The sequence below is a fragment of the Candidatus Nitrosotalea sp. FS genome (assembly GCF_011319475.1).
Classification (GTDB): domain Archaea; phylum Thermoproteota; class Nitrososphaeria; order Nitrososphaerales; family Nitrosopumilaceae; genus Nitrosotalea.
In genome coordinates this window covers 1-55445 of sequence record NZ_RCMC01000239.1, presented here as the reverse complement: position 1 = coordinate 55445, position 55445 = coordinate 1, and the positions used below count along the sequence as shown (strand labels likewise).

Below are 55445 nucleotides of genomic sequence, written 5' to 3'. Positions count from 1 at the left end.
TGCAACAAGCAACATATGATGTTGCTCGAGGATCTAAATCGGCAGTAACACTGAATTGTGAATCTTTTCCAGAATCAACATCAATTGGATTAGACATTCCCATTCTAACTACACGTTGAAATGCGTCATACAAAACCAGGTAGACTTTGGTGTTGAGTGATTTTTGTACACCATTATTATGCACGTTACCAGAAAGAGCCAGTTTATCAGAGACTTGTAAAAGCCCTGGTGAAATATCCAATGCTTGCTNTAGACTTTGGTATTGAGTGATTTTTGTACACCGTTATTATGCACATTACCAGAAAGAACCAGTTTATCAGAGACTTGTAAAAGCCCCGGTGAAATATCTAATGCTTGCTGTTTTGTGGATGCAGAGTCAAATGGTCCCATGTTTACTTGAACAGTGGCAATTGATGGATCAGATTGTGTAGAATAGATCATAAATGGAGATGTACCATGTGGAGGAATTACTTGGAGAAGTGTTGTTCCAGTTTTGGATTCTATAATATTAGTTCCATCACTGTTCATGAATTTGACATAGACAACCACCTTACCGATTGGAACATCATTGTCATTTTGAACCTCACCTAGTACTACAGTGGTGCCATTACTTGCTTTGTAGGAATATGTTGTTTGAGGTATTTCGGCCTTGAGACTGGTCGGAGATGGAAGATCAGCCCAGACAATATTTGTCGTAAATAATGTAATAATCAGTAAACTTGAAAGTAACAGAGTTTTCATCTATTCTAGTTCCAAAAGGGGATTAATCACATACAACATATCATAATCTATACAACATAGTTTAGAAGGTTCTACTAAACTAGCGTTAGTTGACAATAATTATAAAAAGAAGATAAAAGATTTGGTTGATTTACTTGTGTTTCTTTGCGGTAATTACACACCAGTAAATGAATCCTGGTATCAATCCTACCATCAATGGTATGTATACGCCCGCTTGACTCCAATCTTGCATATCTAAATTACCTAACCAACAAAAAACTTGCATAGTATTTAAATCCATCTTTCATGAGGCAAGCCATATCCAGATCGCCTAATTCATAACAGATCCATGGCTCTTTAAATAAAACTTGAGTGCGATTTGTAATCAAGACTTGGAGATAATAATTGAGCCGTGGAACCAACTTGTCATTCATGAAGTATTAGAGTTAAGATTTGAAGACTGGATAACTCAGATAATTGCCAGTGCAAGATCAGCCGGAGGTGGCATACCTACTATCTTTTGGGCAGGCGGAGTGTCATTTCATTTTGCAACGTTCCCAGATACAGATACCATAGTGCAAGAGAAACTAAAGGGTAGGATTCATTATTCATCAGTTACATTTGCGATAAAAGAGAAATTTGAAAAACAGATCATACGTGAAGGCGGTGCTGTTAATTTTACAGATGTAAGTCACAACGAAATTTTTAGCAAGTTAACAGATAAACTAAGATCGCAGTCAAAGTTTCATTAGCCAGGAGTTCTTCGTGATTTACGCAAGACCAAGAATCCTCCTACTACTATAAGTGCAATACCTCCGATAAAATATGGAGAAGGATATGGCGCTATTGGAAATAGAAAGATGCCAGCTGTAATCATGGCAAGATAAACAAGCATTGTTTGATCTATATCAAATACCATTAGAGTTTACTCCTTTTTTCCATACTATAAAGAATGCTAATAGTGCATTTGGCATACATTCAGAGAAGAAACCATTCAAAAAATGCAATAGTTTGCAGACATCTATGTTGCAAAATGGTTTATTTTATGCAGGTCAAGAACATGACAATAACTGAGAGCCCCATTATTCCAACAGTTACCCAACCTGCAATGATTACACTGTTCCTAGGTTTACAACTTGCAACCAGAGCTTTAGTGGAAAACATTACGCTTCATTTGTACTTGGAACAATACCGTTTATTCTCATCTATGTATTCTATAGATTACGAAAATAAAATAATAGTTTTAGAGAAGTAATATTAATTCATAAGATTTCAATTATGAACGCTTTATAGCTCGTTTTACAGATTCTCGATTCTTGAGAAGATAATTGGTAGAGTTGTTGGACTTGAAGTTCACCTTGACAATACTGCTTGTAATGAGTCTCATGAGTTTTGCGGGATGAGTCTCCACATCAAACCATTGCCATCCCAGATATTGCTTGTTGGGTAGATTTTCCTCTTCTTTTTGAACAGCTAGCTGGAGTGTCTTGAGGTATTCGGGCTTTTGGGCAAGCAATTGTACGGTGTTATTGTAATCCTGCATAGCGCTTACACACATATATACATACATACACATATACCTTTTCTCATAAACAATTAAATGCATAAAACAGAAATTTAGGCTCAAAGACCTAACTATGAAAAACTGTTTTGATATTGTCAAGGGCTTGATAAGCTGACAAAAAATGTTTAGCAATCTTGTCTTGTTCCAGATCTCAATTCTGACATTCCTAGGCGGTGCACTAGTTGGCTTGCTACTACGCAACAACAGATTTGCACGACATGCAATTTTTGGTTCTGCCATGATCGGATCTGTTTTTACAATCATGTTTTCCATTGATATCATCACGGGAAAACCCATGACGTGGATGGTTCCAAATGTGATCCCTTTCTTTGATCTTGAAATCTTTGTTGACGGAATAGCCGCATTTTTCCTTTTGATTGTAGGAATAGTTTCGTTTGCAGTATCGGTATATTCTATTGGATATTCAAAGGAATATCAAGTCAAAAAAAGAACCATGGTACTAGGATTTCTTTTCAATGTGTTCATACTTTCAATGGTTCTTGTAGTGGCATCGAACAATGCCTTTTTCTTTTTATTATTTTGGGAAGTGATGTCGCTAACATCATTCTTCCTAGTTATTTATGATCATGATAAAGAGGAAAACATCAAGTCTGGAATGACCTACCTTGTAATGACGCATTTTGGAACCGCGTTCATCTTTGCATCATTTTTGTTAGGCTACATCCAAACTGGAAGCTTTAGTTTTGATTCATTTCGTCATGATTCAGCAGGTTTTCCTTTGCTTGTAAAAAACCTTGTATTTGTTTTTGCGCTTATTGGATTTGGAACAAAGGCAGGAATGGTACCACTGCATGTCTGGCTGCCAAAGGCCCATCCGTCAGCACCAAGCAATGTTTCCGCTCTCATGTCGGCAGTTATGATAAAAATTGGCATCTATGGAATGATAAGAACGATTTTTGATTTTAGCGGATTTGGCGCCTCGCCTGATTTTGCATGGTGGGGAATGCTCCTAATCGCTTTTGGTTCTGTATCGGCTATAATTGGAGTCCTGTATGCGGTGGTAGAGCGTGACATCAAGCGAGCCCTTGCCTTTTCAAGTATTGAAAATATCGGGATAATACTAATTGGCCTTGGGCTGTCTGTAGTTTTTACATCATTTCAGCTTGCCGCATTTGCTGTGCTTGCACTGGTGGCAAGCATGTATCACACAATCAACCATGCAGTATTCAAAGGCCTGCTCTTTATGGGAGCAGGCTCTGTGGTGTCAGTAACACACACAAAAAATATCGAACATCTAGGCGGTCTTGTAAAACAAATGCCTTGGACTGCCTTGTTGTTTTTGATTGGAGCAATTTCAATTTCGGGACTTCCTCCATTTAACGGATTCATAAGTGAATGGTTTACAATGCAGTCTCTGTTGTCAAGTTATCACGTTCCATCAACCATACTCCAAATTTCTATTGCTTTTGCAAGTCTGCCTTTTGCACTGACAATAGGAATTGCGGCTGCAACATTTGTCAAACTGTTTGGTATGACATTTCTCTCCAAGGCAAGAAGTAAGTTTGCCATAAACATCAAAGAGGTTCCACACAGCATGATTTTGGGAATGTCAATTCTTGCTGCAGTCTGTGTATTGTTTGGTGTTGCACCATATCTTGGTACATCCTTGATATCTACTGCATTCCACATGCCTTCTCAACCGTCAAGTCCATTTGATTCCATAGCAATTCAGAACAGTTCTGGCAAAAGTTTTGCAAATCTTTCCATGCCTGTTGTTGTGATTATGCTCTCATCAGTCTCAATTGCAATCTTTGGCTTTATTCGTGTATTGAGCGGTAATACCAAAAAGACCAAGTACGGAACCTGGGATTGTGGATTCGGTAGCCTCAATGAGAGAATGGAGTATACTCCGACATCTCTTTCACAGCCAATACGTACAGTCTTTAAGGTTTTTTTTAGGCCCCATAATCAAACCGAGAAAGAATCTTTTGGAGAAAACCCTTACCAACTAAAGACTATAAAAATTGAAACTGCAATAAAAAATATTTTCGAAGATCTACTTTATACTCCGATAGTTTCTTCATTTGTTTTCTTTTTTGACAAGGTGCGCAGGCTCCAGACTGGAAAGATAAACGCATACCTGCTTTACATCATGATAACACTCGTTCTACTCTTGCTATTTGTGAGGTTGAGCAATAATGCCTAGTATTACAATGATCGTAATTGGACTAGCCCAAGTACTAGTCATACTGGTACTGGCCCCACTGCTAACCGGAATAATACGAAAAACAAAGGCAAGAACACAAAAAAGAATTGGTGCTAGCGTTTTGCAACCATACTATGATCTGTTAAAACTAGTACGAAAAGATGAGATTGTGTCGGATCAAGCATCTTGGATCTTCAGGGCATGTCCATGGGTTAACTTTGCAGCAATGACAACGGCTGCATTTTTTATTCCAGTATTTTTAGTATACACACCTTTTGGACTGGTAGGTGATCTTCTTCTTGTTGTAGGACTTTTTGCACTTGGTAGATTTTTCACAATGCTTGCAGGGTTGGATGTAGCAAGCTCCTTTGGCGGACTTGGGAGCAGCAGGGAGATGATGATCTCTGCTCTTTTAGAGCCTGCACTTTTTCTGAGCATATTTGTTGTGGCAATAACATATGGTGGGACAAATTTGAGCACGCTAATTGGGGCATCTTCAAACGCGTCATTTCTACCTCATCCGCAAATCATCTTTGCCGCAATAGGCTTGTTCATCATCATACTAGGTGAGACAGGCAGATTGCCGTTTGATAATCCTGCTACACATCTTGAACTCACCATGGTTCATGAGACGATGATTTTGGAATATTCAGGTAAGAGTTTGGCCTTAATGGAATGGTCCCAGTCCATCAAACAAATCATACTTTTCACATTGATGGTAAACATCTTTGTTCCATGGGGAATTTCCTCATCCGTTTTGCTGTCCTCTCTTGCGGTAGGATTTTTAGCATTTATTGGAAAAATTTCACTATTTGGAATCTTTGTTGCTTTTTCAGAATCGTCTGTTGCAAAGTGGAGGCTCTTTAGGATACCTGACCTGATTGCAATAGCAATAGCTACTTCGATGATAGGAATAGTTCTCTGCTATCTTTAGTGATTTTTATGGAAACAATACAATTTGATGTTTTGACAATTTCTGGCGCAATACTGTTGATTGCTACGTTTGGCATTGTTGCGACACGTGGATTCATGGATTGGTTAAACGCATACCGATACCAATCAATAGTACTTTCTGGAGTAACTGCCATCATAGGATATGTTACGGGAATTTGGGAAATTTACATTGCGGCTGGCCTGACTCTGGTAATAAAATCAATCATCATTCCCAAAGTTCTAACATATGTTACAAGAAAACTCGAAATTGAATTCAAGCTTGAAACCAATCCGTATGTAAGCATTCGTGCATCAGTAATAATTTCAGCACTGCTAGTGGCTCTGTCATATTTTCTTATTCAACAAATTCCATTCAAATCTGACCAAATTGTAAACGCATACCTTCCTGTTTCAATGGCCCAGTTTTTCATCGGACTATTTGTGCTTGTAAACAGAAGGACTGTGCTAAGCCAGGTCGTAGGACTTTTGATCATAGAAAATGGGCTATTTCTCTTTGCTATGGCGTTAACACATGGAGTGTCTCTGTTAATTGAGATAGGAATATTCGTGGACATTCTTGTTGGCATTTTGATCTCTTCCATACTGCTTTTCAGAATAAGCCGTACATTTGATAGCCTAGATGTAGGCAAGCTAGAGAATTTGAGGGATGATTAATGGACACTCTCATATCTAACCTAACAATACTGTTCCTTCTTTTGCCTCCAATAGTTGGGACAGGCCTTGTGACAGTCATAAAAAAGAAAAAAATGATTGGAATCATAACCATATGCACCGCATTTCTTATTTTGATTCAGGTACTCCTTCTGGTATCAAGAATAGTGTCTGAAAAAACCATCACTGCATTTGGAAATACATTCTATGTGGATTCATTAAGTGCAGTAATTCTACTTTCAGTTTCAGTTGTAGGTTTTGTCGCCGCATTATATTCTAAAAACTATATGGGCAGACAGTATGACAACGGTACAGTAGACGACAAACACATTGTAAGATACTATCAAGGCTTCAATGTGTTTTTGCTAACCATGCTTGTGGTTCCAATAGCAAACAACTTGGGAATAATGTGGGTGATGGTTGAAGCTACAACACTTGTATCAGTTCTGCTGATAATGCTTTACTTTAAGGAAAATGCAATCGAGGCTGCATGGAAATATCTGATAATTGCAACAGTCGGTCTTTCCTTTGCACTTATTGGAACAGTATTTTTCTATTATGCAAATATCAATGCAAATACTTCTGATGATGCCATGAATTGGACTGGAATGGTGCACAATGCAAAACTTTTTGATCCAAACTTGGTCAAAATTGCATTTGTTTTCATACTTGTAGGATTTGGAACAAAAGCTGGTCTTGCTCCGATGCACACTTGGCTTCCTGATGCACATAGTGAAGCTCCAACACCTGTAAGCGCAGTCTTGTCAGGAGTATTACTAAACTGCGCATTTTATGCCATAATTCGCTTCCATATAGTAAGCAGCGTATCAATAGGGCCAGAATTTTCGAACCAACTTTTGATAATACTTGCGGTCGTTTCTATTGGGATTGCAGCAGCATCAATTTACTTCCAAAAAGACATGAAAAGAATGCTTGCCTATTCTAGCGTAGAGCACATGGGCCTCATATCGCTTGGTATTGGCTTTGGAGGCCTGTTTGGAATCTACGGTGCATTACTTCAGATTGTAAATCATGCCATGGCAAAACCTCTGATGTTCTTTGCAAGCGGATCGGTAAGCCAGAAATATGAAGCAAAAGCCATGTCAAAAATAAAAGGAATAATCACAGTGATGCCAGTTACTGGTATTTTGTTTTTGATAGGTGGACTTGCTCTTGTAGGTATGCCACCATTCAATATTTTCTTGAGTGAATTTATGATTCTAAGTTCTGGTTTTAAGAGTGGACAGTTTGTTGCAACATCGCTGGTAATTTTATTTCTGGTCATAACCTTTGCAGTATTTTTGAGACATCTTGTTAAAATGATTTTTGGAAATCCTCTTTCAGAAATGAAAAAAGGGGAAATGGGCAAACTTGCAATAATACCGATGGCAATATTGTGCTCACTTGTAGTTATCTTTGGAATCTACATACCGACACAGTTACAGACACTGATACAGAATGCATCGACAATAATTAGCGGAGGAGGATTTGCATGAGTAACACAAATCTAGAAAATTATGCAAAAGAGATTGCAGACAAGTTTTCAAACAAAATAACAAAGGTTCGCCAAATCAATGATGAGCTACATCTCAATGCAGAATTAAATGACATGCCAAAAATATGTGATTATGTTTATAAAAATCTGAATGCAAGACTTGCAACAATAATTTGTTCTGATGAACAAAAAAATATTGGAGGATTTATAATCCGCTATGTATTTGAAAAAGATGACGGTTTTATTTTCATCATAGTTTCTACGGGTCCAAGTTTTTCTTTTCCAAGTATTGCCTTGCATGTTCCAGCTGCCGCACTTTACGAACGGGAGATAAAAGACATGTTTGGCTTGATTCCGACCGGAAATCCTGATGAAAGACCCCTAGTCTTGCATGAACACTGGCCTGATGATGTTTTCCCTCTGAGAAAGGAGTTTGAACTTGAGACAAAGGTCAAAAGACAAGAAAAAGAGTACCCGTTTTTGAGAGTCCACGGTGAGGGAATATGTGAAATTCCTGTAGGTCCTGTGCATGCTGGAATCATAGAACCAGGTCACTTTAGATTTAGTATTTTGGGAGAGAACATAATCAATCTGGAAACCCGTCTTTTTTACACGCACAAGGGAATGGAAAAACTTGCAGAATCAATGAGACTTGATGAAGCAGTACTATTGTCTGAGCGCATAGCTGGAGACGAGTCTGTGGCAAATTCATCAGCATTTTGTCAAGCAATTGAAAAGATATCTCAAGTAGAGATCCCAAAGAGGGCAAAAAAAATCAGAACTATTTTTGCAGAGCTGGAAAGAATCTATAATCACGTAGGGACATTGGCAGGAATCTCAACTGATGCAAGTTTTCCTTTTGGGGCTGCAAGACTGAATATCCTAAAAGAAAGGCTGATGCGTCTTAATGAATCACTGAGCGGAAGCCGCATTCTTTTTGGAGTCAACAGAATTGGAGGAGTACGATGCGACATAACAGATGAAAATAAAAAATTAATTCTTAAAACTCTAAGTGAAATTTCAGATGATTTTGGCAAGATCATAATACTCCTAAAATCAAAATCATCTTTCATGGACAGATTGCGCGGCACTGGAGCTATTCCAAAAAAAATTGCACATGATCTTGGAACAGTAGGGATAGTTGCTAGGTGTGTAGGAATAGAGGTTGATACAAGATACGATCATCCTTATGGAAGTTATGACTTGGACAATCACAAAACACCGCAAGAAATGATGCAACACCAAATTGCGATGGAAAAACGAACTGGGGATGCCTTGGCACGATTTGAGATACGCGTACAAGAAGTCCGAGATTCCTTTGATATGATCAGAAAATCGCTTGATCTTGAGAATGATGCGTTGTTTACAAGCATTCCAGAACGTCTTGAACCGTTCAGATCATCGCTTGGATGGGCTGAATCTCATAGAGGGCAAACACTTCACTGGGTCATGATGGGGGAGAATAACTCGATATTTAGATACAAGATTAGAACTGCCTCATTTTGTAACTGGCCTGTTATAGAGCAGGCTGTGTTAAATGATATAGTACCAGACTTTCCACTAGTCAATAAAAGTCTGGATCTGTCCTATTCGGGGAATGACCTATGATCAAGACAGCGAGAAAGGGCATAGTGGGAAATGGTATTGAGACCATCAAGAATCTGTCAGATTCTCTTTCAAGTGAAAATTATCACGGAAGCGCAATCTTTACGGCAGAGCCAACAAATGATCAAAGAAAGATACTTGAAGACATCTGTCCAACAAAGGCACTGTTTTCAATCAAAGAAAATAATGCGATGGGTTTGGATAATGGCAAATGCATCATGTGTGGTTACTGCAGCGAATCTGCACCACAAACTATCAAAATTAGCAACAAACCAGCTATTCCTGCAAAGATGAAAAGCCAGATAATTGATTATTCTAGTCCACAAACTTTGCCTTCAGAAAAATCTTATGAGCAAATTGGCAATGAATTAAAAGAAAAAATTCAAAAAATGTTTGGCAGATCACTTGCAATACGGCAGGTTGATGCTGGTTCATGCAACGGTTGTGAAATTGAAATTACCGCCCTTAACAATCCCATTTATGATATTGAACGATTTGGAATTCATTTTGTAGCTTCGCCAAGACATGCCGATGTCTTGTTGGTAACCGGACCTGCTTCAAGAAATATGGCAATTGCTCTGCTGCGAACCTATGAAGCAACGCCTGATCCAAAAATTGTAATTGCCGTAGGTGCATGTGCGTGCAGCGGCGGGATATTTGGTGATACGTATGCAACAACGGGAGGAATTGACAATGTTGTTCCAGTTGATGTCTATATTCCAGGATGTCCTCCAAGGCCTGAGGTATTACTTCAGGGACTGCTACTGGCAGTAAACAGGATGAAAACCTGAGTAAATTATTCCAAAATGAGAGGCGGTATCAAACTAATTTAAGCAAATCCGCCGAACATCCAAGTATTCTTGCAATATCTGTAAGACTAGTACAAGAATTGAAAAAAGAACAGATACTACCCACAGTAAAATAAACAGTGATACAAAAATACAACGTGATCTGAATACTGAAAATATTAACTTGCTAACAGTTAACCTACTTTCTATACCTTCACTATCGTGTTTATTACTTGCTCATGCATAATTAAAACAGAAAAATGTCAGATCACAAAGTTGCCGTAGTCACAGGTAGTGCAAGCGGAATAGGATATGAGACTGCATTAATACTTGCAAGAAATGGTTTTCGCACATTTGCTACTGTGAGAAATTTAGAAAAAGCTAAAACTCTTTCAGAAGTAGCAAAGAAAGAACAACTACAATTAAAAATTACGAAACTAGATGTCACTGACGAAAAATCTGTAAATGATGCCATTAAAAGTATAAAATCAGATGCGGGAAGAATAGATGTTCTAGTAAACAATGCAGGCTATGGTCTTGGCGGTGCACTTGAGGATGTCTCAATAAGTGAACTAAGAGCACAGTTTGAAACAAACGTCTTTGGCTTGATCAGAGTAACTCAAGCAGTTTTACCTACAATGAGAGAGCAAAAAAGCGGCATTATTGTAAACATTAGTTCAATAGGAGGAAAAATAGCATTGCCATACTTTTCTCCATACATCAGTACAAAATTTGCAGTAGAAGGTCTAAGTGAATCCATTGCATATGATCTTGAACCATTTGGAATCAAAGTTGTACTAATAGAACCTGGTGCAATTAAAACTAATTTTGATAGTGGAATGGTAATACCTGCAAAAAGTCGTGACTCAAACTCTCCATATTTTAAAAACATGCAACAACTTCTGGGCCTAATGAATTCCTTTTTACAAAATGGAAGTTTGCCTGATAAGGTTGCAAAAGTGGTACTTGAGGCAGTCACATCACAGAGTCCCAATCTAAGGTATACCGCAGGCGATGATGCTGCATTTCTTGTACAAAAAAGAAAAGAGTTGTCAGATCCAGAATTTAAAAAATTTGTTTCTGAATTTCTGAGTAAACCTAGCGCATAAGTCGTGAACGTATCTCAAGATCGCTTTTTTTAATTAGCAAAAGAGTACCGCAAAATTCGTTTAAAAAGTAAACGTGTGATTTATCAGCATGATCTAAATACTATTACGGAAAAGTGATATCAGTTGGAGCTGTCACCAAAATACTAACCGTTTTTGGTCTTAAGTTCCAATCTAAAATCTTCTTATTTTCAATTTGATCTCTCAATTATAGAACCATANAACTATCGCCTCCTGAACCTCTTCTTGTTTCATGAATTTACTCTCTTTTTTCCGAGTATCTCTTATTTATTAATTGACGATCTTTTACAATATGCCCAATCACGAACACAGAGACACACTTTCCAAGAATACGGAGTACAAATAAGATGAAAAAGGTAAATACCGCTAAACACCTTGTTTTGGCTGATGAGGACCGCAGAGCTGTGCGGTCTGATATGGGAAACAAAATGACAGAACAACTACATCAAACAACTACTGCCAAAAAACAGACAAAAAAAGAACAATTGCTTGCAAATCCAGATGTAAAGCGTTGGTTTGACAATACGGCAAGAGGAAGTGTATTGACAGCAGAAATGAGACTCCGCAGACTATCATATTTCTGCGAAGTACGCAAGATTGCTCCAATGGAACTTGCTGAGATTGCCATCAAAGATCTGCGAGTTGTGACAGACATCATCCAAGACCACATAACATGGATGGAGTCCAAGTCTCCCGGCTATATCGAAAGCACGGTGACTGCAATCAAGTCGTGGTTGCGCCACTTTGACATTGAGATAAGACGGAGAATAAAGATCAATGAAGCGGACTCGACACCAACACTTCAACACGAAAGAGTACCTGATGCAAAAGAGATTACAGAGATCTTCAACAGGGCATCTCTTCGAACATCTACAGAAATATCTTTGATTGCAAAGGCAGGTCTAAGACCACAGGTTCTAGGGAATCATGACGGAACAGACGGTCTTGTGATAAGAGACATGCCAGACATTGTAATAGAAGATGGAAAAGCAATTTGCATCTCAATGCCTCCAATAATCATAGTACGAAAGAACCTCTCAAAGGCAAGACACCAGTATGTCACCTTCCTCACAGAGAATGGCACAAGAAAACTCCTTGCATATCTCAATGACAGATTAGCAAGAAGCGAGAAGATTGGTCCTGACTCTGCTGTGATAGCTCCTGACACAAGCTACAACATTTACCGAGGAAACAATACTGGTAAGAAATTTCTTCCAACAAGAAGAATTTGCAAAAACATCAGAGAGGCTTTCAGACCAAGATTCCAGTGGAGACCATATGTGCTTCGAGCGTTCTTTGATACACAGCTATTGATGGCTGAATCAAGGGGAAAGATTGCACATGATTTCAGGGTCTTCTTCATGGGACACAGTGGAAGCATGGAAGCAAGATACACTACAAACAAAGGCGTACTTCCAAATGCTCTCATCAAAGAGATGAAAAATGCTTTCAAGCGAAGTCAGGAATTTTTGGATCTTGAAATGCAAACAGAGGAGCAGTTGAAAACACAACAAGACAACGAAACAAGAAATGCAGAACTTGTAACAAGTGAATCTGAATTCATAGAACAAACAATTCAGATTGTGACAAGACTTGATCAGGTAGAGGAATTCATTTCAAAAGGCTNACCATGAAAAGTGACCAAAAAGGAGTGGACTGGAGGTGATTTGAACCCCTGACCCCTCGCGTGCAAGGCGAGTATTCTACCGCTGAACTACCAGCCCATTACAGAATTTGAAAACCGCATAGATTTTAATTGTTGCCTTTAGGTGGCAAAGATTTTATGGATATTATTCTGTGAGATATTTATGGTATTGTTAAAATCAGAAATAGTCCTAAAAGCAGGGGACAAAGCTCCAGACTTTAACCTACTAGGAATTGACGATAAGAAACATTCTCTTTCTGAATACAAAGACTATAAAGCAAAATTGATAATTTTCATGTGTAATCATTGCCCATATGTACAGGCCAAAGTAGAAGCATTAAATGAAATCTACGACAAGTTCAAGGGAAAAATTGCAATGATAGGAATTAACAGTAACGATGCAACAAAATATCCAGATGACAGTTTTGACAGCATGAAGATATTTGCAAAAGAAAAAGGTTTAGAGTTTACATACTTGGTCGATGAGACTCAGGAGATTGCAAAAAAATACGGCGCGGTGTGTACACCAGATCCGTTTCTTTTTGACAGTGACGGAAAATTAGTTTTTCATGGAAGAATAGACAATGCAATGAAGCCAGAGGACAAGCCTACAGAGAAGACAATGATACTAAACATAGAAAAAGTTCTTTCCAAAACTAAGATAGAGAAAGATTTTGACCCATCCATGGGTTGTTCTATCAAATGGAAAAGCCAGCAGACTTAAATGACAGTCGGTAAAAAAAATTTCGGGCCGATAGCTCAGCTTGGCTGGAGCGTTCGACTGATAAAATTATTCAGATATCGAAAGGTCGTGGGTTCAAATCCCATTCGGCCCACTAGTTTTCAATCTATCTACAATAGATTTCAATAAATAGGAAGAATTTGTTACACTTTTGTTGTCAAGATTTAAGCTACCAGCATATCTTTCAGACAAGGAAGAGAACTGACATGGACAAAGACGAGATGTGTAAACAAGTTTTGGAGTTAGATTCACGAATAAGATTTGCAGGCCTGATTAATGAAAACGGCAGACTGGTGGCAGGAGGAATGAAACCAGGATTCAAGTCTTTGGAAGATTCAAGAGATGATGAAATGTTATACATGGAACTAGTTTTGAGAGCAAAAATGCGAAAGGAGTTTGACAAGGTTTTAGGTCCAGTGAAATTTGCCATGTCATACAGAGATATGTTGATCATCATGAGTTTTCCAGTAAACGAGAATATTCTTTTAATTTCAGTTGAAAAAGATATTGACTTTGCCAAACTTCCTTTCAAGATTCTAGAAATAATTCATCATTGATTCTGATAACTCTCGAATACCGTCTGACACCATTGTAACAAGGTTTCAACATCACTAGATACAAAATCCATACCAGTCTTGGTCTTTTTCACGATCTTTGTACATAATGCAAGATGAAGATTTTTTCCAAATTTTTCTGTGCTGGTATCAACTGCCTGTGAAAAGAATTTGATTTCTCCTTCTTTTGAGGAAAATATTACAATTATCATCACACCTTCACGTTTAGGCCATATCTTATTGAGAAACCTCTGCAAGTCAATGTCAAACATCACATCTATTGCAGACGACATGTCACCAAGCAGTGAAACTTTCCATTTTTCCGTACGAAGCGCAGCAGAAGCAGCCTGAGCAAAAAGTGCATTTTGATAATCAGTAGCCAAAATAACGACATTCTTTTTTGGATTCACATCTTCTTCCAAGAGACCAATCAAGGAGATTGAGGTTGAGATTATCTCATCGAGAAAATTTTTTTCAGAACGACCCATCTTTCCACCATTATAGGAACTTTCAACTGCCTCAATTGTTGGAATTATTACTTCACCCACTATCTTTGCAGGTGCAGCTCCTGAATGAAGTGAGGTTCTAATGAGAGTATGTGCTTCCCTGGCTGATCCAGCCAAGACATATTCTAGATACTTGTTTTGAACTTGGAAAAAGTCTGCTGGAAAATTGAGTTTATCCACCCCTTCTTCAATAAACCACAGATTTACACTGCCCATGTTTTTTTGTTTTATCAGTCCTTCCCCGGCAAGGATTTTTAGATATTTTGACATTGTCACACGGTTAATTCGTAGTTTTTCTGCAATTTCAATTCCTGTCAATCCAGTCTTGGCAGGACTGAGAACATCAATCAATTTTTCACGTATCTTATCTACATCATATTCACGTGCCACAAACCTTGTTTAGGTTTCTGGTATATAGCATTAATAAAATCAACAAGGACCAAGATAGGTCCTTGCTGACCGGTACTTTGGTATGGTCTGGTTGGTCCAAGTTATGTGAGCGTGGTATGTGGTATACTACTAGCGCACTATCATTACAATAACCAAAAAAGTAAATAAGAAAAACGCAGAATTGATACCAAATACTTAAAAGACTTGATCAGGATTTTTTCGGATTTTACAGGTTAGAAATTTTATCAAATTGAAAATATTAATTTATTTTTCAACATAACGTTACATAGTACCATAACATTCATCGTGTGTTTTACTGTCAATAATAGTTGAAATGAAGCTAACCATTAGTAGGAACATTTGTAGCCAAAAGTGTTAAATATTTGTACTTTAAAGTACGGTATAGGTAAGTAATATGCCAAAAGCAGGATTCAAATCAATAACAATTTCAGAGGAAGTGTACAACAGATTCCATGATACTTACAAGAAAAGCAAGCACGAACTTGCAATGAAGGGAGTAAACAGTTTTGCAGGATACATTACATTCATGATGGAAGATCTAATGCAGAAGGATGACACCTTTGCAAGATATGCTCCAAAACTTGAAAAAATTTCCGTTGATGATGACAGAGTTGTAATAAAGGACAACATCAAAAACAGAATAGCCGAAGTAGCAGTACAGAATAATGAGCTATACTGTTTACTATGTGAAGAGAAAAATTGTGTTCATGTCGGATTTGTATTTTCTCTTCCAGAGATTTACGAAGTTTTAAACGCTAGAGGAATAAAGCACCAAAGATAAAAGGTGCAGGAGGTGGGATTTNGGGATTTGAACCCACGAACCCCTAAGAGACGGGATCACCCATTAGTATGATCTTAAGTCCCGCGCGTCCAAAGGCCATTAAACCTTCTTTGGCCAGGCTCGGCGACTCCTGCGTTTTATTAGCGAGATGTCGGAGAAATTAAACGTTTTATGAAAAAAATTTTCCAGACCCAAGTAAGATTAATAAGGATTCAGAAGAGCGAGCTTGTCATGCTTCGATAGCTCAGCCTGGTAGAGCGTTACCTTGGTAAGGTAAAGGTCGCGGGATCGAATCCCGTTCGAAGCTTGATGTTTTTCAAGGTTATTTCGGAATTGAAAAATAAAATGTAGTGCCTTCTCCTTCTTTGCTTTCAAACCAAATTTTCCCGCCCAGATTTTCAACAATTCCCTTACAAATTACCAATCCAAATCCACTTCCTCCATATTTTCTCTTAAAAGATATATCCACCTGATAGAATTTTTTGAAGACCGAGTCCTTTCTTTTTTCCAAGATTCCTATTCCATTGTCTTTTACATAAAACAGAATCGAGTCTCCTTCTTCTTCCTTTGCTTTAATCTCAATTTTTCCCCCATTTGTAGGCACAAAATCAACTGCATTTTGTACAAGATTGTAGAAAACCTCACCGAGTCTTATTTTATCACTTGTTAATGCCCTTTTTATACCAGTGGAGTTTACAAACTCTATCTTCTTTTCCTTCATCATGGGAGAACATGTTTCCACTATACCATTCATGAAACTGTCAACAGTGAATTTTTCTTTCTTGAATTCCATTGTATTGCTGCTAAGTTTTTGTACGTCAATGATATCACGCATCAACTGTTCCAATTTCATAGCATTGTCATAGATTTCGTTTACTGCCTCAGATTGTTTTGCAGTCAAACTTCCAAGAGATGTATCACTTAGAACTTTGGCATATTTTCTTATCGGTTCTATAGGTATTTGACATTCTTTTGCAACCATCATGTAGAATTCTTCCTTTGTAGAGTTTATCTTTTTTAGTTCATCAAGTTGAATTCTTTGTTTTTCATGGTCTCCCAAAACACTATGTGCTTGGTAGATTTCGGATATGTCCCTTATCGCAGTGTTACTTCCTATTAATTTGCCCTTGTCATCGTAGATGTTATTTGCACTTATCAATCCAGGAAAAACAGTTCCATCTTTTCGTTTGAACCAAATCTCAATGTTTTCTACCCTACCGGATTTTTTCCATATCTCAAAGGTTTTACGCATATTATCTATACTTTTTTCGGCAGTATGATCAAAGAGTGATTTTCCAATAACGTCTTCTTTTGAAGAGCCAAAATTTTTGACATATACTTGATTACATTCCAATATTATTCCTGCAGTGTCTACCGTTCTTTGTAGAACAGGTGAGCCGTCATAGATATTTCGGTATTTTACAGGGTCAGTTTTTGGTTCTAGTTTTTGTGATGTTACATCATACTTTTGTGTTGGAATGGAATTGCCTTGTTTTCTATTGCTCATCCATACAATAATACCCCCGCTTGCAGCACAAACCACTCCAAGAAAAAACGTTGACTTGAGAAAGGCTCATGCACATCTAATCCATAGACAGCAATCAAGAGTCCAAAAATACCAATCATCAGCCCTCCAATGGGACCAAAACTAGTCATGCTCTAAAATTTCCTCCATTTGACCTTCATCGTCAAACAAACTTTCTCTTGATAGACTATACTACGAATCAAAGGAAAAGAATTCGAATTAATTTTGGAGTCTATATTTTGTATGAAAGCATATTGTGAAACTAGCAGATTAACTTTTCATCAATAAGAGATTGTAGTACAAAGGTTAGTGTTGTCTTTACTCTACTTCCAAGAGAGAGATTATCACATCAAGCAACTCTTGGATTCTTTTCTTTATGCCATCAAGGACCTGCTTGATGTCATCTTTTGAAATTCTAGCTTCATGAATTCTCAAACTTTTAGATACTTGATCCACCCCATGCTCTGCGATAAATTTGTTAAACTTGTCTAGGAACTTGCTTTCAACAGTTATCAGATTTTTGCCCTCCAGTTCCTTAATGGGGTGATATACTGTAGACCTGCCAAATAGATCCATCATGTCAGGTGGCAAAGTGACTGGATTTCCATAAAGATCATAAAACTTCCAAGAGGTCTTTCTGTATGATGGAAGGTTTTGATATAGTTCATCTCTTGTTTTGTATCGTACTAGATAGCCGTTAATTTCAAGGTCTAACCATGCATTTTCATCAGAGATTCCAATCATTTTACAGGCATCCTTACAGGTCTCCAGGATGTCATGTAGCGACCTTGTCTCTTCCAAGAGTTCAATACTCACATTTTTGGCCATTTGTAAAATCTTTCCTTTATTTCCAGAATTCAAGACAATCAAGGACTGGAAACATCTTTGATTTTACTCTATCTTATTGAAAAATTGTGTTTTTTACTAGTAGTTTTTAATCAACAACTCAGTGTGTCCAGTTCTCTTTTGTGACACAGAATTGATGAACCTATTTGCGTTTATCTCTATTATTCCATCTGAAAACTCTTTGAAGAGTTTTATTATTTCACCAGATTTTGAGTTTGATAATAACACCTTGACACCTTTTTTATCAAGTGCCTTGAATTTTGCATAGAGTCTTTCTTGGTCACTAAAATCAAAGTCACTGTCGGTATAACTAGTAAAGCTAGCAGTGGTACTAACTGGCTGGTAAGGTGGATCTAGATATACAAAATCCCCATGTCCTACCCCTTTTAGTGCATCTTCAAAATCTTGGCATTTGATTGAAATGTCTTTTGATTGCAATGTTTTGCTTACTTCAAAAAGATTTTCCTTGTTTACAATGTTTGGATTTACGTATCTTCCAACAGGAACATTGAATTTTCCTTTGCTGTTTACGCGGTATAACCCATTAAAGCATGTCTTGTTAAGAAAGATCAATCTTGAAACTTTATCAATTTCATTTTTTGGATTTGCTTCTCGTACCTTGTAATAGTACGCACTCTGGTTTTTGGAATAATTTTCAGCGTGGTTTTCTAGTGATAAAACAAGTTCCTTCACTTTATCCCTAATTGTGACATATGACAATATCAGATCAGAATTAAGGTCAGAGATTAACCACTTTTTTCTTTCTTTGGAGACAAGTGAAAAAAAGACTGCACCTCCCCCTAGGAACGGCTCAAAATATCTCTCGAATTTACTAGGAATGTGACTTGTAATGACAGGTAAGAGCTGTCTCTTGCCTCCTGCCCATTTGACAAATGGTTTTGGCGCAACTGAGATTAGCTGGTATTCTTGTTTCAATACCAACTAATTGGAAAATTATATTTCGTTTAATTAGATAACAAAAGATCACACGTTGTGTAACTTTTTTTAATCAAAAATAAAAGACAAGATAGCTTAGAGTAAATTCGAATAAAAGTAAAAGGAGAAGGGGATTTAATCCCACTTAGACCAGGCTGCCATCCATCTGTATGTCCATGTTGTAAGCTTGGTTCCCAATGCAGTCATCGTTACTGTCAAAACTGCACTAGCACCTGCACCTAGCGCGACGGGACTATCATAGAACTTTCCTACTTGGGGTTCTATTGGAGTCATGTATGGAGGCAATGTGGTTCTTGGGTATTTGAAAGCAGTCTCAAGAGGATCATCTATTGTGATTAGATTGATCATGTTGAACAACGACATTGACATACCACAGAGTACACCGCCTATCAGGATCAAAGAGTGTTTGTTTCTCTTTGTTGCCCAATATGCCAAATCCATCAATATTGCAGATGGAATCCACATTGGCACAACGACGAAGCTGTATGGATATCCTAAGGAGAACCACGCACCTTTTGCAATCCAAGTATACACTGTCATTATTAGTGCATAGTATGTTGCTGTTCCTGGAACGCCAGTGAACGTAAGGTAGTATGCTGCACCGACTGCGAGCATCAATGATTGTGATAGAGTAAATATCACATAAGATGTCCACATCCAGTCAGTATAGAAGATGTAGTCTCCTGCGTTGATTGTCAACAAGGTCGAGTTGACTGCTACCACTACTATGAATAAGTAGTGAGTACATCGTCTTAGCCAGACCATTGGTTTGTATGCGGGAAGTGATGTATATAAAATTTTATGATGTCCGAGATCAGCAGAAAATAAACATTATCTCATTTTGAGATAGCTCTACCGAAGAATAATAAAAGAAAAGAATGAAAAGGAATTTTCCTATCCGAAGAAGACACAGTCAGTCACAAGTGTTGCGATAGCAATTGCTGCGATCACACCAGCTATAAGACCATTGTACGTCTTCGCTTTTGAGGTACCTTCTGTTACTACCTTAACAGAGAACAAGTACCCAATAGCTTCTATGATTGTAAGTACAGTTAACGCAAAGTGTGCGCTTGGCGGTGGATATGCCCATGGATAATAAACAGTTGCAACGGCAACTCCTCCCCATGTTCCTGCCCAGAGTGCAACGAATGCACCAGTGATGAGTCCAACCATGTCCTCTACACGTTTGCCTATCATTTTACTGACGTCGGAACTGGAAGCTCCGCCACCTGTACCGAATCCTTTTGGTAAGGTCATTTGGATTTATTGACAGATGTATGTTTTTAAATCTTTTCCTATGGTGAGGTATAACTTGCGTTAAGTTGATCGGAGAAAAATAAGAAAAAAGCGCTTTTGCGCGTTTATGGGATTGATCTACTGTACAATTTGCCTTCGAGGGCCATCTTGTACATTTCTGCAATGTATGGGTTCTCACCTGGTGTTTCTGCTCCAAGTTCGACGAGTCGTGCGTATACTCTTACTACATAGGCAAGTGCGCCCATGAAAGCAACTACGACACCCATGTTGAACATCCAGTGGTTTGGAACTGCGAAGATCTCCTCTACATACCAGAAGTGCCACATCTCATTGACACCTATTGTGAACATGGTTGCCAAGTAACCAAGGATGGTCATCTTGAGACCGGTGTTCATTGAGTTGTTTGGACCTCTCAGAATTGGTACCTTTCTGTCATAGACAGCTACCATTCCCCATCCTAATGGAAGAGCAATGAAGTGGCTGTATAACCACCAGTGTGCTGGTGTGAAGGCACTATCTCTGATTGATGTCTGGTGTAAAGATCCGTCTACGAAGTTATCGACCTCTACTGATGCAGCGATTGATCCCAATGCGATGACGATAAGCCAGATCTTTTTCAGTCTCTGGATTTCGACTTCTTTTGGAATTAATGTCGGCATTTGTGCCATGATGTGTGGAATGATTCACAGTTATTTAAAAGATGAGTTATGATTTCTATAAAATAAAATATAGTTTTTACAGCATACAGCCTGAAATTATATTGAGATTAAGTAAAGTCAACATACAATTACAGAATAATATGATGCTAAAAACGGCATAAGCTATGATTAACATGGATGCATATCATAAAGTCAATTCATCAGATGGATCTGATGGGGCAAAATATATATCGTTGTAGTTTCTCAGTTGGTTTAGTTAAGCGATATGGTCGATAAGAAGTTTATTGTGGCTGCAATAGGTGTGATAGTAGCACTTGGAGCAGTTGGACCATCATTAGCACAAATGTTCCAACATGCTGAGGCACATGGTGTCCAGGCACAGTTACAGAGTCGTTTCGTCAGAATAGATGGTGAGACTTGGTCAAAACAATCTGTTCACACAGGAGACACTCTAACAGTATCTGGTAAATTTGTAAGTCTTGTAAACAGAGACTTGCGAGGCTGGTACACAGTATACGGTGACTCATCCAACGCTGGTAACAGATGGGAGATTGTAGCAAGAGATCCACCTGGTAACGTAATCACGATACCAGCAAACTCAGTGATCCCGTACCAATTAACCATAAAGGCACTCGAACCAGCAGTATATCACATGCATACGCAGCTTAACGTAGCAAGCATCGGTCCAGGTCTAGGTCCAGGACAAACAGTCGTGGTAACAGGCGATCCAATCGTAAAACCAATTCCATATGCAAACGTAGTCTATCAATCGATAGTCATTGGAGTAGGATATGCGGTTACATTCGCAACAAGACCTTGGCAAGTGATTTAAAACAATCACCCCCTCTCTTTTCATTTTAAGTGCAATCTAGTAGAAACTATTTTTTAAAAATCAGAACTGATGTTGGGCTTTGTTAAATTCCAAAGTCCACTTTCTCACATAGTAAAGTGGAACTAGAATAGATATTGGAAGTGCAATTATCATTCCAAAGGGCCATGAAATACTCATCTGAATTACCAAGTCTACAAAAAATATTATGACTTCGATAATTATTCCGTAAATTAACTTTCGTATCCTGTAGAATGCGATTAGTTGAGTTACAAATGTGGGTATTACTGCAAGTATGAGTTGAATCTTGAGAAATTTTTCATCATTGTTGTTTTGTGTCATAATATCATAACGTGAGTTTGCTTACAATTTTAGTGTTCAATAAAAACCACCTTAGAACAGGCTTAGAATGAATCTCAATATTAATAGTACTAACTAGACATTATAGATCATGAAAAACATGATAATGGCATTATTTTTTACCTTCGTACTAATTACCATAATTCCTACATCATATGCAGATTCTCAGACAAATAGTCATGGAAATAAGTCACACATTATTTACATCGCAGGATGTACAATGAAGAAATCTTGTTTTACTCCATGCCAAATAACGATTGAAAAAGAAGATACTGTTACATGGGTAAATAGAGACACCGTTGATCACAGGATCATGAGTGGTAGTGGACAGCGAGGTCCAGATGGATGGTTTTCTAGTCCAAGTATTCCATCAAACGGAATATTTTCACACACATTTGATAGAAAAGGTGCGTTTACCTACTATGACGACGTAAATCCTTATGCACAAGGTGTTGTCATAGTTGATTCCTTATCTCATACAAATTTTGTTAAACTTCAACAGTCATATTTTTCAGATTGGTGGTGTACTAAATAGTAGATGTCTTTTTTCGTTTTATCTAGTATTCTATTTTGAAATCATCAAAATATGCACCAGTATCTTTCTTGGTCCACATGCCAACTGCTCCAGACTGGTAATTGTGGTCGTTTGCCCTAATGAGGAGTTGACCGTCAATAGATGCAGCGATTCCTTGTGATGAAACCAGTGCCTCCATAGTATGCCACTCACCAGGTGCAATAGTGACTGATTTATCGTAATTGCATATCAGAAACTCAGGCGTATTTTTACATAATGAGAGCCTGTTTTGTGCCGAGTCAGCCATCAAGACAAAGTAATGTTTCTGGTCAATAAACCTAAGAATCATGCCTGCAGACTTTGCATTTTCACCTGATACAATCTTGAACTTCATTGTAACATTTTCAGTATCAATAGATGGCGAATCAGGAATTAATTGCAGGTGATAGTCAGTAAGATTATCATTGTTCGGTATTCTTTCCAACACATTTGGTTTTGAGACTGCACTAGGTTCTGACCTTACTATCCAAGAAGACTTTTGATCTGTAGACATATCAGCAAACCCTTGAGGAATAGTTCCATTTTGATCTGAATCAAAGTTCCAGACCTTTACATGATGATATCCAGAGTTGATTTGTGCATTATAGTATGCAAAAGATATTCCAATTATTGTAATAGCGGCAAATACTGCAAGACGTTTTTTCTTGTTAAACCCTGATTTTTGCGATGACAAGAATATCTAACAGGTAGTGCTATTTGTGATTGATATAAAGATACCATTAAACAAGAGACAAAAATTTTTGATGTCAAAAAAATAAAATCATTGTCTCTTTTCACGTTTTCTTGGCTTGTTCTTTCCTCTCCACCTATCAAATCCCCAACGTGTAGCTGCAAATGTACCAAGTGTGAAGAAGAATCCCCCTATCAACAAGAATATGAAATGATGATCAATAAATGCCCAAAAAGCAAATCCTATGATTGCACTGACAAATTCTAACGCAACAAAAACTAGCCATTTGTCAACCATTTACGAAATCTGGTAAACCACATACTATTTACCGTTTCTCAATTTTAAAAAAAACCAATTACCAACCAACAGCTGGGTTGTACAAAAGATAAAAATGAAAAAGATGGGAATGTTTTTACTCTGCAAATCCAGAGTATGCTCTTTCGCCTACTTGAGATATGTCCAATCCTATTTCTTCTTCTTTTGGTGTGACTCTAACACCACCTGGCCAAATTGCATCTTGGATTCTCCAAATGATGTAAGTTAGGCCAAATGACCAAGCTGCACCAAATCCTGCACCCATGCAGTTGATTACAAATTGCATTGGGTTTCCAAAGAAGAGACCATTGTGGCCATATGGATTGATTCTGACTTCACTGAATGCACCTGTTAGTAATGCACCAACAACACCACCCATTCCGTGTACACCCCAAGTATCCAGTGCATCATCTATTCTTGCCCTGTTCTTGATAAGTACACAGTAGAAGCATACTGTTGCACATGCAAATCCTACTATTATTGATGCCCATGTTCCAATGAAACCAGAGGCTGGTGTAATTGCTACAAGTCCAGCAACAGCTCCGTTGACTGCACCGATGGCGCTAGTCTTTCCTGTATGTGCCCAGCTTAAGAACATCCACCATATTGCTGCAACCGCAGTTGCAATGTTGGTGTTCTGGAATGCTTGTGTTTCTAGGAAACCAGCAAATCCTGCACTACCAGGGTTGAAACCAAACCATCCGAACCAAAGTAATGTTCCACCTAAAATTATAAGCGGAATTGAGTGCGGTTCAAATGGTGCTTTGCCATATCCTATTCTCCTTCCCAAGAACATTGCGGTAGCTAAACCAGCAAATCCTGAGGTGATGTGAATGACTGTTCCTCCCGCAAAGTCTTCTGCACCCATCTTGGCTAACCAACCAAGTGAAGTACCTTGACTTCCAAGAGACCAGTTGGCATGTCCTGCAACATCATAGATGAATGTAGTCCACAATACAATGTGTATCAAGAATGCACTCATCTTTACTCTATCAGCATAACCAGCAATGGCTAGTGAAGGAGTAATGGCAGCGAACATGAGCTGGAACATCACATAGGCTAAGTGAGGAATAGTTGGAGCATATACATCGGCTGGCGCATTGTGCGAAACGTTATTCAAGCCTGTCCAGTCAAGATTTCCGATAAATCCAACAGGGNAGTTGGAGCATATACATCGGCTGGCGCATTGTGCGCTACATTATTCAGGCCTACCCAGTCAAGATTTCCGATAAATCCAACAGGATCAGCAGATGGACCAAACATTATCGAGTATCCAAAGATAACCCATTGGACACTGACAATTGCATAGACCATGAATGCCTGCAACATTACGGTTAGAGAGTGCTTTCTTCTTGTAAGACCTCCATACAAGAATCCCACACCACCAGGAGTCATTATCATGACGAAGACTGCTGCTGCGTACATGAAGGTTGTATCTCCTGTATCTATACATGGTGCGTTACTTCCACCGAATGTTCCGTTACCAGGTGGCGTCATCGGCATTGCACAGTGAATCTCATGTGTTTTGCTAGGATCTGCAAGAGCCCCTAGCGGACCAAACTGAGCGTGTGCATCCTGTATTGCCGTGAATCCGGATAACCCGACTATTAAGCCTGCGAGCACAAAAACTACCGGCCATTTGTGTTTTGTTACTATCTGCATTGGCGATTTAGAAATTGTCTCCAGCATCTTTCGATAGAGATGTTTCGCATCTATAAAAGGCATTTTATCCTAAAATTGTTTTTTTATGATATTATGTCCACAAAATATTTAGTTTTACAAAATTGTAGTATCATAAAATTAGAAAAAATTCTAAATAAAATTATTATACAACTTGCAGACTACTTCACGCATGACTGAAGCAGGAATAGAAATTTTCATTGCAACAGGTGTAACACTAGCAATGACAATAGCAATTTACTTCGGTGAAAGAGCTCACAGGTATAATTTAGCAAAGAAAGGAAAAACCTGGGGAACCTACGGCTTTAGATACGAAGGCCAAGGTCACGCCTAGAGTAAATCCCTTTACCACATTTTTGTAATTTTATCAATTAGATAGATTGATTTATTCACAAAAGATGCTGAACAAATAATGAGAGAAAACCTCGAAGAAGATGAGCAGATCATATCATCGCTTCCTCAGATTTGGGGAATAGCATTAGGGTTAGGAGGTTTCTTTCACAAAAATAAAGAAGGTATTCTAATCCTTACAAACAAAAAAGTAATTTTTGTTCCACGTTACATATGGATCACTACAAAAGAAAAGGAACGCTATTTTACAGATGACAAGGCAGGCATAGGAAAGATTTCAAATTATAATGAATCAGATCTTGATGAAGATCTAACTGAGAATCCAAAATCATGGATAATGCCTTTAGATGCTATAACAGATGTTAGAACCACAACAACAAGAAAAGTAGATTTCTTGCGAATTACATTCACAGAAAAAGGAAAGGAGAAAAAGTATGATTTTGGAATTACTAAAACGGTAACAAATTATCCATATCGACAACCTCTTGTTTTTAAAAATTTAGACTGGAGCCTATGGATAGGCCTGATAACATCAAAACTAAAAAAACCATAGATTACAGACACTATTTGCTCTCAGCCTGTCTCAGTCTTTCTCGTGCCTGTGAGACAATAAAATCATCAACAGTATCGCTCTGTTTTAAGAATTTTAGATCAGTTACCTTCTTTTTGAATTTGAATATCTCAAGTTCATATTTTTTATCCTTGGCAAAATAGACTGCAAGTTGTAATGATGCAGACCCAATATCCTCATCAACAAACTGCTTGTAGTGTTCCGAAATTTTGAGGGATTTTAAAAAAACATTTGTTGTCTGCAGGATGCGGGATTTACAATACAGTACAAATTCATAATTTTCTTCCCCTTCAAAGAACCGCATTTTGATTTCATCGTCTGGCCAGTATTTTATCAGCTTATTCCAGGTATTGGCAAGTTTTCTTCTTCCGTCAAATATCAGATACACTGTAGGGCGTACATCAAACACATGGTACCCTAAACCTAGAAAATCTTCAAACCAATCGATTTTAGAGTCAGTCATGTTCAATTCCAAGTATAGATCGTATTTAATGATTAAATCAAGAACAAGATTGCAATAAGAAAATTTAAGATATCAAACAAATTCAGAATATTTTGTACCACATGGGAAATAGAAAGCGAATCAGTGAGATAATGAAGATGAATAAAGAAGAACTGTATCAATATCTCAGACAAGAAGACAGTGCAATCCAGTCAACAGACAAAATAGAAATGAAACCTTTTGAACACGGCATCAAGATTTTTTATTTCCACAAAGATTCTGAAAAACCCTACAAAACACGGGTATATCTAAATCCAGATGAATCAGAATCTCTAAAATAAATTCAATTACTTTTAGACAAAATTAAATGAAAATGAAAAAAGTGTGTAATTATAGGAAGGGTTTTGGTTTGAGTTCACGCCACTTGCCACGAGCCCAGAATCCCCATTTCTGTTTGTCTTCATTTGCATAGTAACATTTCTCATTGTGAGGACATTCCATGCATTTTTCAGATGGTTCGATTGCTGGAGCAATATTGTTTGTCAGCAAGGTATTGAGAATTTTAGCTCTACGTTTTGTTTCGTTTAGGAGCCTCTCACTTTTTGGAACGTTGAATTCCATTTCGTTTCCTTCTCTATCAAAGTAGACAATCACACCCTCTGGTTTGTCAAACATGTATAGATATGAGTTCAGGTTTATGAAATCTGCCGGATATGGCATTTCAGGTAATTTTTCTGAACTTCTAAAGAGCATCACTACCTCATCTTCAACTCTATCAGCTCTACCGACAATCTTTACGTTAGAACCTGCATCAAGCTGACCTTCGACTGGTTTTTCCATGATGCTAAATGCACTTTTTTGCATTATCTTTGACACCATCTGCTTGTGATTGCTTTCAGACGGATCTTTTCGATCAAGGTATGCATTTCTTAAACATCCGCTTACCTCATCGACTGTGATCTTCCCTTCGTCAGCTACTTGTGGATTAATTGCTGCAAAGACTTGCTCAATTACATCGTAAACATCTACTCGTGGTGGTGCATCAGTTGCTGCACGATAGTTTTCAATTCCTTCCTTAATTTTGTCTTGAACTTTTCCAACGATTTTTGCTTTCTTGTAGCTAGCTTTGGATTCTGTCATTCTTTTGAAGAGTGGGATTTCGTCTATAAAAGGTATTTTATCCTAAAAAAACATTTTTGTGATATTATTCTTTATTTTACAATATTTTAAGCAATGATTTTAATAAAACCATTTCATATGTGCAATGAATCATGACCCTTAAAAAAATAGAGGCAATATTTCCAAAAGAAAAATTGGATGCGGTCTTCAATGCGCTAACAGAACTTGACATTAGCGGATTTACGTATTTAGATGTCAAAGGTAGAGGCGCCAGACCAAGAGAGATGGTTTCATCAGGTAGAGGAGGACGTATTGAAGCTACACACAATGTGAATGCACTCATCTATGTAGTTGTCACTGAGAGTCAGTTACCTAAAGTAATAGATACAATAACTACTCATGCAGGTACAGGTGCAGCAGGAGAAGGAAAGATCTTCATCTACAATCTAGAAGATGCAGTAGACATAGGAACCAAAAAACGCGGCGAATCCTCACTCTAAATTTCTTTTACATATTTTACTTAATTTTAGTACGGAAACTATCTTAATCTATATAACTCCAGAAAGTACAGCAAGGTTATGTTCTGGCCTGGAATGGGAGATCCGACAAAACGTAAAAAGATGCTCAGATTTCTTGCAATTTCAGTTGCTGTTGGCGTAGCAGTTGTCCTGATAAGCACCACAGCAATTTCACAGGTCAAGGCACAAGATCCACTTTACCACAAATGTGTTAATGGTTTAGACATAACATATCATGTATCTGCCACACTAGATGTTCAAGTGGATGGTAAAAAATGGGTAAGGCCTATTGATACAAGTACAGACACTCCAAAGGACTGTGAAAGATCAATGGTATTTTTGGATGATGGAACTATTCGCGGAGAATGGACAAAGAATACCCATTTGAGGTAGGCCAATTCTTATGGATGTCAGGTTTTCCTTTACGCGACATGGATGAGACCAAATCCAAGATCTATGCAAATGGAGCAGAAACAACTGAATTTATCCACACACTAGTACAGGATGGAACTCATTACAAGGCAGAGTTTGTCACAAAGAATGCTGGAGCACCGACATTTACTCCTCCCAAAAGCTAGAGATTGAAAAACACCTTAGAAATCTAGAAAATCCACACATNTCTATGCAAATGGGGCAGAAACAACTGAATTTATCCACACCCTAGTACAAGATGGAACTCATTACAGAGCAGAATTTGCCACAAAGAATGCAGGAGCACCTACATTTACTCCTCCTCCCAAAAGCTAGAGATTGAAAACGCCTTAGAAATCTAGAAAAATCACACACGAAAATTACTTTAAAGTATTCACTGGAGAATGAAATTAAAAATAAGGAAAAAGATTTGGTGTTTACCAGTATTTACCGTTGTCTGGTATCAGACCAATGCCTTCTCTTTCAAAGTGCTTGTTGAGTTCTGCGACCCATCTTTCTCTTGTGTCGCCACCAAGACCGTGCACTCTGAGCCAGAATGCAATTACTCCGAGAAGGAATACTGTGAACATGATGGTTGCAAAGATGTAGACCATCACATCATAGAATAGCGGGTCATAGTTTGGACCTATTTGACCTGCAAAGTTTGACAGCATACCTACGAGCATAGTGAATATCGTGCTCATCATAATTCCAAACAATTTAGGTGCGATATATACATTTCTGTGATAGATGAAAAATAGAGATCTAAAAGGAGATTAATAAAATAAGAAAAAGAGAAGAACTAAGCTCTCTTTGCTTTTTCCGCTTGCTTTGCTCTTACGACAAAGGCAATGAAGATTCCACCGAATATTCCACCTGAGATTACTGATGCACCGACTACACCGTTTGCATCAATATATGGAGTACCCGAACCTGCATGCGGATTATTTTGTACTGCCTGTACTTTGGCTTTTGCTAATGCCAATTCCTGTTCGAGCCCAAGACCACCACCTGGTGTGTATTGTGCTGCAGCGAATGGTGCAAATGTAGAGGCTACAAATACAGCCAACAGTGCAGTTCCAACAATTATTGGTGTTTTCATATGAATACCTAATTGAGATTCGATTTCGTAGATATTTAACTTTTATGTAATCGACACTTGTCGAGAAGTCAAGTAACATTTATGTTTCCTTAAAAAACAAGCGGTTCGTGGGTCGTCTTCATTCACATAGACATGGCAAGTCACATTCAACAAGGCCGATCACTCCCAGTACACCTACATGGGTAAAACAGAGTCCGGCAGAGATCGAAGAGTTAGTTGTCAAGTATGCAAAAGAAGGTCTTCCACCGAGTAGGATTGGAATAAAATTGCGTGATCAATATGCAATACCAATCACAAGACAGATCGTCAAAAAATCAATCACCGAGATCCTTGAACAAAAGGGGGTCAAAACAGAAATGCCAGAAGACCTGAACAACCTAGTAAACAAGGCACTAGGCTTGCAAAAACATTTGAAGGAAAATAAATCTGATAAAAGAAACGTCAGATCGCTTGAACTTCTAGAGGCAAAGGTTCACAGATTATCTTCATATTACAAGAAAATTGGCAAGATACCCAAAACTTGGAAATATAAGGCAGTCATTGCTCAACTCGAGTAATGGCAAAGTTAGACCAAGCATTATCCTATTTTCATGACAGAGTTTCTGATTGTATCAAAACAGGAAAAAATATTTCAGTAATAACTCATCTTGATTGTGACGGAATAACTTCTGGCAGCATAGTTACAAAATCTTTGATCAGATCAGGTGCAAAATGTACCGTACGCACTGTAAATGAATTTGGTAAAAACATTATTGAAAAAATGAAAAATGATTCAAGACAGTTTCACATAATCACAGATCTTGGAGGAGGATTTGCAAAGGATATCGATAACGCATTAGATGACAATTGGATAGTAGTTGATCATCATCAAATACCACAAGAAGAGTTTGATAATCAAAAAGTCATCAATGCCTGGAAATATGATGTGGATGGTGGAAAAGATGTTTCTGCAGGAGGTATGGCATATCTAGTTTCAAAAGCCTTGCACAAGGAGAATACAGACTTGGCATGGATTGCAGTTGTTGCAGCACTAGGAGATAGACAGGACCAAGGCGAAAAGAAATCATTTACTGGAATAAATTTAGAAATTGCTGCTACCGCAAAAAAGAACAACCAAGTCGAAATTGATTTGGATATTTTACTTGTAGGACGAGAGACAAGACCACTGCCTGATGCACTTGCATTTACCTCACAGCCTTTCATAGAGGGTTTAACATGGAATCGCGACGCCTGCCTCTCACTCTTGAATTCATCAGGAATAAAATTAAAGGATGGAAGTAGGTGGCGAGTCCCGGCTGAGCTAACAGAAGACGAGAAGAGAGTCCTTCTTCAAACAATATCAAAATACATTTCAACTAAAAATGCAAGCGACATACTAGACGAACTTGTAGGGTATACATACACATTATCTGGCGAAGATAAGAGAAGTTTTCTTCGAGACGCAAGAGAATTTTCAACAATGCTGAACTCTTGTGGCAGAATTCGCAAGGCAGGAGTAGGAGTTGCAATTTGTATGGGAGATAGGACCAAGATGTTACAAGAAGGAGAAAATATTTTGGTAGAATATAGAACATTCCTGAGAACCTACATGAATACACTTTCTAGTGAAAGATGGAGAATAACCGATAATGGTCATTACTTGATGGTAAATGGAGAAGGGCTCGTACCAGAAAATATGACAGGTGCAGTATCATCACTTCTTGGAGGATCTCAGAAAAATACTGGAAAAATAATCATACTTAGAACAAACGGTGAAGAAGGAACGATAAAGTTCTCTTCACGCAAATCTACGGGTTGCAAATCCGAAGTCAATTTAGGATTGCTAATGCGAGAATGTGCTGCAAAAGTGTCTGGCGTGGGAGGAGGACATGCGGCAGCTGCAGGAGCAAGAATTACAAAAGACAAATTGGATGAATTCCTAGACTATCTCGAACAAAATGTCTCTAGAATGCAAAGTTCAAGTGTTTCTGAATAATCTTTCAGACAAAAAGGCAGAGTCCATAAGAAAGTCTTTGGAGCCTGATAATGTAGATTTTCCAGAAAATCTTTCTTTCAAAATTGAAAAGGATCAAACATCTCTGATTTTTACATTTGAGGGTAAAGGAAATATACGAACATTGATTTCTACTATTGATGAAGTTCTTGAACAGACCCAAGTTATACTCAAAGTGACTAGTTGATGCTTGATCCAAAACTTCTTCGAGATAGTCCAGACAAGATTAGGAATATGCTAGAGGCAAGAGCTGTAAAATTTCCTCTTGATGAGTTAATCTCACTAGACAAAGACAGAAGAGAATTAATTGTAAAAACTGACGAGTTTAGAAAAAAAAGAAATGAAGTATCATTAGAAATTGCAAAAAGGAAGAAGGCCTGTGAAGATGCGTCTGGCCTCATAGATCAAATGCAAACAGTTTCTGACAATCTTAAAAAATTGGAAGATGACCAGTTAAAGATAGAAGACAAATTCACAAAACTTTCCCTAACATTGCCCAACATGTTTCATGAATCAGTCCCAATCGGAAAAGATGAAACAGCAAACAAGGAGATAAAAAAATGGGGCAATATACCTACTTTTGATTTTGAGATAAAAGATCACATAGATTTGACACAGAATCTTGACCTTGTGGATCTGGAAAGAGCAGCAAAGGTTTCAGGAGCAAGATTTTACTATCTCAAGAATCAACTTGTCAGATTAAATCAAGCACTGTTACAGTTTGCACTTGATTTTTTGGCTGAGAAAAATTACACTCCCATACAGACACCATTTTTGATAAACAAGAGTGCAATGGAAGGTGCCATAATTGCTCAAGATTTTGAAGAGGTAATTTACAAGATTGAAGGAGAAGACCTCTACCTGATAGGAACAAGTGAACATGCAGTAGCATCCATGCATTCAGACGAGATAATTGATGGTAAAAAATTGCCTCTAAGGTATGCAGGAGTTAGCACGTGTTTTAGAAAAGAAGCCGGAGCTCATGGCAGAGACCAGAAGGGAATATTTCGCGTACACCAATTTGAAAAAGTAGAACAGTTCGCGTTTACAAGACCAGATGATTCATGGCATGAACATGAGAGAATGTTAGCAATAGCAGAAGAATTTTATCAAAAATTAGAGATTCCATATAGAATCATGTTACTGTCAAGTGGAGATTTGGGTAAAGTGTCTGCCAAGACCTACGATCTAGAAGCTTGGATGGCAGGACAGAAGAGCTACAGAGAGATAGTATCTTGTTCTAATTGTCTTGACTTTCAGGCAAGAAGGCTGAAAATAAGATTCAGAGACAAAACCAATGAACAACCACAGTATCTACATTCTTTGAACAGTACTCTAGTAGCAACTACAAGAACAATGGTTGCGATAACAGAAAATTTCCAGACTAAAGATGGACATATTGCAGTTCCAAAGGTATTGCAAAAGTATGTCGGCTCGAGCCTAATCTAAAATGTCGTACAACTTATATTTTGGCCTCAGAAGTTCAACATAGTTGGCTCGTCAAAAGACTGCTAGAGTAAAAGACAAGTGGAGAGAAAAAAAGTGGGTTACAGTACTGCTTCCTGCTTCATTCGACAAAAAACCAATTGCCTATATTCCAATCACTGATGACGACAACGCAGTTGGCAGAGTAATAGAGGTCACACTACATGACATATTGAAAGGAGATCCTTCCCAGCACCAATTCAAGTTGTATTTCCAGATACACAAGGTAGAAGGAGAAACCGCAACAACAATTTTCAAGAGATTTGAGTATGCCAAGGAATTTCTCAGAAGTCTAGTAAGACGAGGTTCATCATTGATCAGTTTTATTGCAGATGTTAAGACAAAAGATGGATACATTTTCAGAATAAAGATAGTTGCATTAACCCAGAAAAAATTGAACACCTCACGAAAGCACGCAATCAGATTGGTTGCCCAGGAAGTAATGTCAAAAACCATTCCAGAAATGACAATAGATCAATTCATCCAAGCTACAGTATTTGGAAAAATAAACTCAGACATCATGGCTGCGGTCAAGAAGATAGTTCATGTAAGACATGTCGGAATTGAAAAAGCAAAACTAATCAGGACTGCAGAGGGCGAAATTGCTCTACTACAGGCCTAGTAGATATAGCCAACCACATACACATCATACAGCATGACACACCAATTAGAAATAACAGCTGAGGTTATTTTGCATGCAACAGAGGACAGTAGAAAAATTTTCGAGCCCATCTTTGATTTATTTCAAATTAACGAGGACGAATTTACTATCGAAAAAACTCTTGGTCATTACGGAAACACCATAACGCTTGCCAAGATAACGCTTGTAAAGAAACGTGCAGAAGAATTTATCAAAAAATTAGCGTCAAAGATTCCAAAGGCTCAGATGAAAGAACTAATAGAAAACATGGACATGCATTTTGAAGATACTTCACTATTTTTGAGAATAGGTAAGAATGAGATTGTGAGAAAAGAGATCAGTTTACAACAAAATAATGCAATAAAGATTAAGATAAAAATGCCAGTCTACAAAAAAGACCAAATTTCAAAAAAATACATAGAATTACTTACAGTTTGAATAAGATTTGCAAAGCCAGCATGATTTAATAACATTTATCGGTCTAAAGTAAAAGGGAATGAGGTAATATTTTTGCCGCTCCAGTCTGAGCATCTGCTGTGAGGAAGCCGCGACGAACCGACCCAAAACACCTTTTGATCTATTTTCATACGGTTCTTTTAAATAGAGTGGATCCTGTTTTTTCGCTGTGAAAACAGATTACGATATTATTGTAGCAGGAGGAGGCCTTGCAGGAATGATTGCGGCCCAGTCAGCCTCGTATTACTCTAAACAAAGATTATCAATTCTAGTACTTGACAGAAACCCAGAACCTACCATCGGTAAGAAGACAATCAACGGATGGGTTTGTGGAGATGCAGTTGGAAAGAACACCGTAGATTACATGACTGAGAGGATCAAGATTGCATGGGGTAATCCTGAGATTGAACACCCAGTAAAAGGCGTAATGGCATTTTCTCCAGACAGAGAGACATCAATTCCCTTTGATGGTGATGGATACATGCTCAACAGACAACAGCTTCCTCAACGCCAGCTTCGTGATGCAAAAAAAGCAGGAGTAAACATCCAATATTCTGTAGCATTAAGAGGCCTGCTATACGATAATGGAACTGTTGTTGGAGTAGAAGGAACAAACCTAGTTACAAATGAACCATTCAAAAAAACTGCAAAGATAGTAGTGGATGCAACAGGAGTCACTTCAATGTTAAGAAATGGTTTATCCATAAATGCAAAGATAGAGCGAAAGATAGACCGTGATGATTTAGAATCTACTGGAAGACATATCATGAAATTTGAGTCAGGAATAGAAGATAAAAAAGAATTTGATCCAGATTATTGTATAATTCATCTTGATCAGGACATAGCTCCTGGTGGATATGGATGGGTATTTCCAAAAGGAAAAAACAAAGTAAACATCGGTCTAGGAGTACAACAAAAAGAACTGATAAAAAGAAATCAGAGACTAGGTGCACGCGTGACGATGTAACAAAACTGATTAACGATTATGTAAAGATAAACAAGGCAATCAAGAATCCAAAATTATCAGACGATGAAATGGATTCCAACAATGTAACCGGTAATTGGCAAGTCTCCGTAAGAAGACAAAATGATTGTTTGGTTGCAAACGGATACATGCTTGTAGGAGACTCGGCATGGATGCCAAAACCACTTGATGCCGGAGGAATAGGTCCTGCAATAGTTGCAGCTACCATATTGGGTAAAAATGCAGTAAACGCAATTGAGGCAAATGATGTTAGTGAGACAGGCCTTTGGCAATACAATATTGATTTCATAAATGATTACGGATACAAAACAGCAGGCCTTGAAATTTTCAGACGCTTATTGCAGACACTTACAAATGATCAGATAAACTATGGAATGAAGCACTTTTTGTCAAAATTAGATGTAGAAGCAATAAGCAAGGGCGAGCATCCAGACTTTGGAACAGTAGGAAAGCTAGGAATGATGATAAGGGGAGCTCTTAACAAAAAATTAGCAGATGGACTCAGATTTACTGCACAACAGAACAAGACATTAACTGAACATTACTACAATTTCCCCAAAAAGCCAGACGGTTTTGACATGTGGCAGAAAACTTTGCATCACATCCTAGACGAATCGTATGCAAAGATAGAAGTCTAAATCTGCAAACTCGTTTAAGACATTTTTAAATTAAGGATGAGACTTGGTACAGTTGTGCTTGCAGAATCATTATACATAGATTGGAATAACTCCTTTGATGTTTTAGACAAGGCATATGCATCTAATCTATTTGTGCTCATAATAGGACCAAAAGGAACTGGTAAAACAACTCTAGTAAGAGAATTTGCCACAAAACGAGGAATCAAACTTGAATCAATTAACTTTAGTTTAAGAACGCGTGAAAGTCACCTAGTAGGAGCAAAGACACTAGAAAATGGTGCAATTGGATTCGAACAAGGAATTCTAGTCAAGTCCATGAAAGAAGGCAACATGTTGTATCTTGATGAGATAAACTCTGCAGAAGCAGATGTTCTTCTACGTCTTGATGAAGCATTAGATGATAGAAGACAGATTGTTCTAAAAGAATCAGGCGGAGAACTAGTCAATGCCGCAAAAGGATGGTTCGTTGCAGCTACAATTAACCCACTATCCCATGTTGGTACAAAAGAGCTACCACCTCAAGTGTTAAGCAGATTTCCAATAAGACTCAGATTAGATTATCCACCAGAGGATATTGAATTTCAGATAGTCAAACAGCATTCGTCAGGGTCACATGAAAAAGAGATCATGCAAGGAATAAAGTTGGCAAACATTCTACGACAAGCAGCTGCAGTAGAAGAGTTGTATTATTCTCCAAGTTTGCGTGAAACAATAGCATTTGCAAAGATACTTGATTCAGGCATGAAGACAAGACAAGCAGCAGAGATAGTATTTGCAAATGTATACCTACAATGGGGCACCGTAGAATTCCAAAAAGTAAATGACATCATAACATCAATGTTTGGTAGTTAATGCAATCATTACATCTTAGAAGCGATACATTACTTGAGATAGCTACATTTCTTGTAAGAAGATGGTCTGGAAAAGAATCTGTCACCGTAAGCATATCTGATCAAAAGGAAGTACAAACAAAGTTACGTGAAAATAAAGTGTTGATGTTTCCATTAGAGAAATATCAAGGGACAGACTTTCAGAAATACAGACAGTTCAGGACAGCCTTATGGTATGAGGCAATGCGAATTAGGTATTCAAATAAAATTCTCAGCAATGACCATGCTTTTGGGTTTATTCTCAATACTCTTNCCTATGGTATGAGGCAATGCGAATTAGGTATTCAAACAAAATTCTCAGTAATGATCATGCCTTTGGTTTTATTCTCAATACTCTAGAAACAAGAAGAATTGAGACAATAGCAAGAACAGTTTGGCAGGGAATGGATGGTGAGATTATTTTCAGATACGGTGTTGCCTGGCTTTACAGGCCATTATTGAATACACTGTATGGAAACACCAGAATTGTAGAGGGTTTCTCCCAGTATTTTTTGCTAGGAGACATCAAAGGAGAACTCTCACCTAGTTCATATGAAAAAGTTCAGAAAGCAAGCAAGCTAGCCATCGAGATAGTCAAGGAAAGCATTGAAAAAAAACATGAAACGGACTGGCTTGAAAAAAAGGTCCCAGAGATAATCAAAATTCTAGACATAGACCCACTTTTGACCATCCCGATATCAATACCTAAAATCAGTTCTGGAATGGCACTTTCAGATCAAGAATTTGTAAAGACTTTGAACAAGATTGCAAAATATCGCGAGAGTGATTTTGGTGAACTAGACCCCAATAGAATTGTAGAAGGCAGAGAGGTCTTCGAAGAGTTCAAGGTTTTGCTCGAAGAGGCAAAGAGAACAGAAAACAAGGGTCTGAACGATGAAGTGGTTGGAGTAAATATTCCCACTGTAACAAATGTAGACGAAACAAAGATTATCGATACGGATCTGATAAACCATCTTAAAGCAAAATTCAAAGAATGGAAATCCGGCTGGAAGGAGGAACATGTCTTTTCAGGAGATGAATTTGATGAAGAGGCATACATGGAAGGCCACAAACCCTTCTTGTCAGATAGAAAAATTGCAATCAAGACAAAGATCGTGATACTTCTTGACCACTCATCTAGCATAGCAAACCAAGAGATACAATACAAAAAGGCTACGCTTGCATTGTGCGAGGTCTTGGAATATTTGAAAGTGAAATTTTCAGTATATGCGTTTAACACAGAACAAAGACAAGTTACATGTTGGCTTGTCAAGCCAGAAAATTTGAAATGGAATAACATTTCTGCCAAGAGACTTGCTCAGATAAAAGCAAATGGAAGTACACCATTGGCAGAAGTTTACAACATGTTACTACCATCTCTTAGATCAAAAAAACCAGACATATTTTTGACACTAACAGATGGAGAGCCATCAGATCCAGATGCAGTTCGTTCTATAATGAGGGACTTCAAGTCAATTGGAATTAAGATGGTTGCAATAGGTTTTGGGCCAGACACAGAAGATGCGATAGTTATTGCAAACAACTTGAGAAGGCTAGGTTACGAACGTACTCTTGCGGTAAGCAGACTAGGCGACATCCCAAAAAGAGTTTTGAGTGTTTTGGGAACTAGTTGAAGAAATGAAGTGTCTATCAGTATCACAACCTTATGCGGATTTGATAATCAGTGGCAAGAAAACAACAGAATTGAGAACATGGAATACAAAGTTTAGAGGTGAATTTCTGATTCATGCACCAATCAAGATCAAAGATAATGCCTGCGAGATACTCGATATTGACAAATCTAGTCTTAGAACCGGGGTAATAATAGGAAAAGTTGAGATTTATGATGTAAAATCATACAAGTCTCTTGAAGAGCTCAAAAAAGACCATGATAAACATTTTGCTACCGAAGAATTTTTGCGCCACAAATACGGATTTCTACTTAGAAAACCACAAGCTCTCAGGATTCCAATTCCATACAAGGGCAGTCTAGGGTTTTTCGAGGTCAAAATGAAACCAGGACCATCTAGCAATGACATAAAGTCAGAATTATTTGATGAAGAATACAGATATCAATGGATAGGAAAACACTAGAGAAAAATATTATTTAAAATTTAGATTCGTATGTTTGGGTTTTCTTTTTTTAATTTTTCCCAGTCTGCAAGAAAGTTTTTCAGACCCGCATCTGTTAGAGGATGTTTTAACATCTTGCCCAGTACATCCGGTGGTAGTGTAACCACATCAGCTCCAATTTTTGCAGCTTCGACAACATGCATTGGATGTCTTACACTTGCAACAAGAATTTGTGTACTAAATTTATAATTCTCAAAGACTTGATGCATTTCTCTGATAAGATTCATCCCATCTTGACCATTGTCATCAAGTCTACCAATAAATGGACTAACATATTTTGCACCGGCCTTTGCTGCCAATATGGCTTGATTTACAGAAAAGCAAAGTGTGACGTTTACAGGAATATTTTCTGATGTCAATATTTTACAGGCTTTAAGACCATCAGGAGTTAGGGGACATTTTACAACCACATTGTTGCCATATTTTCTCAGTCGTCTGCCTTCTTCCAACATTCCATTAGTTTCTACGCTTAGTACTTCCAAGCTAACATCGCCTTTGACAATTCTAACAATTTCCCCCATGACTTTTTGAGGATCTCCTCCCTCCTTAGCCATAAGAGACGGGTTTGTAGTAATTCCATCTACAAGACCCATGTCGTTATACGTCTTTATTGCCGAAATATTTGCAGTATCCAGAAATATCTTCATCTGGTTTGACTCCGAATAGACTTAACGGCATTAGATATATGAATTGATGTGATACCATGTTTTTCAAGCAAGAGAGGAATTTCATTGTCTCTTGCAGATTCTCCAAACTGATCCTTTGCACCCACACGTTTTACAAGAACAGGGTACGTCTCAGATACTGCCTCAGCAACAGCAGAACCAAATCCTGCCATCACGTTATGTTCTTCACATGTAACTATACCTCCAGTCTCACGTGCTGCCTTTTCTAAAATTTCTGAATCAATCGGTTTTATAGAAAACATGTCTATGACCCTACACGATATTCCTTCTTGTTTCAAAGAGTCAGCAGCTTCAAGTGCAATACTGACAGTTATTCCACATGCAACAATTGTACAGTCAGAGCCTTCTCGCAATACAATTCCCTTACCCATTTTGAATTCTTGCTCTTTTGAATGAATTATTGGTGTTTTTGATCTTGCAAGTCTCATATAGCATGGCCCATAAACTTGAGCAAAAAGTCTGGTTAGTTTTTCCACAGATACGGTATCAGATGGAACAAAAACTTTGAGATTTGGAATAACCCTCATTATTGCAATATCTTCAATCTGTTGATGAGATCCACCATCAGGACCTACGCTAAGACCACCATGTGATACAACCATCTTCACATTCAATCCATTTTTACCATTTCTTGATGGATATGCTATTGCATTGCGTATCTGGTCAACACATCGACCAGGAAGAAACGCAGCATAAGTACTTGCAAACGGAATTTTTCCTTCATTTGCAAGACCTGCTGCAATTGTAACCAAGTTGGCTTCAGCAATGCCTACATTGAAGAATCTATTTGGAAATTTTTTTCCAAATGGCCTTGTCTTTAATGAATCTGTAGTATCGGCACCAACTACCACAATGTTTGGATTTTCTTCCCCTAATTTGATCAGCGTATCACCATAAACAGTTCGCATATCACCAAATTCGGTCATGCAAAACCTGCCTCCTGCGCTATCTGTAAAAGTTCAGTTTTCTTTTTACCTACCTCATGTAGATCTATCCATTTGTTTACAAGTTCAGTACTTCCTAGGCTGTGGGCTTTGTGAATCAAGAGTTTTCTTCTTGCATGCATCAGCTTCTTCCTAAACTCAATAATTGTGGCTCTAACATCTTTTTGTCCTATTATTGCACTTCCACCCACAAACACTCTTGCGCCATCCAAGAAACAAGATTCTACATTTGTCAAGTCTACTCCTCCGTCTGCCTCAATCATACCCTCAAATTTTCTTTCAGACAGGAATTTGGCTATTCGTTGTGTCTTTTCATGCGTAGATTCAATGTATTTTTGACCTGATTTGCCAGGAATTACAGACATTATTATCAACTGATCCAAATCTTCAATAAATTTCTCAGACCACAAAGGCAATTCTGTATCAGGATTGATTGCAAGCCCAACACTTACTGAATTTGAGCGTAGAATATCATGTATTTCTCCAAAACTTGATTCATCACAAACTTCTGCATGTACTGTGATGACATCAGATCCTGCATCAACATAATTTTTTACATGTTTTATTGGTTCTGTGATCATAAGATGAGTATCAAATGGAATTGGTGTAATTGGTCGTAGTTGTTTTATTTTTTCATGATCAAATGTTTTGTTTGGTACAAACACTCCATCCATCACATCAAGATGAATAAAGTCAGATCTTGCAAGAGCTGCTCTCTTTACCTCATTTTCTAAATTCGTCATATCTCCTGCAATTATAGATGGAGCTATCAAAAATTGACAATCTAACTCTAGATCAATTATAGGAGATATCTGCGGATTTGGTGCAACGCCGTGCCATTTTGGATTATCTTCCATGTGTTCTACAGATTTGCCTTTAATGGTACGAGATATGATAATTGAAGGAGTCCCTTTTGTTTGCAACGCAGAATTTACTGCCTTGGATATCTGCTCTATGCGATGACCATCTATTTCTAAAACATTCCATCCAAAAGACCTCCATTTATCACCCACCTTCCACCTTGCAGCATTTTTCCACATCTCAGAAATATCATCGTCAACAAGCTCCTCATCTAGAGGCATCACTCTTTCTGTATAGTCGTCTTGTTGAATGAAATTTCTATCCAAGAAAACTGTAAGATTATCCACTTTGTATTTAGAGGCAGCCATAGCAGCCTCCCAAACTTGTCCTTCGTCAGATTCTCCATCACCAATTACTGTGTAAATATGATGATTTTTCCCATCAATTCTTGCTGCAAGAGCCATTCCAGTAGAAAATGATAATCCCAGTCCAAGTGATCCCCCACAAAATTCAACTCCTGGACATTTGAAATCTGGATGACCTTGTAATTTACTTCCAAATTTTCTCAGTGTCTCCATTTCAGATTTAGCAAAAAATCCAGCTACTGCAAGATTAGAAAACAAGCCCGGAGATGCATGACCTTTTGACAAGACAAGTCTATCCCTGTCTTCCCAAAGAGGGTTTTGCGGATCATATTTTAGAAATTTAAAATACATACAACCCATAATCTCTGCCATCGAGAATGAACCTCCCGGATGACCAGAACCAGCAGTGGTAATTCCTTTAATCACAAGTTTCCTTGCTTCTTTTACTTTTTTGAAAATATGGTAATAGTTTAGGGCCATACCAATTCCAAAATTTGAATTTCAGAATTCACACCATAATTCAAATTCATGTTTGTTAACGCATTTTGAGTAAATAAAAAGTTATTTCACAAAACATTAATCCAAAAGCAACGTAGAAAAAATATGGATATAAGAGATCTATTCCCTCTCGTTATTTACGACGACAAGTGTTATCTTTGTTCTAAATTTGCAAGTATAGTACATAGGTTTGCCAAAGACAAGATTTTGATCGTAGGTCATTATTCAGACATTGGTATGAAAATAAAATCAGAGGTTTTTGATTCCAACTATGATTCCACTGTGATGTTCTGGTTTATGACAAAAAAGACTGCATTTGGAGGAAGGGCAGCAATTTTGCCTCTTTTTTTCAATGTTTTGACTGGCAAGTCAAGAGAACATTTAGACTATGATTCATCGTCTAGTTGCACTCAAGACTGTAAAACCCCAAAAGCATTTTTCATGAGAACAGGAAGTCTATTTTCCAATAGTAAAAAGATAGCCCTAAAGTTCTAAAAAAGTTAGTATCCTCTGCTGTTTCTATCAGGCGTTCCAGTGTTTGGATTTCGAAACCCATGTTTTTCCATCATGTGATTTAGAAACCTAATGTCGTCAGAGAATTTTTCTCCACATATACTGCAGTTGCTCACAATGACAGTAACTGATCGAGATCTTTTTTAGGTTTTGTAAATATATACAACATATGACAGATAATCAAAAACTACACAAAATTACCTTCACCATTACGCCTAACGCAAACGGCTACGTGGTCGGATGTAATGAAGTACAGTCATTATTTACAGATGTGTCTTCAGTTGCAGAGATTGACAGAATTGTAAGAGAACTGGTATCAGATTATGTCGATGACTTTCCAGATGATGCCCAAAAGAGAGGATTTGACAAAAATACGCCCATAGAAACAACATGGCATGCATCTCCCAACTCCGTTGCTTTAGACTAGTAAAAAGGCGCCAGCACTACTGCTTCCCAAGGGCTCTCGCACCTTAGTAACACAGTAGCGACATTGGGTTTGACTTCCGGGTTCGGTATGGGACCGGGTCGGACCCCAACGCTATGGCCGGCTTAGTTTCTTTTGCTTCTAATGTTATGTATTAATCTTACTTGATAGAGATATAAATTAAGAAAAAAGGTATTACGCATGACACATCGAGTTGCAGTACTGGATAAGGAAAATTGTCAGACCAAGAAATGTGGTCTAGAGTGTATCAAATATTGTCCAGTAAACAAGATGGGGCAAGACTGTATAGTACTAAATGAAGAAACTGCCAAGGCCCAGATTGATGAAAACATTTGCAATGGATGTGGAATTTGTGTCAAGGTTTGTCCATTTGATGCAATAACAATTGTCAATCTGGCTGAGGAATTAAAATCAGACAAGATTCACCAGTATGGACAAAATGCATTCAGATTGTATAGAATTCCAAGTTTAAAGAAAGGTCAAGTCATGGGACTTCTTGGAAGAAACGGAATAGGAAAAAGTACGGTTGTAGGAATACTATCAGGAAACCTAAGACCGAACTTGGGAGATTATACCTCACCTCCAGAATGGAGTCAGGTGTTAAAGCATTTTCAAGGCACTGAGCTTAAACCACATTTTGAAAAAATAGCAAATAACGAACTAAAGGCATCCATAAAACCTCAACAGGTATACAACCTGGCAAAGGTATTCGACGGCAATGCAAAAGAACTCTTGGAAAAATATGACGAACGTGGCAAGGCAAAAGAACTGATACAACAACTCGGATTACAAAATTCTTTAGAAAATAAACTCACAGACTTGAGTGGTGGAGAATTGCAAAGAATTGCAGTAGCAGTTGCCGCATCAAGAGAATCAGACTTTTACTTTTTTGATGAGCCATCATCGTATAATGATGTTTTTCAGAGAATTGGAGTTGCCAGAGTAATTCAAGATCTTGCAAAAATTGGAAAGAGTGTAATGGTGGTAGAGCATGATCTCACTCTATTAGATTACCTAAGTGACTTTATTGAGATCCTTTATGGCGAGCCTGCAGCATACGGAATAGTTGCAAACATGCTTTCCACCAAAGTTGGAATTAACGTGTTCTTGGACGGCTATCTTCCAAATGAAAATGTCAGATTCAGAGATGCTGCATTCAAGTTTGATGCATCTACATCAACAGACGAATTTGTTACAATTGAGAATATCATCAATTATCCAAGCCTAGAGAGAAAATTTGCAAACTTTTCACTATCAATTGAAGCAGGTAGGGTTAGAAAAAGCGAAGTCCTAGGCATAGTTGGCGCAAACGCATTAGGAAAAACAACCATGATGAAGATGATAGCTGGTGTTGAAAAACCTGATGTAGGAAATATTGAAACCAAGGTAAAGATTGCCTACAAGCCACAATATCTAACAAATGATTACGATATCGAAGTACTTTCACTTTTAGAGAAAGCATATGGTGGATCAATCCAAGAAACACCAGAAGAAGAGATCATAATCAATCCAATGAGAATAAAAAAACTATACAACAAGTCTGTCAAGAATTTGTCAGGCGGAGAACTCCAGAAAGTAGCAATAGGAGCATGTCTTTTACAAAAAGTTGATGTTTATGCACTTGATGAGCCATCTGCATTCTTAGATGTTGAAGATAGAATAGCAATAGCCAAGCTTATTCAGAGATTTGTAAGATCGTATGGAAAATCTGCAATTATAGTTGATCATGATATTCAGCTTATGGATTTGATCTCAGATTCAATTGTAATTTTCCATGGAACTCCAGGAAGAGAAGGTCACGCGACAACTCCAAAACCCAAGGTAGATGGAATGAATGAATTCTTGAGATCTCTTGACATGACATACAGAAGAGATGAAACAAGCATGAGACCCAGAGTAAACAAATTGGAAAGCAGACTAGACAGAGAACAGAAACAGTCTGGAAAGTTTTACTATAGAAATTGACAAAGATGCTAAAACAGGCAATGACTGGAATCCTCACAGAAGCGGAGGCAGAGGAGCTTTATGGTGCATTTGATCAGATAGGAAACATAATCATCTTGAGAGTTCCAGATGCTCTTTTGCCTAAGAGAAAGATAATTGGTGAGGTTCTTTTAGAAAAAGTAAAGACAGCAAGATCAANCTTGAGGGTACCAGATGCTCTTTTGTCTAAGAGAAAGATAATTGGAGAGGTTCTTTTAGAAAAAGTAAAGACCGCAAAATCAGTCTATTATCAATCATCTCCAGTAGAAGGAGACTATAGAATTAGAAAACTAGAGTTACTTGCAGGAGAGGACAAGACTGAAACAGAATACAAAGAACATGGTTGTAGGTTCATAGTTGATGTGGAAAAGACCTTTTTTTCACCCAGACTTTCAACAGAACGAGAAAGAATTGCAGAACTGATTAAAGATGGGGAGACTGTAATCAACATGTTTGGAGGAGTTGGAATGTTTTCCATCGTGGCTGCAAAAAAGAAAAAGTGTCATGTTTACAATATCGATATCAATCCCGATGCAGCCAGATTATGCACAAAAAACATACAACTAAACAAACTAAAAGGAACTGTGGAATCAATTGAAGGAGATGCCGCAAAAGTAATAGAAGAAAAATTACTTGAGACAGGAGATAGAGTCCTAATGTTGCTGCCTGAAAGATCAGATGAATTTCTTGGAAATGCCATAAGAGCTGCAAAGAAAAATGCAATAATACACTACTACTGTCACATCCATGCAGAAAAAAAAGGACTTGTTTCGTCTTTGGCACCACAACATTTCCTAGGTGTTGTAAATGTCAAATCAGAAATTTTAGGAGCAAAAATTGTAAGACCTGTAGGTCCAAGATTTTACCAAGCAGTTGTTGATGCAGAAATATCCAAATAATTACTTGTCATCAGTTACAAGAGAGGAAGGAGATGGTCTTGAGGTTGCCATGTTGTATCCTATCCAAGAAATAACTCCAAGAATTCCTCCCACTGCCATTAATACTGAAAGTTGTAAGACAATAGGACTCCATTCAGAGAGCATCAGAAGATAGGCATAAACAAAGAATCCCACAATTGCCAAGACAAAGATCATTATTCCAATAGTTCGTTGTCTTGTCATAAGGCTAGAGTCTTTTTGTGACTTATTTATTTTAATCTAGTAAGCAAACTCAATTGCCATCAAATATGCATCTTCGCCGTCACGATAGTAGGCTTTTAGTCGTTGTTTTATGACAAATCCAAGTTTTTCATACAGCCTTACGGCATCACTATTACTACATCTGACTTCAAGATACAGTTCATCGGATTTTTTCAGTTTTACTCCTCCAATTGCTTCCAGAACCAAGCCCTCTCCAATTCCCTTTCTTCGATGTTCTGGCAATACTGCAACGGATACAACATGACCCTTTTTTACAAAGCCAAGTTTTTTGAAGTTTGAAAAACCATATTCAATTTTACACATTATGTACCCCACAAGCTTCTTGTCCACCTCTGCCACTAGGAATGCCTCAGGAAGCTCAGCAAGTAGACTTTCATAGAAATAGTCAGAATAGTGTTCTGGCAGCGTTTTGAGATTTATCTCCATGGTTGAAATCAAGTCTGAAAGATCGCATCTACGAATGACACAGTTACCAATTTCTCTTAATGCCACCTGCATTCTGATGATACTGGAATTATTAATTATTTAACTCTAAGCAAATAAAAGAAATAATTAAAGCCAGTAATGAACAGACGGTCAAACATATCAACTCTTGATGAAGTTTTATCAATGGTTTCTTCATATTTTACTATAGTAGGCTTTAATCAAAGTCCAACCGTATTACAAATTGAAATTTCTGGAAATGAGATAACTGAGAAATTTCGCCAACTGGTTCAACGCATGGAATCAAAAAACATCATAGCCAGACTAGAATCAAGTTCTGGAAGAATATTTTTGCTGGTTTCAAGATTTGAGCCTCCAAAGTCACGCAGATCTTGGATTCCAAGAGCACTATTTGCTGCTACAATAGCAATGGTAATGATTGACGGGTATTATCGAGCAATTAGTACAAATTCCATTGTAAAAGGAGATGACCCATTTTACATAGCAACACTATACACTGCATCATTAATTGGAATACTTGGTATCCACGAACTTGGTCATATGATTGCGTCAAAGAGACACAAACTTAAGATCAGTTGGCCATATTTTATTCCAGGAATTCCGGTGGTAGGTTTTGTACCAACATTTGGAGCACTCATAATGTCTCGCGGTTTGATTGTAAACAGAAACATACTTTTTGATGTAGGAATCTCTGGTCCCATTGCAGGACTTGTTGTAGCAATAATTGTTTCCACGTATGGCGCATATCTTTCCCCTTTGATACCAAGTTCACAGGCCCAGGAACTTTTGCAAAAATCTGGTCTCATGGATCTGCATTCTAGCATAATAATGGATGCCACAATATTTCTAGTTGGAAAACATGTACCAAACCAAGAACTTGTAATGTCGCCAGTTTTGTTGGCAGCATGGTTTGGTTTTCTCATAACGTTTCTTAATCTTCTTCCAGCATGGCAACTTGATGGCGGTCACATTGCTAGAGCAACATTTGGTATCAAATGGCACAGAATTTTGACATATGCAAGTATAGGAATTCTTGCTTCAACTGGATACTACATCATGGCATTGTTTGTACTAATGTTTAGCATGAGAAGTCAGGACATAAAACCATTAGATGACATATCTCCATTATCGCGAAAAAGAAAAAGAATATTCGGGCTTGTCATTGTTCTTGCATTTCTCTGTGCACCATTACCGTTTTCTATTTTACCGCAGTAAGACGTGTGAGCCATCAGGAATGATGGTAATCTTTTGCCTTTCACCATATGTCTTAAGAACATAATCCATTGTCTCCTTTGCACCACTAAATGGAATCATACCAAGTTTGTCTTTTGTATAAAGATTCGGCAAAATTGATACTATACCTATTCCAAATTTCTTGTGCATTTCTGTTAGAAATAGTAGATCTTCCATCCCATCCAAATATTTAGAGGGATTTTTTAGCCTGTCCAGATTCATTCTTCCTTCCACATATTGCTGAATTGCTTCAGAACCCAATCCATTTTTGCATTCTGCAAGAAGTATAATCAACCCCTCATCTTTTATCACACCTGAGCAATTCCAGACAGATGAAAGTGATCTGCTCAATGTTTCATTGCTTGTCTCTTTTCCAGTGCTAACAATTGCTACCCGATGTTTTTCGGTCTCATGTATGGCATTTGAGGATAGAGATTTTGATAACGAGAAAGTCGAGGAAGGGTGACCTACAGCAACATCAATTATTCCAGATTGATTTGCCACAATCTCAATAGAAGATATCTCAAATCCATCAGTAAATTTTTTTGCCACCTGCATTGTTTGCAACTCATAACCAGGAAGTGGAAGATTTCCTTCTCTTTTTTCATATGCCTCAAGCATGTTATCTTTACCAAATCTTCGCAATAATTTAGTGGACATTGTATCATATCCAAACAAGCCATCAAACTCCATCTCTCCTATAAAGATCAGATTAGCGTTAGAAAATTGAGAGTTGTTAAATTCTGATATTGATACGGTCGGATCAGCGAAGACATTTTTAATAGAATTCAAGTTTGACTTGTCTACCAAGAATTTTGGTTTTGGGAGGGACTTTTTTGTGCAAATGTCTAACAAGCCAGAGATTATCTTCAGAACAGATTTGGAATGTTCCATTATCACAAATTCTGTAGGCTTTGACAGATCAACAGATTCGAGTTTTGATGCAATTTCTGCATCAGTCAAGCTCACGCCTCCAGGAACTATTTGTTTTTCCAGATTTTCTGCCATTACATCAAGAACAACGTCTGTAGGTCCATAGCTAAGCCAAATTTCAGGCATACCATACCGAAGGGACAGTTAAAATAAATCTAGTTCGGTAAATTTTGCTGTGGGTTTTGTCAAAGAATTTGCAATATTTTTGCAAGAGAGTGGTGCAATCAAGTTTGGAGATTTCAAGCTTTCAAGCGGAAAAGACAGCGCCTACTATATCGATCTTCGACTAGTACCAAGTTTTCCACACCAATTTAGAAAGATGATAAAATCTGTTCAAAACTTGATATCAGAGACCATAGGGCTTGACAGTTTTGATTATATTGCATCAGTTCCAACATCAGGACTTGTAATAGCGTCTGCATTGGCCATGGAAACTGTAAAGCCTCTAATCTACATCAGACAAAAGCCAAAAGATTATGGTACTGGTAGTCTCATAGAGGGAAAAATACCACCCGGTTCTAGAGTAGTCTTGGTAGATGACGTTGGAACAACTGGCCATTCACTACTCAATGCCATCAAGGCTCTAAAAGAGGCCAAAGTGGTTGTAGACTCGGCATTTGTCATAATCAACAGACTTGAAGGAGCACGTGAAAACCTAGAGGCTGAAAAAGTAAAGTTGTATGAAATTACAGACATACTTGCCATTTCCAATATTTTACACACTGAAAATATTCTAGATGATCAGATTCTAGATAGAATCAAAAAACAAATGAGTTCATCAAAATAGATTTTACAGTCTAGCTTTCGTAGATCATTAATTTCTTTTCTTCTAAAAGAGTATGCAGGTTATGTACAGACCTGTAAACATCAGACTCTTTTTTTGCTCCAGTGCAGACAAGTTTTCCAGATGCAAATAACAGTATGACAGTTTTAGGGTCAAGCATCCTGTGTATCAAACCTGGAAATTGTTCAGGCTCATACATGCTTCGTGGAAGACTTCTTGCTGCTTGTTCCAGATGTATCTTCCCACCAAGATTAGCAGATGCAACCATATTCTGGATTGTAATAACTGCGTCATTTTTTATCTTAATTCCACCTTTTCGTAATGTCTGAACAACACTACGAACTGCCTTGATTGACTGTTCTTCAGATTTTGCCCCAGTGCAGACCATTTTCCCCGAACTGAAAATTAATGTTGCAGTTTTGGGTGACTTTATTCGAAAAACTAAACCTGGAAATTGATCAGGATGGTATTCGACATCAGGAAATGTTTGTGTAATTACATTAAGATCAATTCGTTGATCAATTGAAGCTGAGGCCACAACATTTTCTATACTTACAATAGGTTTTGTTTGAGGCATTTCGGTGTTTAAATACGCGCTTTATATATACTCTATAACATTTTGTGCAAACATTTGTTGTGTCAAATGTAGTAACATCATTTCAAGAAAGAGGCAGCTCAGACAAATGCCTTTACATCATCGTGTCAGTTATAACTCTGATTCTTCATTGCGGCCAAATGAAGATAATTTACTGCTTATTTTAAAATTAGTATACAATAAAAAAATTCTAGGCTATACGTCCATTTACTCTTCTGATAAAAATTATAGAACAAAATATTCGCCTAAGGCCAAATGTCACATACAGAGTTGAAGAAACAAGTAGTGGGCCCAAAGGGCTTCGATCCCTTGGCTCACCGGTTATGAGCCGGTTACTCTACCAAGCTGAGTTATGGGCCCTACGAAAGAGCAAATTGACATGCGCTATAAAATAGTATAGAGGTTAACAGTAAGCATTGTAACAGCTGTCAAGTAAGAGATTTTGAGCAGCTACTGATTTGCTAGCTATTTCTACCAATTCATCTTCTTTTGATGCAGGAGTTTTTTCCAATATTTTTCTCCAGAGAGCAGCATGTCTTATGTCAGCTTCTGCATGTAGTCTGAAATATTCTATTGCATCATCATCTGAAAGGCCATAGAATTTTCGTAATCCATCTATCTTTGATAAGCTAATTTTTGGTATTTCTTGTTCCAAGGCATACATTGCAGCAGCTCCACCCTCAAATGAATTCATAAGACATGAAAGATTTGAGATGGCTTGTTTTGTAGCCTCAAGACCTTCATAGTTTCTTAGTTCATTTTGTGATACGCCTAGTGCAGATGCAAATTTCATCCATGGTTCAATGTGTTCAGATTCTTCATCTCTGTTTGAGGCAATTTTGTTCTTGATTTCAGATGGGCTTTTTTCCATCACGTCTCCTACAAACGAAGGAACTGATTTTACGAGTTGAAAGTATTCTTTTGAATAACCACTAAGAGAGTCTATTGATAATTTACCTTCACTCCACATTACATAGAATTTGTGCTTTAGCAAACTCTGATCTTCAATTATTTTATCAATTCTTGCAATAAGAGAGCTCATGGTAATTATCAACTTTCAGCAATAAAAAAATCTTTTGAATGCCTTCAAAAGGATTTTATGGATATAAAATAGGATGCAATTTGGGCTCCAGTGGTGTAGACCGGTCAAGCATGTGGGACTTTCAATCCTACGACCCGGGTTCAAATTCTTCATGATGAAAATCCCGGCTGGAGCACCACCTTTCAAAAGCATTAATATTCTAACTGCAATTTACAGTTTGCTAGTGCAAATTCTTGGATAGAAAGAATTTTGAGATAAATCCACTCATAAAAGACTTTGAAAGTTACATAGCCAAGGTTAATGACGCAATCAAACAAGAATTAGATCTATATTCTGCATCAGAATTTTTTGAACCATTACAATATTCGTTAGAGGGCGGAAAGCGAATAAGACCATTAATCCTCATCTTGTCTACAGAAAGCGTTGGAAAATGCGATGAAAATGCATATTCAGCATCATGTGCAGTGGAACTGTTGCATACAGAGTCTGTGATTCATGATGATATCATAGATAACGAAATTCTAAGAAGAAGAAAAGATCCTTTCCACATAAAATATGGATATAACACAAGTATCATAACAGGAGATTTCGTACTGGGTCTGATTTTGAACATTTCATCCCGTCTTGATAACGCAAGAATAGGAAGAGAACTTGCAATCACTGCAATGATGATGAGTGAGGGAGAGATGATTGAGACAAGACTTGAGACAAGCGAAGATGTCACCTTTGATGATTATGTCAAGGTGATGGAATACAAAACTGCTACGGCATTTGAGGCGGCTGCAAAAATTGGAGCCATATTAGGAGGCGGTACCGAGGAACAAATTTTGGCACTTGCAGAATATGGCAAGAACATGGGAATAGCATACCAAATTAGAGACGATCTACAAGACTGGAATAATGAAGACAAGTTATTCAATACCCTGATTAAGAAAAGTTCTGATCCTCGCATTGTATTTGACCGCATGGATGCAATGCTCAATGATTATTCCAAGAAAGCAAAGACTGCATTAAGAAAAATTAATGATGGTCCTGCAAGAACAAGATTAGAAAGTCTTCTAGACTTGACTATGCTTAGTGTATAGCTGGTAGTCCGCTCATAATTGGAACTGCAGATTTTGCAAATGCTATAACTGGATCTGGATAGACACCTATTCCAACTATGACGATTATTGAAAATATCATGACAGCAATTACTGACTTTGGTTCCTTTAGTCCCTTGTTTGATTCTCCTTCTTCGAAATACATTTTCCTTATTATCCAACCGTAGTAAGCAAGTGAAAGTGCACTGTTAAGAACTCCTGCTACTGCAAGATATGGAGCCCATGATAAGGTGTGACCTGCATCAATTGCAGAACCAAATAGCATCAGTTTACTCCAAAATCCATTAAGCGGTGGCACACCAGCTAGTGCAAGTAATGAAATTGTAAGACCAAGTGCTGTGATAGGCATTCTTTTGCCAAGGCCTTTTATCTTTTCAATATGGGTAACACCAAGAGTTGTAACTATTCCTGCAACAGCAATGAAGGCAGCTGCCTTCATCACAGAATGATTGAGAATGTGGAATAGTGAAGCTTGGATTCCAATTGGAGAAATTGGAGCCACACTAAGACCAATCAAGATGTATCCAGCTTGGCCAATACTTGAATAGGCAAGCATTCTTGTGAGGTTTCTTTGTTTGATTGCAGCCAAGTTTCCTACAGTCATGGTCACTATGGCAATAACAGCAAGTGCAAATGCCCAGTGAAGATTGAGTGCTATTGCTCCCATTATTATGACTCTTAGTACTGCTGCAAAGCCAGCTTTCTTGGTACCTGCTGCAAGCAGTGCTGCAATTGTAGGAGGAGCTCCTTCGTATGCATCAGGCAGCCACATGTGGAACGGAACTAGACCTATCTTGAATCCAAAGCCAGCTATGAACATACCTACTGCCAATATTGCAAGCGGTACCATGTCTGGTCCAAGTTTTGAGAACCCAACAATCACCTGCTCTATGTTTGTAGAACCGGTCAGACCATATGCAATTGAGATACCATAAATTATGATTCCAGATGATAAGGCTCCAAACAAAAAGTACTTGATTGCAGCTTCATTTGAGGATGGATCCTTTTTGAGATATCCAGCCAGAACGTATGTTGGAATACTCATGAGTTCCCATGCGATAAACAACATCACTAGATCTGTCGAGTATGCAATCAGTATCATTCCGATTGATGAAAGTAAAATTAACGAATAGTATACAGCAGGATTTGCTCTTTTGCGCATATAGTTAAACGAGCCAACTGTTGTCATTATTCCAACAATCAACATCGCTATTGCAAAGAATGATCCAAACTTGTCATCAACAAGAACATTTGATGAAAATATTGCAGACTGGGTTACATGCTTTGTAATTATCTGATAGATAACAAATCCAATTGCTGCAAGTAATGCACCAAGTGTTATGGCTCCATAAACAGACGAGCCTTTTTCTTTTCTTGCTACATTAAGTACTGGAATTAATACTCCTACTGCTCCAAGTATCAGAGTTAACATGATTGGTGTTGATGTAAAGTCTATCATTTCTATCTCCTAAATTAACAACAGGAATACTACGATTAGTATACCTACTCCAAAGATGTAAAGATAAGATTGGGAAACTCCGGTTTGTGTTGCCTGCATGATTCTTGCACCACCAGCCATAGTCCTCTCAGGAACCACATTGAATCCCTCAAGAACAATGTTTTCAAAGTACTTGTAAACACTTCTGGCAATGTATAATGGAGCTACAACAAATCCCCAATAGATTAATGCGTTAAGATACCACCTGTTTAGGAAGAATTTGTGAATGGCATAGAAGAATATGTTAGAATTTACAAACTTGACTGGATCAACAAATCTTCCGATATAGAAGATGTATCCCAGTCCAAATCCAATTGCAAATGCAGCAAGTGATGCCATAAGAGCTATAGGATTGACACCCTCTAGGAATCCACCAAGTAATGGCTGTGATTCTACTGCAACTGCTCCTACATCAGACTTGATTCCAAATGTTGAACCCAGATAGTTAACAAAGAGATCATGAATTTGGTGTTCAAATGCAAGACCCATCACACCTATTCCAATTGTTAGTACTGCAAGTATTCCATATGGAATCCACATTGAAGGACTAGCTTCATGCACATGGTGTCCCTCCTTTTCTAATTCTTCAACATGTTTGCTCTTGTTGCCAAAGAATACCAATCCTATCATTCTGGTTGTATAGAAAGCGGTTATCACTGCAGTAATTACTGCTATTGAGAATAACGGAAGAGCCCAAGTATTACCTGATTGATAAATTGCTCCAAATATTGCATCTTTACTCCAGAAACCAGTTGTGATAAATGGAGCACCCATCAGGCCAAGACCTGCTGCCCACATGAAAGCATATGTCTTTTTCATGTATTTTCTCAGGCCTCCCATGTCGGTCATGAATCTAGAGCCTACAATGTGTAGTATAGAACCTGCAGCCATGAACAGCGATGCTTTGAACATTGCATGTGAAATGAGGTGGAAGAATCCTGCAGTATAACCATCAACGAATTGTTTTGAAAGACCTGCAACACCAAGAGCCATCATCATGTAGCCTATCTGTGAACCAGTAGAGTATGCAAGAACTTTCTTTATTTCAGGATGTACCATTCCTTGTGTAGCAAGAAGAAGTGCAGTTATTGCTCCAACCCATGCTATTATCTCAAAGAATTGATCCATGTTAATTCCAATTGCAGCCAGCGCAAAGAAGAGAGGAGCCAAGCGGGCTACCAAGAACACACCTGCCTTTACCATTGTTGCAGCATGAATTAATGCTGAAACTGCAGTAGGTCCAGTCATTGCCTCAAGTAGCCATTCGTTTAGTGGGAATTGTGCAGATTTTCCAATCGCACCTCCAAATAACAAGACTGCAGC

The 55445-nt window shown here is 37.9% G+C and carries 66 protein-coding genes, 6 tRNA genes, 1 rRNA gene and 3 pseudogenes (1 of these 76 running past the window's edge); 41 read left to right on the top strand and 35 right to left on the bottom strand.

Annotated elements, in window-relative coordinates; all coding sequences use genetic code 11:
* Together DYY66_RS09200 and DYY66_RS16445 are read right to left on the bottom strand one after the other, a co-directional pair.
* Window positions 1–15, bottom strand: partial view of a hypothetical protein gene (locus DYY66_RS09200; RefSeq protein ID WP_166288466.1) — the 5' portion only. It extends 393 nt beyond the left edge of the window; the window shows 15 of its 408 coding nt (coding positions 1–15); the start codon lies at window positions 13–15; its stop codon lies off the left edge, out of view.
* 235 nt (window positions 16–250) lie between these two features.
* The coding region (locus DYY66_RS16445; protein WP_394352623.1) for an FxLYD domain-containing protein at window positions 251–741 on the bottom strand (491 nt) is incomplete at its 3' end.
* A gap of 347 nt (window positions 742–1088) precedes the next feature.
* Here DYY66_RS16445 and DYY66_RS09190 point away from each other — a divergent pair.
* Window positions 1089–1472, top strand: coding sequence for a hypothetical protein (locus DYY66_RS09190; RefSeq protein WP_255496411.1), 384 nt, complete (start codon window positions 1089–1091; stop codon window positions 1470–1472).
* Here DYY66_RS09190 and DYY66_RS09185 read toward each other — a convergent pair.
* Entirely contained in the window at window positions 1469–1639 is a 171-nt protein-coding gene (locus DYY66_RS09185; protein ID WP_166288460.1) for a hypothetical protein, read from the bottom strand. The two genes, DYY66_RS09190 and DYY66_RS09185, sit on opposite strands and share 4 nt — an antisense overlap.
* Before the next feature lie 126 nt (window positions 1640–1765).
* Between DYY66_RS09185 and DYY66_RS13215 the strand changes: the two genes are divergently transcribed.
* Window positions 1766–1975, top strand: coding sequence for a hypothetical protein (locus DYY66_RS13215; protein ID WP_218583696.1), 210 nt, complete (start codon window positions 1766–1768; stop codon window positions 1973–1975).
* A 21-nt stretch (window positions 1976–1996) separates the two neighbouring features.
* Here the strand turns inward: DYY66_RS13215 and DYY66_RS09180 are convergent, their stop codons facing one another.
* Window positions 1997–2263: a hypothetical protein gene (locus tag DYY66_RS09180; protein WP_166288457.1), complete on the bottom strand. Its 267-nt coding sequence runs from the start codon at window positions 2261–2263 to the stop codon at window positions 1997–1999.
* Between the two features lie 142 nt (window positions 2264–2405).
* Between DYY66_RS09180 and hyfB the strand changes: the two genes are divergently transcribed.
* The 7 genes from hyfB to DYY66_RS09145 all read left to right on the top strand — a co-directional run bounded on the left by hyfB (window position 2406) and on the right by DYY66_RS09145 (window position 11053).
* Window positions 2406–4451: a hydrogenase 4 subunit B gene (gene hyfB, locus DYY66_RS09175; protein WP_166288454.1), complete on the top strand. Its 2046-nt coding sequence runs from the start codon at window positions 2406–2408 to the stop codon at window positions 4449–4451.
* Complete coding sequence (locus tag DYY66_RS09170; protein ID WP_255496410.1) at window positions 4444–5385, top strand: respiratory chain complex I subunit 1 family protein; 942 nt, start codon at window positions 4444–4446, stop codon at window positions 5383–5385. The genes hyfB and DYY66_RS09170 overlap by 8 nt, the downstream gene beginning before the upstream one ends.
* Before the next feature lie 8 nt (window positions 5386–5393).
* Complete coding sequence (locus DYY66_RS09165) at window positions 5394–6059, top strand: NADH-quinone oxidoreductase subunit K (protein ID WP_166288451.1); 666 nt, start codon at window positions 5394–5396, stop codon at window positions 6057–6059.
* Window positions 6059–7552, top strand: a complete 1494-nt coding sequence (locus DYY66_RS09160) for a hydrogenase 4 subunit F (protein ID WP_166288448.1) — start codon at window positions 6059–6061, stop codon at window positions 7550–7552. Before DYY66_RS09165 ends, DYY66_RS09160 begins: the two co-directional genes overlap by 1 nt.
* Window positions 7549–9159: an NADH-quinone oxidoreductase subunit C gene (locus tag DYY66_RS09155; protein ID WP_166288445.1), complete on the top strand. Its 1611-nt coding sequence runs from the start codon at window positions 7549–7551 to the stop codon at window positions 9157–9159. Before DYY66_RS09160 ends, DYY66_RS09155 begins: the two co-directional genes overlap by 4 nt.
* Window positions 9156–9947 carry an NADH-quinone oxidoreductase subunit B family protein gene (gene nuoB, locus DYY66_RS09150; RefSeq protein ID WP_166288442.1) on the top strand — a complete coding sequence of 264 codons (792 nt, stop codon included), beginning with the start codon at window positions 9156–9158 and terminating at the stop codon, window positions 9945–9947. The genes DYY66_RS09155 and nuoB overlap by 4 nt, the downstream gene beginning before the upstream one ends.
* Window positions 9948–10204: 257 nt before the next feature.
* Window positions 10205–11053: an SDR family oxidoreductase gene (locus DYY66_RS09145; RefSeq protein ID WP_166288439.1), complete on the top strand. Its 849-nt coding sequence runs from the start codon at window positions 10205–10207 to the stop codon at window positions 11051–11053.
* A gap of 1670 nt (window positions 11054–12723) precedes the next feature.
* Here the strand turns inward: DYY66_RS09145 and DYY66_RS09135 are convergent.
* Window positions 12724–12795 (bottom strand) — tRNA-Ala (locus DYY66_RS09135).
* Between the two features lie 84 nt (window positions 12796–12879).
* On the opposite strand from DYY66_RS09135, the gene DYY66_RS09130 reads away from it, so the two are divergent.
* The 3 genes from DYY66_RS09130 (at window position 12880) to DYY66_RS09120 (ending at window position 14015) form a co-directional block, all read left to right on the top strand.
* On the top strand, window positions 12880–13440 hold the full coding sequence (locus tag DYY66_RS09130) for a thioredoxin family protein (RefSeq protein WP_166288433.1): 561 nt from the start codon (window positions 12880–12882) through the stop codon (window positions 13438–13440).
* A gap of 24 nt (window positions 13441–13464) precedes the next feature.
* A tRNA-Ile gene (locus tag DYY66_RS09125) sits at window positions 13465–13552 on the top strand.
* A 112-nt stretch (window positions 13553–13664) separates the two neighbouring features.
* The gene (locus DYY66_RS09120) at window positions 13665–14015 is read left to right on the top strand and encodes a DUF6659 family protein (RefSeq protein WP_166288430.1); all 351 of its coding nucleotides are present in this window, start codon (window positions 13665–13667) and stop codon (window positions 14013–14015) included.
* On the opposite strand, the gene DYY66_RS09115 is transcribed toward DYY66_RS09120, so the two are convergent.
* Window positions 14009–14908, bottom strand: a complete 900-nt coding sequence (locus tag DYY66_RS09115; protein ID WP_166288427.1) for a winged helix-turn-helix domain-containing protein — start codon at window positions 14906–14908, stop codon at window positions 14009–14011. The genes DYY66_RS09120 and DYY66_RS09115 overlap by 7 nt on opposite strands.
* 415 nt (window positions 14909–15323) lie before the next feature.
* Here DYY66_RS09115 and DYY66_RS09110 point away from each other — a divergent pair, with 415 nt between their 5' ends.
* Window positions 15324–15710: a hypothetical protein gene (locus DYY66_RS09110; RefSeq protein WP_166288424.1), complete on the top strand. Its 387-nt coding sequence runs from the start codon at window positions 15324–15326 to the stop codon at window positions 15708–15710.
* 4 nt (window positions 15711–15714) lie between these two features.
* Here DYY66_RS09110 and DYY66_RS09105 read toward each other — a convergent pair.
* Window positions 15715–15844, bottom strand: a tRNA-Leu gene (locus tag DYY66_RS09105).
* A gap of 99 nt (window positions 15845–15943) precedes the next feature.
* On the opposite strand from DYY66_RS09105, the gene DYY66_RS09100 reads away from it, so the two are divergent.
* A tRNA-Thr gene (locus tag DYY66_RS09100) sits at window positions 15944–16017 on the top strand.
* Between the two features lie 15 nt (window positions 16018–16032).
* Here the strand turns inward: DYY66_RS09100 and DYY66_RS09095 are convergent.
* From DYY66_RS09095 to DYY66_RS09070, 6 genes are all read right to left on the bottom strand, one after another.
* Window positions 16033–17217: a PAS domain-containing sensor histidine kinase gene (locus DYY66_RS09095; protein WP_166288420.1), complete on the bottom strand. Its 1185-nt coding sequence runs from the start codon at window positions 17215–17217 to the stop codon at window positions 16033–16035.
* Between the two features lie 336 nt (window positions 17218–17553).
* The gene (locus DYY66_RS09090) at window positions 17554–18096 is read right to left on the bottom strand and encodes a hypothetical protein (RefSeq protein ID WP_218583695.1); all 543 of its coding nucleotides are present in this window, start codon (window positions 18094–18096) and stop codon (window positions 17554–17556) included.
* Between the two features lie 63 nt (window positions 18097–18159).
* A complete protein-coding gene (locus tag DYY66_RS09085) occupies window positions 18160–19017 on the bottom strand; it encodes a DNA adenine methylase (RefSeq protein ID WP_166288415.1) in 858 nt (285 codons plus the stop codon).
* 135 nt (window positions 19018–19152) lie between these two features.
* Window positions 19153–19803, bottom strand: a complete 651-nt coding sequence (locus tag DYY66_RS09080) for an ammonia monooxygenase (RefSeq protein ID WP_166288412.1) — start codon at window positions 19801–19803, stop codon at window positions 19153–19155.
* 129 nt (window positions 19804–19932) lie between these two features.
* On the bottom strand, window positions 19933–20295 hold the full coding sequence (locus tag DYY66_RS09075) for a hypothetical protein (protein ID WP_166288409.1): 363 nt from the start codon (window positions 20293–20295) through the stop codon (window positions 19933–19935).
* A 104-nt stretch (window positions 20296–20399) separates the two neighbouring features.
* Window positions 20400–20963 (bottom strand): methane monooxygenase/ammonia monooxygenase subunit C, encoded by a 564-nt coding sequence (locus DYY66_RS09070; protein ID WP_166288406.1) that lies wholly within the window; start codon window positions 20961–20963, stop codon window positions 20400–20402.
* 256 nt (window positions 20964–21219) lie between these two features.
* Between DYY66_RS09070 and DYY66_RS09065 the strand changes: the two genes are divergently transcribed.
* A complete protein-coding gene (locus tag DYY66_RS09065) occupies window positions 21220–21786 on the top strand; it encodes a methane monooxygenase/ammonia monooxygenase subunit B (protein ID WP_166288403.1) in 567 nt (188 codons plus the stop codon).
* 60 nt (window positions 21787–21846) lie between these two features.
* Here the strand turns inward: DYY66_RS09065 and DYY66_RS09060 are convergent, their stop codons facing one another.
* Window positions 21847–22125, bottom strand: a complete 279-nt coding sequence (locus DYY66_RS09060) for a hypothetical protein (RefSeq protein WP_166288400.1) — start codon at window positions 22123–22125, stop codon at window positions 21847–21849.
* Between the two features lie 109 nt (window positions 22126–22234).
* Here DYY66_RS09060 and DYY66_RS09055 point away from each other — a divergent pair, with 109 nt between their 5' ends.
* Window positions 22235–22678 (top strand): hypothetical protein, encoded by a 444-nt coding sequence (locus DYY66_RS09055; protein WP_166288397.1) that lies wholly within the window; start codon window positions 22235–22237, stop codon window positions 22676–22678.
* A 22-nt stretch (window positions 22679–22700) separates the two neighbouring features.
* Here DYY66_RS09055 and DYY66_RS09050 read toward each other — a convergent pair whose 3' ends face one another.
* From DYY66_RS09050 to DYY66_RS15300, 4 genes and pseudogenes are all read right to left on the bottom strand, one after another.
* Window positions 22701–23390, bottom strand: coding sequence for a hypothetical protein (locus DYY66_RS09050; RefSeq protein ID WP_166288394.1), 690 nt, complete (start codon window positions 23388–23390; stop codon window positions 22701–22703).
* Window positions 23391–23477: 87 nt separating this feature from the next.
* Window positions 23478–23684, bottom strand: coding sequence for a hypothetical protein (locus DYY66_RS09045; RefSeq protein ID WP_166288391.1), 207 nt, complete (start codon window positions 23682–23684; stop codon window positions 23478–23480).
* Window positions 23685–23799: 115 nt separating this feature from the next.
* The gene (locus DYY66_RS16440) at window positions 23800–24741 is read right to left on the bottom strand and encodes an ammonium transporter (RefSeq protein WP_394352625.1); all 942 of its coding nucleotides are present in this window, start codon (window positions 24739–24741) and stop codon (window positions 23800–23802) included.
* Between the two features lie 119 nt (window positions 24742–24860).
* Window positions 24861–25325 (bottom strand): annotated as a pseudogene (locus DYY66_RS15300) (hypothetical protein); the annotation flags it as partial.
* Between the two features lie 229 nt (window positions 25326–25554).
* Between DYY66_RS15300 and DYY66_RS09030 the strand changes: the two are divergent.
* Window positions 25555–25716: a hypothetical protein gene (locus DYY66_RS09030; RefSeq protein ID WP_166288382.1), complete on the top strand. Its 162-nt coding sequence runs from the start codon at window positions 25555–25557 to the stop codon at window positions 25714–25716.
* Between the two features lie 78 nt (window positions 25717–25794).
* Entirely contained in the window at window positions 25795–26286 is a 492-nt protein-coding gene (locus DYY66_RS09025) for a hypothetical protein (RefSeq protein ID WP_166288379.1), read from the top strand.
* Between the two features lie 10 nt (window positions 26287–26296).
* Here the strand turns inward: DYY66_RS09025 and DYY66_RS09020 are convergent, their stop codons facing one another.
* Window positions 26297–26767, bottom strand: coding sequence for a hypothetical protein (locus DYY66_RS09020; RefSeq protein ID WP_166288376.1), 471 nt, complete (start codon window positions 26765–26767; stop codon window positions 26297–26299).
* Window positions 26768–26868: 101 nt separating this feature from the next.
* Here DYY66_RS09020 and DYY66_RS09015 point away from each other — a divergent pair, with 101 nt between their 5' ends.
* Window positions 26869–27087 carry a hypothetical protein gene (locus DYY66_RS09015; protein WP_166288373.1) on the top strand — a complete coding sequence of 73 codons (219 nt, stop codon included), beginning with the start codon at window positions 26869–26871 and terminating at the stop codon, window positions 27085–27087.
* Window positions 27088–27136: 49 nt separating this feature from the next.
* Here the strand turns inward: DYY66_RS09015 and DYY66_RS09010 are convergent, their stop codons facing one another.
* A complete protein-coding gene (locus DYY66_RS09010) occupies window positions 27137–27886 on the bottom strand; it encodes a hypothetical protein (RefSeq protein WP_166288370.1) in 750 nt (249 codons plus the stop codon).
* A 131-nt stretch (window positions 27887–28017) separates the two neighbouring features.
* Between DYY66_RS09010 and DYY66_RS09005 the strand changes: the two genes are divergently transcribed.
* From DYY66_RS09005 to DYY66_RS08995, 3 genes are all read left to right on the top strand, one after another.
* Window positions 28018–28365: a P-II family nitrogen regulator gene (locus DYY66_RS09005; protein WP_166288367.1), complete on the top strand. Its 348-nt coding sequence runs from the start codon at window positions 28018–28020 to the stop codon at window positions 28363–28365.
* Between the two features lie 78 nt (window positions 28366–28443).
* A complete protein-coding gene (locus DYY66_RS09000) occupies window positions 28444–28776 on the top strand; it encodes a hypothetical protein (protein ID WP_166288364.1) in 333 nt (110 codons plus the stop codon).
* A 14-nt stretch (window positions 28777–28790) separates the two neighbouring features.
* Window positions 28791–28961 (top strand): hypothetical protein, encoded by a 171-nt coding sequence (locus DYY66_RS08995; RefSeq protein WP_218583694.1) that lies wholly within the window; start codon window positions 28791–28793, stop codon window positions 28959–28961.
* A gap of 270 nt (window positions 28962–29231) precedes the next feature.
* Here DYY66_RS08995 and DYY66_RS08990 read toward each other — a convergent pair whose 3' ends face one another.
* Both DYY66_RS08990 and DYY66_RS08985 read right to left on the bottom strand, forming a co-directional pair.
* Window positions 29232–29498, bottom strand: coding sequence for a hypothetical protein (locus tag DYY66_RS08990; protein WP_101010026.1), 267 nt, complete (start codon window positions 29496–29498; stop codon window positions 29232–29234).
* 98 nt (window positions 29499–29596) lie between these two features.
* The gene (locus tag DYY66_RS08985) at window positions 29597–29896 is read right to left on the bottom strand and encodes a hypothetical protein (RefSeq protein ID WP_166288358.1); all 300 of its coding nucleotides are present in this window, start codon (window positions 29894–29896) and stop codon (window positions 29597–29599) included.
* A 107-nt stretch (window positions 29897–30003) separates the two neighbouring features.
* On the opposite strand from DYY66_RS08985, the gene DYY66_RS08980 reads away from it, so the two are divergent.
* The 10 genes and pseudogenes from DYY66_RS08980 to DYY66_RS08935 all read left to right on the top strand — a co-directional run bounded on the left by DYY66_RS08980 (window position 30004) and on the right by DYY66_RS08935 (window position 39056).
* The gene (locus tag DYY66_RS08980) at window positions 30004–30453 is read left to right on the top strand and encodes a 30S ribosomal protein S15 (protein WP_166288355.1); all 450 of its coding nucleotides are present in this window, start codon (window positions 30004–30006) and stop codon (window positions 30451–30453) included.
* Window positions 30453–31871, top strand: coding sequence for a DHH family phosphoesterase (locus DYY66_RS08975; protein ID WP_166288352.1), 1419 nt, complete (start codon window positions 30453–30455; stop codon window positions 31869–31871). The genes DYY66_RS08980 and DYY66_RS08975 overlap by 1 nt, the downstream gene beginning before the upstream one ends.
* Entirely contained in the window at window positions 31834–32076 is a 243-nt protein-coding gene (locus DYY66_RS08970) for a KEOPS complex subunit Pcc1 (protein ID WP_166288349.1), read from the top strand. The genes DYY66_RS08975 and DYY66_RS08970 overlap by 38 nt, the downstream gene beginning before the upstream one ends.
* Window positions 32076–33338: a serine--tRNA ligase gene (gene serS / locus DYY66_RS08965; protein ID WP_166288346.1), complete on the top strand. Its 1263-nt coding sequence runs from the start codon at window positions 32076–32078 to the stop codon at window positions 33336–33338. Before DYY66_RS08970 ends, serS begins: the two co-directional genes overlap by 1 nt.
* Window positions 33339–33381: 43 nt before the next feature.
* Window positions 33382–33996 carry a 30S ribosomal protein S3ae gene (locus DYY66_RS08960; RefSeq protein WP_166288343.1) on the top strand — a complete coding sequence of 205 codons (615 nt, stop codon included), beginning with the start codon at window positions 33382–33384 and terminating at the stop codon, window positions 33994–33996.
* A gap of 33 nt (window positions 33997–34029) precedes the next feature.
* Window positions 34030–34452, top strand: a complete 423-nt coding sequence (locus DYY66_RS08955) for an RNA-binding domain-containing protein (protein WP_166288340.1) — start codon at window positions 34030–34032, stop codon at window positions 34450–34452.
* Window positions 34453–34687: 235 nt separating this feature from the next.
* Window positions 34688–36093, top strand: a pseudogene (locus tag DYY66_RS08950) (NAD(P)/FAD-dependent oxidoreductase).
* A 36-nt stretch (window positions 36094–36129) separates the two neighbouring features.
* Window positions 36130–36945: a MoxR family ATPase gene (locus DYY66_RS08945; RefSeq protein ID WP_166288337.1), complete on the top strand. Its 816-nt coding sequence runs from the start codon at window positions 36130–36132 to the stop codon at window positions 36943–36945.
* A gap of 307 nt (window positions 36946–37252) precedes the next feature.
* Complete coding sequence (locus tag DYY66_RS15295) at window positions 37253–38596, top strand: VWA domain-containing protein (RefSeq protein ID WP_309224002.1); 1344 nt, start codon at window positions 37253–37255, stop codon at window positions 38594–38596.
* Between the two features lie 4 nt (window positions 38597–38600).
* On the top strand, window positions 38601–39056 hold the full coding sequence (locus tag DYY66_RS08935) for an ASCH domain-containing protein (protein WP_166288334.1): 456 nt from the start codon (window positions 38601–38603) through the stop codon (window positions 39054–39056).
* Window positions 39057–39076: 20 nt separating this feature from the next.
* On the opposite strand, the gene fsa is transcribed toward DYY66_RS08935, so the two are convergent.
* The 3 genes from fsa to DYY66_RS08920 are packed head-to-tail and all read right to left on the bottom strand — an operon-like array spanning window position 39077 to window position 42371.
* Window positions 39077–39742: a fructose-6-phosphate aldolase gene (gene fsa, locus DYY66_RS08930; protein WP_166288331.1), complete on the bottom strand. Its 666-nt coding sequence runs from the start codon at window positions 39740–39742 to the stop codon at window positions 39077–39079.
* Window positions 39739–40707 carry a transketolase family protein gene (locus tag DYY66_RS08925; protein WP_166288328.1) on the bottom strand — a complete coding sequence of 323 codons (969 nt, stop codon included), beginning with the start codon at window positions 40705–40707 and terminating at the stop codon, window positions 39739–39741. Before DYY66_RS08925 ends, fsa begins: the two co-directional genes overlap by 4 nt.
* Window positions 40704–42371: a ribulose-phosphate 3-epimerase gene (locus DYY66_RS08920; RefSeq protein WP_166288325.1), complete on the bottom strand. Its 1668-nt coding sequence runs from the start codon at window positions 42369–42371 to the stop codon at window positions 40704–40706. Before DYY66_RS08920 ends, DYY66_RS08925 begins: the two co-directional genes overlap by 4 nt.
* A gap of 123 nt (window positions 42372–42494) precedes the next feature.
* On the opposite strand from DYY66_RS08920, the gene DYY66_RS08915 reads away from it, so the two are divergent.
* Window positions 42495–42884, top strand: a complete 390-nt coding sequence (locus tag DYY66_RS08915) for a hypothetical protein (protein ID WP_166288322.1) — start codon at window positions 42495–42497, stop codon at window positions 42882–42884.
* Between the two features lie 5 nt (window positions 42885–42889).
* On the opposite strand, the gene DYY66_RS14835 is transcribed toward DYY66_RS08915, so the two are convergent.
* Window positions 42890–43018 carry a hypothetical protein gene (locus DYY66_RS14835; RefSeq protein ID WP_255496409.1) on the bottom strand — a complete coding sequence of 43 codons (129 nt, stop codon included), beginning with the start codon at window positions 43016–43018 and terminating at the stop codon, window positions 42890–42892.
* Between the two features lie 53 nt (window positions 43019–43071).
* Between DYY66_RS14835 and DYY66_RS08910 the strand changes: the two genes are divergently transcribed.
* A complete protein-coding gene (locus DYY66_RS08910; RefSeq protein WP_166288319.1) occupies window positions 43072–43329 on the top strand; it encodes a hypothetical protein in 258 nt (85 codons plus the stop codon).
* 5 nt (window positions 43330–43334) lie between these two features.
* Here the strand turns inward: DYY66_RS08910 and rrf are convergent.
* Window positions 43335–43454, bottom strand: a 5S ribosomal RNA gene (rrf, locus tag DYY66_RS08905).
* A gap of 73 nt (window positions 43455–43527) precedes the next feature.
* Between rrf and DYY66_RS08900 the strand changes: the two genes are divergently transcribed.
* The 3 genes and pseudogenes from DYY66_RS08900 to DYY66_RS08895 all read left to right on the top strand — a co-directional run.
* Window positions 43528–45312, top strand: coding sequence for a ribosome biogenesis/translation initiation ATPase RLI (locus DYY66_RS08900; RefSeq protein WP_166288316.1), 1785 nt, complete (start codon window positions 43528–43530; stop codon window positions 45310–45312).
* Window positions 45313–45317: 5 nt separating this feature from the next.
* Window positions 45318–45489: pseudogene (locus tag DYY66_RS16435) on the top strand (class I SAM-dependent methyltransferase family protein); the annotation flags it as partial.
* Window position 45490: 1 nt separating this feature from the next.
* Window positions 45491–46229 (top strand): class I SAM-dependent methyltransferase family protein (locus DYY66_RS08895; protein ID WP_255496408.1); only part of this gene is annotated, 739 nt, incomplete at its 5' end.
* Here DYY66_RS08895 and DYY66_RS08890 read toward each other — a convergent pair.
* Window positions 46230–46451, bottom strand: coding sequence for a transcriptional regulator (locus DYY66_RS08890; protein ID WP_166288313.1), 222 nt, complete (start codon window positions 46449–46451; stop codon window positions 46230–46232).
* A gap of 36 nt (window positions 46452–46487) precedes the next feature.
* Window positions 46488–46988: a GNAT family N-acetyltransferase gene (locus DYY66_RS08885; protein WP_166288310.1), complete on the bottom strand. Its 501-nt coding sequence runs from the start codon at window positions 46986–46988 to the stop codon at window positions 46488–46490.
* 66 nt (window positions 46989–47054) lie between these two features.
* Here DYY66_RS08885 and DYY66_RS08880 point away from each other — a divergent pair, with 66 nt between their 5' ends.
* Window positions 47055–48149 carry a site-2 protease family protein gene (locus DYY66_RS08880; RefSeq protein ID WP_166288307.1) on the top strand — a complete coding sequence of 365 codons (1095 nt, stop codon included), beginning with the start codon at window positions 47055–47057 and terminating at the stop codon, window positions 48147–48149.
* Here DYY66_RS08880 and DYY66_RS08875 read toward each other — a convergent pair.
* A complete protein-coding gene (locus DYY66_RS08875) occupies window positions 48138–49226 on the bottom strand; it encodes a transcriptional regulator (protein WP_166288304.1) in 1089 nt (362 codons plus the stop codon). The genes DYY66_RS08880 and DYY66_RS08875 overlap by 12 nt on opposite strands.
* Before the next feature lie 49 nt (window positions 49227–49275).
* Between DYY66_RS08875 and pyrE the strand changes: the two genes are divergently transcribed.
* A complete protein-coding gene (gene pyrE, locus DYY66_RS08870; RefSeq protein ID WP_166288301.1) occupies window positions 49276–49887 on the top strand; it encodes an orotate phosphoribosyltransferase in 612 nt (203 codons plus the stop codon).
* A gap of 10 nt (window positions 49888–49897) precedes the next feature.
* Here pyrE and DYY66_RS08865 read toward each other — a convergent pair whose 3' ends face one another.
* The 3 genes from DYY66_RS08865 to DYY66_RS08855 all read right to left on the bottom strand — a co-directional run bounded on the left by DYY66_RS08865 (window position 49898) and on the right by DYY66_RS08855 (window position 51521).
* Entirely contained in the window at window positions 49898–50461 is a 564-nt protein-coding gene (locus DYY66_RS08865) for a TATA-box-binding protein (protein ID WP_166288298.1), read from the bottom strand.
* A gap of 304 nt (window positions 50462–50765) precedes the next feature.
* Window positions 50766–50839 (bottom strand) — tRNA-Ile (locus DYY66_RS08860).
* Window positions 50840–50882: 43 nt separating this feature from the next.
* The gene (locus tag DYY66_RS08855) at window positions 50883–51521 is read right to left on the bottom strand and encodes a TenA family transcriptional regulator (protein ID WP_166288295.1); all 639 of its coding nucleotides are present in this window, start codon (window positions 51519–51521) and stop codon (window positions 50883–50885) included.
* Window positions 51522–51605: 84 nt separating this feature from the next.
* On the opposite strand from DYY66_RS08855, the gene DYY66_RS08850 reads away from it, so the two are divergent.
* Window positions 51606–51699 (top strand) — tRNA-Glu (locus DYY66_RS08850).
* A gap of 55 nt (window positions 51700–51754) precedes the next feature.
* Entirely contained in the window at window positions 51755–52606 is an 852-nt protein-coding gene (locus DYY66_RS08845) for a polyprenyl synthetase family protein (protein ID WP_166288292.1), read from the top strand.
* Here the strand turns inward: DYY66_RS08845 and DYY66_RS08840 are convergent.
* The gene (locus DYY66_RS08840; RefSeq protein WP_166288289.1) at window positions 52596–54083 is read right to left on the bottom strand and encodes an NADH-quinone oxidoreductase subunit N; all 1488 of its coding nucleotides are present in this window, start codon (window positions 54081–54083) and stop codon (window positions 52596–52598) included. The genes DYY66_RS08845 and DYY66_RS08840 overlap by 11 nt on opposite strands.
* 9 nt (window positions 54084–54092) lie before the next feature.
* Window positions 54093–55445 (bottom strand): NADH-quinone oxidoreductase subunit L (locus DYY66_RS08835; RefSeq protein WP_304515759.1); only part of this gene is annotated, 1353 nt, incomplete at its 5' end.

Coding starts and splice junctions, on each gene's coding strand:
- DYY66_RS09130 (WP_166288433.1), top strand. CDS start 12,880: ATGGTATTGTTAAAATCAGAAATAGTCCTAAAAGCAGGGGACAAAGCT.
- DYY66_RS08935 (WP_166288334.1), top strand. CDS start 38,601: ATGAAGTGTCTATCAGTATCACAACCTTATGCGGATTTGATAATCAGT.
- DYY66_RS09120 (WP_166288430.1), top strand. CDS start 13,665: ATGGACAAAGACGAGATGTGTAAACAAGTTTTGGAGTTAGATTCACGA.
- DYY66_RS09070 (WP_166288406.1), bottom strand. CDS start 20,963: ATGGCACAAATGCCGACATTAATTCCAAAAGAAGTCGAAATCCAGAGA.
- DYY66_RS09095 (WP_166288420.1), bottom strand. CDS start 17,217: ATGAGCAATAGAAAACAAGGCAATTCCATTCCAACACAAAAGTATGAT.
- DYY66_RS13215 (WP_218583696.1), top strand. CDS start 1,766: ATGCAGGTCAAGAACATGACAATAACTGAGAGCCCCATTATTCCAACA.
- DYY66_RS09060 (WP_166288400.1), bottom strand. CDS start 22,125: ATGACACAAAACAACAATGATGAAAAATTTCTCAAGATTCAACTCATA.
- DYY66_RS09155 (WP_166288445.1), top strand. CDS start 7,549: ATGAGTAACACAAATCTAGAAAATTATGCAAAAGAGATTGCAGACAAG.
- DYY66_RS08840 (WP_166288289.1), bottom strand. CDS start 54,083: ATGATAGACTTTACATCAACACCAATCATGTTAACTCTGATACTTGGA.
- DYY66_RS08910 (WP_166288319.1), top strand. CDS start 43,072: ATGACAGATAATCAAAAACTACACAAAATTACCTTCACCATTACGCCT.
- DYY66_RS08875 (WP_166288304.1), bottom strand. CDS start 49,226: ATGCCTGAAATTTGGCTTAGCTATGGACCTACAGACGTTGTTCTTGAT.
- DYY66_RS09080 (WP_166288412.1), bottom strand. CDS start 19,803: ATGGTCTGGCTAAGACGATGTACTCACTACTTATTCATAGTAGTGGTA.
- DYY66_RS09185 (WP_166288460.1), bottom strand. CDS start 1,639: ATGGTATTTGATATAGATCAAACAATGCTTGTTTATCTTGCCATGATT.
- DYY66_RS08900 (WP_166288316.1), top strand. CDS start 43,528: ATGACACATCGAGTTGCAGTACTGGATAAGGAAAATTGTCAGACCAAG.
- DYY66_RS08945 (WP_166288337.1), top strand. CDS start 36,130: ATGAGACTTGGTACAGTTGTGCTTGCAGAATCATTATACATAGATTGG.
- DYY66_RS08970 (WP_166288349.1), top strand. CDS start 31,834: ATGTCTCTAGAATGCAAAGTTCAAGTGTTTCTGAATAATCTTTCAGAC.
- DYY66_RS15295 (WP_309224002.1), top strand. CDS start 37,253: ATGCGAATTAGGTATTCAAACAAAATTCTCAGTAATGATCATGCCTTT.
- fsa (WP_166288331.1), bottom strand. CDS start 39,742: ATGAAGATATTTCTGGATACTGCAAATATTTCGGCAATAAAGACGTAT.
- DYY66_RS08885 (WP_166288310.1), bottom strand. CDS start 46,988: ATGCAGGTGGCATTAAGAGAAATTGGTAACTGTGTCATTCGTAGATGC.
- DYY66_RS08865 (WP_166288298.1), bottom strand. CDS start 50,461: ATGCCTCAAACAAAACCTATTGTAAGTATAGAAAATGTTGTGGCCTCA.
- DYY66_RS08920 (WP_166288325.1), bottom strand. CDS start 42,371: ATGGCCCTAAACTATTACCATATTTTCAAAAAAGTAAAAGAAGCAAGG.
- DYY66_RS09005 (WP_166288367.1), top strand. CDS start 28,018: ATGACCCTTAAAAAAATAGAGGCAATATTTCCAAAAGAAAAATTGGAT.
- DYY66_RS08855 (WP_166288295.1), bottom strand. CDS start 51,521: ATGAGCTCTCTTATTGCAAGAATTGATAAAATAATTGAAGATCAGAGT.
- DYY66_RS09030 (WP_166288382.1), top strand. CDS start 25,555: ATGACTGAAGCAGGAATAGAAATTTTCATTGCAACAGGTGTAACACTA.
- DYY66_RS09165 (WP_166288451.1), top strand. CDS start 5,394: ATGGAAACAATACAATTTGATGTTTTGACAATTTCTGGCGCAATACTG.
- DYY66_RS09025 (WP_166288379.1), top strand. CDS start 25,795: ATGAGAGAAAACCTCGAAGAAGATGAGCAGATCATATCATCGCTTCCT.
- DYY66_RS09045 (WP_166288391.1), bottom strand. CDS start 23,684: ATGGTTGACAAATGGCTAGTTTTTGTTGCGTTAGAATTTGTCAGTGCA.
- DYY66_RS09180 (WP_166288457.1), bottom strand. CDS start 2,263: ATGCAGGATTACAATAACACCGTACAATTGCTTGCCCAAAAGCCCGAA.
- DYY66_RS08915 (WP_166288322.1), top strand. CDS start 42,495: ATGGATATAAGAGATCTATTCCCTCTCGTTATTTACGACGACAAGTGT.
- DYY66_RS08880 (WP_166288307.1), top strand. CDS start 47,055: ATGAACAGACGGTCAAACATATCAACTCTTGATGAAGTTTTATCAATG.
- DYY66_RS09055 (WP_166288397.1), top strand. CDS start 22,235: ATGAAAAACATGATAATGGCATTATTTTTTACCTTCGTACTAATTACC.
- nuoB (WP_166288442.1), top strand. CDS start 9,156: ATGATCAAGACAGCGAGAAAGGGCATAGTGGGAAATGGTATTGAGACC.
- DYY66_RS08985 (WP_166288358.1), bottom strand. CDS start 29,896: ATGAAAACACCAATAATTGTTGGAACTGCACTGTTGGCTGTATTTGTA.
- hyfB (WP_166288454.1), top strand. CDS start 2,406: ATGTTTAGCAATCTTGTCTTGTTCCAGATCTCAATTCTGACATTCCTA.
- DYY66_RS09145 (WP_166288439.1), top strand. CDS start 10,205: ATGTCAGATCACAAAGTTGCCGTAGTCACAGGTAGTGCAAGCGGAATA.
- DYY66_RS09010 (WP_166288370.1), bottom strand. CDS start 27,886: ATGACAGAATCCAAAGCTAGCTACAAGAAAGCAAAAATCGTTGGAAAA.
- DYY66_RS08925 (WP_166288328.1), bottom strand. CDS start 40,707: ATGACCGAATTTGGTGATATGCGAACTGTTTATGGTGATACGCTGATC.
- DYY66_RS09075 (WP_166288409.1), bottom strand. CDS start 20,295: ATGACCTTACCAAAAGGATTCGGTACAGGTGGCGGAGCTTCCAGTTCC.
- DYY66_RS08995 (WP_218583694.1), top strand. CDS start 28,791: ATGTCAGGTTTTCCTTTACGCGACATGGATGAGACCAAATCCAAGATC.
- DYY66_RS08955 (WP_166288340.1), top strand. CDS start 34,030: ATGACACACCAATTAGAAATAACAGCTGAGGTTATTTTGCATGCAACA.
- DYY66_RS08890 (WP_166288313.1), bottom strand. CDS start 46,451: ATGACAAGACAACGAACTATTGGAATAATGATCTTTGTCTTGGCAATT.
- DYY66_RS09170 (WP_255496410.1), top strand. CDS start 4,444: ATGCCTAGTATTACAATGATCGTAATTGGACTAGCCCAAGTACTAGTC.
- DYY66_RS08975 (WP_166288352.1), top strand. CDS start 30,453: ATGGCAAAGTTAGACCAAGCATTATCCTATTTTCATGACAGAGTTTCT.
- DYY66_RS09065 (WP_166288403.1), top strand. CDS start 21,220: ATGGTCGATAAGAAGTTTATTGTGGCTGCAATAGGTGTGATAGTAGCA.
- DYY66_RS08990 (WP_101010026.1), bottom strand. CDS start 29,498: ATGAGCACGATATTCACTATGCTCGTAGGTATGCTGTCAAACTTTGCA.
- DYY66_RS09020 (WP_166288376.1), bottom strand. CDS start 26,767: ATGACTGACTCTAAAATCGATTGGTTTGAAGATTTTCTAGGTTTAGGG.
- serS (WP_166288346.1), top strand. CDS start 32,076: ATGCTTGATCCAAAACTTCTTCGAGATAGTCCAGACAAGATTAGGAAT.
- DYY66_RS16440 (WP_394352625.1), bottom strand. CDS start 24,741: ATGTTCGCTGCCATTACTCCTTCACTAGCCATTGCTGGTTATGCTGAT.
- DYY66_RS09110 (WP_166288424.1), top strand. CDS start 15,324: ATGCCAAAAGCAGGATTCAAATCAATAACAATTTCAGAGGAAGTGTAC.
- DYY66_RS09000 (WP_166288364.1), top strand. CDS start 28,444: ATGTTCTGGCCTGGAATGGGAGATCCGACAAAACGTAAAAAGATGCTC.
- DYY66_RS09160 (WP_166288448.1), top strand. CDS start 6,059: ATGGACACTCTCATATCTAACCTAACAATACTGTTCCTTCTTTTGCCT.
- DYY66_RS09015 (WP_166288373.1), top strand. CDS start 26,869: ATGGGAAATAGAAAGCGAATCAGTGAGATAATGAAGATGAATAAAGAA.